55 protein-coding genes and 2 pseudogenes (2 of these 57 running past the window's edge) are annotated in these 56,497 nt (G+C 55.7%); 39 read left to right on the top strand and 18 right to left on the bottom strand.

Annotation, left to right across the window (positions count from 1 at the left end):
* The 3 genes in view from AC2FFA_RS18860 to AC2FFA_RS18850 are tightly spaced (at most 5 nt apart) and all read right to left on the bottom strand, a layout consistent with a single transcriptional unit that may run on beyond the window.
* Window positions 1-98 carry the start of a DsbA family protein gene (locus AC2FFA_RS18860; RefSeq protein WP_496852766.1) on the bottom strand. 562 nt of this gene lie to the left of the window's left edge, so the window shows 98 of its 660 coding nt (coding positions 1-98); its start codon is at window positions 96-98; its stop codon lies off the left edge, out of view.
* Entirely contained in the window at window positions 95-517 is a 423-nt protein-coding gene (locus AC2FFA_RS18855) for a disulfide bond formation protein B (RefSeq protein WP_496852765.1), read from the bottom strand. Before AC2FFA_RS18855 ends, AC2FFA_RS18860 begins: the two co-directional genes overlap by 4 nt.
* A 5-nt stretch (window positions 518-522) precedes the next feature.
* On the bottom strand, window positions 523-1,122 hold the full coding sequence (locus tag AC2FFA_RS18850; protein ID WP_496852764.1) for an SCO family protein: 600 nt from the start codon (window positions 1,120-1,122) through the stop codon (window positions 523-525).
* A 181-nt stretch (window positions 1,123-1,303) separates the two neighbouring features.
* Here AC2FFA_RS18850 and AC2FFA_RS18845 point away from each other — a divergent pair, with 181 nt between their 5' ends.
* Both AC2FFA_RS18845 and AC2FFA_RS18840 read left to right on the top strand, forming a co-directional pair.
* Window positions 1,304-1,732: a MerR family transcriptional regulator gene (locus AC2FFA_RS18845; RefSeq protein WP_496852763.1), complete on the top strand. Its 429-nt coding sequence runs from the start codon at window positions 1,304-1,306 to the stop codon at window positions 1,730-1,732.
* Between the two features lie 96 nt (window positions 1,733-1,828).
* Complete coding sequence (locus tag AC2FFA_RS18840) at window positions 1,829-2,590, top strand: transglutaminase-like domain-containing protein (protein ID WP_496852762.1); 762 nt, start codon at window positions 1,829-1,831, stop codon at window positions 2,588-2,590.
* A 150-nt stretch (window positions 2,591-2,740) separates the two neighbouring features.
* Here the strand turns inward: AC2FFA_RS18840 and AC2FFA_RS18835 are convergent, their stop codons facing one another.
* The 5 genes from AC2FFA_RS18835 to AC2FFA_RS18815 all read right to left on the bottom strand — a co-directional run bounded on the left by AC2FFA_RS18835 (window position 2,741) and on the right by AC2FFA_RS18815 (window position 7,845).
* Complete coding sequence (locus AC2FFA_RS18835) at window positions 2,741-3,358, bottom strand: transglutaminase-like cysteine peptidase (RefSeq protein ID WP_496852761.1); 618 nt, start codon at window positions 3,356-3,358, stop codon at window positions 2,741-2,743.
* Window positions 3,359-3,621: 263 nt separating this feature from the next.
* Window positions 3,622-4,365: a phosphonate ABC transporter, permease protein PhnE gene (gene phnE, locus AC2FFA_RS18830; RefSeq protein WP_496852760.1), complete on the bottom strand. Its 744-nt coding sequence runs from the start codon at window positions 4,363-4,365 to the stop codon at window positions 3,622-3,624.
* Complete coding sequence (locus AC2FFA_RS18825) at window positions 4,365-5,135, bottom strand: phosphonate ABC transporter ATP-binding protein (protein ID WP_496852759.1); 771 nt, start codon at window positions 5,133-5,135, stop codon at window positions 4,365-4,367. Before AC2FFA_RS18825 ends, phnE begins: the two co-directional genes overlap by 1 nt.
* Complete coding sequence (locus tag AC2FFA_RS18820) at window positions 5,132-5,992, bottom strand: phosphate/phosphite/phosphonate ABC transporter substrate-binding protein (RefSeq protein WP_496852758.1); 861 nt, start codon at window positions 5,990-5,992, stop codon at window positions 5,132-5,134. Before AC2FFA_RS18820 ends, AC2FFA_RS18825 begins: the two co-directional genes overlap by 4 nt.
* Complete coding sequence (locus tag AC2FFA_RS18815) at window positions 5,992-7,845, bottom strand: cytochrome c peroxidase (RefSeq protein WP_496852757.1); 1,854 nt, start codon at window positions 7,843-7,845, stop codon at window positions 5,992-5,994. The genes AC2FFA_RS18820 and AC2FFA_RS18815 overlap by 1 nt, the downstream gene beginning before the upstream one ends.
* Before the next feature lie 117 nt (window positions 7,846-7,962).
* On the opposite strand from AC2FFA_RS18815, the gene mntR reads away from it, so the two are divergent.
* Together mntR and AC2FFA_RS18805 are read left to right on the top strand one after the other, a co-directional pair.
* Window positions 7,963-8,415: a manganese-binding transcriptional regulator MntR gene (gene mntR / locus AC2FFA_RS18810; RefSeq protein WP_496852780.1), complete on the top strand. Its 453-nt coding sequence runs from the start codon at window positions 7,963-7,965 to the stop codon at window positions 8,413-8,415.
* Between the two features lie 353 nt (window positions 8,416-8,768).
* Window positions 8,769-9,386, top strand: a complete 618-nt coding sequence (locus AC2FFA_RS18805; protein WP_496852756.1) for a transglutaminase-like cysteine peptidase — start codon at window positions 8,769-8,771, stop codon at window positions 9,384-9,386.
* Between the two features lie 177 nt (window positions 9,387-9,563).
* On the opposite strand, the pseudogene AC2FFA_RS18800 reads toward AC2FFA_RS18805, so the two are convergent.
* Window positions 9,564-9,680, bottom strand: a pseudogene (locus AC2FFA_RS18800) (L,D-transpeptidase family protein); the annotation flags it as partial.
* Window positions 9,676-10,116, bottom strand: coding sequence for a hypothetical protein (locus AC2FFA_RS18795; RefSeq protein WP_496852779.1), 441 nt, complete (start codon window positions 10,114-10,116; stop codon window positions 9,676-9,678). The pseudogene AC2FFA_RS18800 and the gene AC2FFA_RS18795, both read right to left, overlap by 5 nt.
* A 720-nt stretch (window positions 10,117-10,836) precedes the next feature.
* Between AC2FFA_RS18795 and AC2FFA_RS18790 the strand changes: the two genes are divergently transcribed.
* On the top strand, window positions 10,837-11,496 hold the full coding sequence (locus AC2FFA_RS18790) for a hypothetical protein (RefSeq protein ID WP_496852755.1): 660 nt from the start codon (window positions 10,837-10,839) through the stop codon (window positions 11,494-11,496).
* 10 nt (window positions 11,497-11,506) lie between these two features.
* Here the strand turns inward: AC2FFA_RS18790 and AC2FFA_RS18785 are convergent, their stop codons facing one another.
* Window positions 11,507-12,598 (bottom strand): transporter, encoded by a 1,092-nt coding sequence (locus tag AC2FFA_RS18785; RefSeq protein ID WP_496852754.1) that lies wholly within the window; start codon window positions 12,596-12,598, stop codon window positions 11,507-11,509.
* A 220-nt stretch (window positions 12,599-12,818) separates the two neighbouring features.
* Here AC2FFA_RS18785 and AC2FFA_RS18780 point away from each other — a divergent pair, with 220 nt between their 5' ends.
* The 4 genes from AC2FFA_RS18780 to ccmI are packed head-to-tail and all read left to right on the top strand — an operon-like array spanning window position 12,819 to window position 17,017.
* A complete protein-coding gene (locus AC2FFA_RS18780; protein WP_496852753.1) occupies window positions 12,819-14,813 on the top strand; it encodes a heme lyase CcmF/NrfE family subunit in 1,995 nt (664 codons plus the stop codon).
* Window positions 14,814-14,817: 4 nt separating this feature from the next.
* Entirely contained in the window at window positions 14,818-15,387 is a 570-nt protein-coding gene (locus AC2FFA_RS18775; RefSeq protein ID WP_496852752.1) for a DsbE family thiol:disulfide interchange protein, read from the top strand.
* Window positions 15,384-15,872: a cytochrome c-type biogenesis protein gene (locus tag AC2FFA_RS18770; RefSeq protein ID WP_496852751.1), complete on the top strand. Its 489-nt coding sequence runs from the start codon at window positions 15,384-15,386 to the stop codon at window positions 15,870-15,872. The genes AC2FFA_RS18775 and AC2FFA_RS18770 overlap by 4 nt, the downstream gene beginning before the upstream one ends.
* Complete coding sequence (gene ccmI, locus AC2FFA_RS18765) at window positions 15,869-17,017, top strand: c-type cytochrome biogenesis protein CcmI (RefSeq protein ID WP_496852750.1); 1,149 nt, start codon at window positions 15,869-15,871, stop codon at window positions 17,015-17,017. Before AC2FFA_RS18770 ends, ccmI begins: the two co-directional genes overlap by 4 nt.
* An 11-nt stretch (window positions 17,018-17,028) precedes the next feature.
* Here the strand turns inward: ccmI and AC2FFA_RS18760 are convergent, their stop codons facing one another.
* Together AC2FFA_RS18760 and AC2FFA_RS18755 are read right to left on the bottom strand one after the other, a co-directional pair.
* Entirely contained in the window at window positions 17,029-19,035 is a 2,007-nt protein-coding gene (locus AC2FFA_RS18760; protein ID WP_496852749.1) for a protein-disulfide reductase DsbD family protein, read from the bottom strand.
* Between the two features lie 408 nt (window positions 19,036-19,443).
* Window positions 19,444-19,755, bottom strand: coding sequence for a DUF2933 domain-containing protein (locus tag AC2FFA_RS18755; protein ID WP_496852748.1), 312 nt, complete (start codon window positions 19,753-19,755; stop codon window positions 19,444-19,446).
* Window positions 19,756-20,035: 280 nt separating this feature from the next.
* Between AC2FFA_RS18755 and AC2FFA_RS18750 the strand changes: the two are divergent.
* A pseudogene (locus AC2FFA_RS18750) lies at window positions 20,036-20,530 on the top strand (IS6 family transposase); the annotation flags it as partial.
* Between the two features lie 301 nt (window positions 20,531-20,831).
* A complete protein-coding gene (locus AC2FFA_RS18745) occupies window positions 20,832-21,485 on the top strand; it encodes a L,D-transpeptidase (RefSeq protein WP_496852747.1) in 654 nt (217 codons plus the stop codon).
* Window positions 21,486-21,495: 10 nt separating this feature from the next.
* On the opposite strand, the gene AC2FFA_RS18740 is transcribed toward AC2FFA_RS18745, so the two are convergent.
* On the bottom strand, window positions 21,496-21,768 hold the full coding sequence (locus AC2FFA_RS18740; protein WP_496852746.1) for a hypothetical protein: 273 nt from the start codon (window positions 21,766-21,768) through the stop codon (window positions 21,496-21,498).
* Window positions 21,769-22,119: 351 nt separating this feature from the next.
* Between AC2FFA_RS18740 and AC2FFA_RS18735 the strand changes: the two genes are divergently transcribed.
* The 8 genes from AC2FFA_RS18735 (at window position 22,120) to AC2FFA_RS18700 (ending at window position 27,721) form a co-directional block, all read left to right on the top strand.
* Window positions 22,120-22,710 (top strand): L,D-transpeptidase, encoded by a 591-nt coding sequence (locus tag AC2FFA_RS18735; RefSeq protein WP_496852745.1) that lies wholly within the window; start codon window positions 22,120-22,122, stop codon window positions 22,708-22,710.
* A gap of 69 nt (window positions 22,711-22,779) precedes the next feature.
* Entirely contained in the window at window positions 22,780-23,229 is a 450-nt protein-coding gene (locus tag AC2FFA_RS18730; protein ID WP_496852744.1) for a c-type cytochrome, read from the top strand.
* Between the two features lie 3 nt (window positions 23,230-23,232).
* Complete coding sequence (locus tag AC2FFA_RS18725) at window positions 23,233-23,574, top strand: hypothetical protein (protein ID WP_496852743.1); 342 nt, start codon at window positions 23,233-23,235, stop codon at window positions 23,572-23,574.
* A gap of 55 nt (window positions 23,575-23,629) precedes the next feature.
* Complete coding sequence (locus AC2FFA_RS18720; protein WP_496852742.1) at window positions 23,630-24,199, top strand: c-type cytochrome; 570 nt, start codon at window positions 23,630-23,632, stop codon at window positions 24,197-24,199.
* A gap of 9 nt (window positions 24,200-24,208) precedes the next feature.
* A complete protein-coding gene (locus AC2FFA_RS18715) occupies window positions 24,209-25,108 on the top strand; it encodes a c-type cytochrome (protein ID WP_496852741.1) in 900 nt (299 codons plus the stop codon).
* Window positions 25,109-25,147: 39 nt separating this feature from the next.
* The gene (locus AC2FFA_RS18710) at window positions 25,148-26,518 is read left to right on the top strand and encodes a multicopper oxidase family protein (protein WP_496852740.1); all 1,371 of its coding nucleotides are present in this window, start codon (window positions 25,148-25,150) and stop codon (window positions 26,516-26,518) included.
* The gene (locus tag AC2FFA_RS18705; RefSeq protein ID WP_496852739.1) at window positions 26,518-26,991 is read left to right on the top strand and encodes a c-type cytochrome; all 474 of its coding nucleotides are present in this window, start codon (window positions 26,518-26,520) and stop codon (window positions 26,989-26,991) included. Before AC2FFA_RS18710 ends, AC2FFA_RS18705 begins: the two co-directional genes overlap by 1 nt.
* 1 nt (window position 26,992) lies before the next feature.
* Window positions 26,993-27,721: a DsbA family protein gene (locus AC2FFA_RS18700; protein WP_496852738.1), complete on the top strand. Its 729-nt coding sequence runs from the start codon at window positions 26,993-26,995 to the stop codon at window positions 27,719-27,721.
* 36 nt (window positions 27,722-27,757) lie between these two features.
* Here AC2FFA_RS18700 and AC2FFA_RS18695 read toward each other — a convergent pair whose 3' ends face one another.
* Window positions 27,758-27,973: a heavy-metal-associated domain-containing protein gene (locus AC2FFA_RS18695; protein ID WP_496852737.1), complete on the bottom strand. Its 216-nt coding sequence runs from the start codon at window positions 27,971-27,973 to the stop codon at window positions 27,758-27,760.
* A gap of 154 nt (window positions 27,974-28,127) precedes the next feature.
* On the opposite strand from AC2FFA_RS18695, the gene AC2FFA_RS18690 reads away from it, so the two are divergent.
* The 6 genes from AC2FFA_RS18690 (at window position 28,128) to AC2FFA_RS18665 (ending at window position 38,586) form a co-directional block, all read left to right on the top strand.
* The gene (locus AC2FFA_RS18690; protein ID WP_496852736.1) at window positions 28,128-30,638 is read left to right on the top strand and encodes a heavy metal translocating P-type ATPase; all 2,511 of its coding nucleotides are present in this window, start codon (window positions 28,128-28,130) and stop codon (window positions 30,636-30,638) included.
* Window positions 30,639-30,653: 15 nt separating this feature from the next.
* Window positions 30,654-31,040: a Cu(I)-responsive transcriptional regulator gene (gene cueR, locus AC2FFA_RS18685; protein WP_108862307.1), complete on the top strand. Its 387-nt coding sequence runs from the start codon at window positions 30,654-30,656 to the stop codon at window positions 31,038-31,040.
* A 616-nt stretch (window positions 31,041-31,656) separates the two neighbouring features.
* Window positions 31,657-33,852, top strand: a complete 2,196-nt coding sequence (locus AC2FFA_RS18680) for an efflux RND transporter periplasmic adaptor subunit (RefSeq protein ID WP_496852735.1) — start codon at window positions 31,657-31,659, stop codon at window positions 33,850-33,852.
* Window positions 33,849-37,028, top strand: a complete 3,180-nt coding sequence (locus tag AC2FFA_RS18675) for an efflux RND transporter permease subunit (protein ID WP_496852734.1) — start codon at window positions 33,849-33,851, stop codon at window positions 37,026-37,028. The genes AC2FFA_RS18680 and AC2FFA_RS18675 overlap by 4 nt, the downstream gene beginning before the upstream one ends.
* Window positions 37,029-37,057: 29 nt before the next feature.
* A complete protein-coding gene (locus AC2FFA_RS18670) occupies window positions 37,058-37,399 on the top strand; it encodes a copper-binding protein (protein WP_496852733.1) in 342 nt (113 codons plus the stop codon).
* 548 nt (window positions 37,400-37,947) lie between these two features.
* Entirely contained in the window at window positions 37,948-38,586 is a 639-nt protein-coding gene (locus tag AC2FFA_RS18665; protein WP_496852732.1) for a class I SAM-dependent methyltransferase, read from the top strand.
* Between the two features lie 73 nt (window positions 38,587-38,659).
* On the opposite strand, the gene AC2FFA_RS18660 is transcribed toward AC2FFA_RS18665, so the two are convergent.
* Complete coding sequence (locus AC2FFA_RS18660; RefSeq protein ID WP_496852731.1) at window positions 38,660-40,057, bottom strand: ATP-binding protein; 1,398 nt, start codon at window positions 40,055-40,057, stop codon at window positions 38,660-38,662.
* A complete protein-coding gene (locus AC2FFA_RS18655) occupies window positions 40,054-40,779 on the bottom strand; it encodes a response regulator (protein WP_496852730.1) in 726 nt (241 codons plus the stop codon). Before AC2FFA_RS18655 ends, AC2FFA_RS18660 begins: the two co-directional genes overlap by 4 nt.
* Before the next feature lie 171 nt (window positions 40,780-40,950).
* Here AC2FFA_RS18655 and AC2FFA_RS18650 point away from each other — a divergent pair, with 171 nt between their 5' ends.
* The 14 genes from AC2FFA_RS18650 (at window position 40,951) to AC2FFA_RS18585 (ending at window position 55,549) form a co-directional block, all read left to right on the top strand.
* Window positions 40,951-41,493: an EF-hand domain-containing protein gene (locus AC2FFA_RS18650; protein ID WP_496852729.1), complete on the top strand. Its 543-nt coding sequence runs from the start codon at window positions 40,951-40,953 to the stop codon at window positions 41,491-41,493.
* Between the two features lie 252 nt (window positions 41,494-41,745).
* Entirely contained in the window at window positions 41,746-42,468 is a 723-nt protein-coding gene (locus tag AC2FFA_RS18645) for a TVP38/TMEM64 family protein (protein WP_496852728.1), read from the top strand.
* Complete coding sequence (locus AC2FFA_RS18640) at window positions 42,465-42,833, top strand: hypothetical protein (protein ID WP_159090200.1); 369 nt, start codon at window positions 42,465-42,467, stop codon at window positions 42,831-42,833. The genes AC2FFA_RS18645 and AC2FFA_RS18640 overlap by 4 nt, the downstream gene beginning before the upstream one ends.
* Window positions 42,834-42,917: 84 nt before the next feature.
* On the top strand, window positions 42,918-43,277 hold the full coding sequence (locus tag AC2FFA_RS18635; RefSeq protein ID WP_496852727.1) for a DUF5676 family membrane protein: 360 nt from the start codon (window positions 42,918-42,920) through the stop codon (window positions 43,275-43,277).
* Between the two features lie 132 nt (window positions 43,278-43,409).
* Window positions 43,410-44,459, top strand: coding sequence for a YncE family protein (locus tag AC2FFA_RS18630; RefSeq protein WP_496852726.1), 1,050 nt, complete (start codon window positions 43,410-43,412; stop codon window positions 44,457-44,459).
* A 133-nt stretch (window positions 44,460-44,592) separates the two neighbouring features.
* Window positions 44,593-46,869 carry a copper-transporting P-type ATPase gene (locus AC2FFA_RS18625; RefSeq protein ID WP_496852777.1) on the top strand — a complete coding sequence of 759 codons (2,277 nt, stop codon included), beginning with the start codon at window positions 44,593-44,595 and terminating at the stop codon, window positions 46,867-46,869.
* 14 nt (window positions 46,870-46,883) lie between these two features.
* Window positions 46,884-48,200, top strand: coding sequence for an APC family permease (locus tag AC2FFA_RS18620; RefSeq protein WP_496852775.1), 1,317 nt, complete (start codon window positions 46,884-46,886; stop codon window positions 48,198-48,200).
* Entirely contained in the window at window positions 48,197-48,475 is a 279-nt protein-coding gene (locus tag AC2FFA_RS18615; RefSeq protein ID WP_496852725.1) for a DUF2933 domain-containing protein, read from the top strand. The genes AC2FFA_RS18620 and AC2FFA_RS18615 overlap by 4 nt, the downstream gene beginning before the upstream one ends.
* A gap of 5 nt (window positions 48,476-48,480) precedes the next feature.
* Window positions 48,481-48,924 carry a hypothetical protein gene (locus AC2FFA_RS18610; protein WP_108862296.1) on the top strand — a complete coding sequence of 148 codons (444 nt, stop codon included), beginning with the start codon at window positions 48,481-48,483 and terminating at the stop codon, window positions 48,922-48,924.
* A 131-nt stretch (window positions 48,925-49,055) separates the two neighbouring features.
* A complete protein-coding gene (petA, locus tag AC2FFA_RS18605) occupies window positions 49,056-49,604 on the top strand; it encodes a ubiquinol-cytochrome c reductase iron-sulfur subunit (protein ID WP_108862295.1) in 549 nt (182 codons plus the stop codon).
* 1,637 nt (window positions 49,605-51,241) lie between these two features.
* Window positions 51,242-52,903 (top strand): multicopper oxidase domain-containing protein, encoded by a 1,662-nt coding sequence (locus AC2FFA_RS18600; protein ID WP_496852774.1) that lies wholly within the window; start codon window positions 51,242-51,244, stop codon window positions 52,901-52,903.
* Between the two features lie 33 nt (window positions 52,904-52,936).
* Window positions 52,937-53,647, top strand: coding sequence for a copper resistance protein B (locus AC2FFA_RS18595; protein WP_496852724.1), 711 nt, complete (start codon window positions 52,937-52,939; stop codon window positions 53,645-53,647).
* A 104-nt stretch (window positions 53,648-53,751) separates the two neighbouring features.
* A complete protein-coding gene (locus AC2FFA_RS18590; RefSeq protein ID WP_496852723.1) occupies window positions 53,752-54,237 on the top strand; it encodes a cupredoxin domain-containing protein in 486 nt (161 codons plus the stop codon).
* Window positions 54,238-54,340: 103 nt separating this feature from the next.
* Window positions 54,341-55,549 (top strand): ABC transporter ATP-binding protein, encoded by a 1,209-nt coding sequence (locus AC2FFA_RS18585; protein ID WP_496852722.1) that lies wholly within the window; start codon window positions 54,341-54,343, stop codon window positions 55,547-55,549.
* Between the two features lie 309 nt (window positions 55,550-55,858).
* Here AC2FFA_RS18585 and cueO read toward each other — a convergent pair whose 3' ends face one another.
* Window positions 55,859-56,497 carry the final stretch of a multicopper oxidase CueO gene (gene cueO / locus AC2FFA_RS18580; protein ID WP_496852721.1) on the bottom strand. Its footprint extends 924 nt past the window's final position, so 639 of the gene's 1,563 nt are visible here — the last part of the coding sequence; its start codon lies off the right edge, out of view — the gene reads right to left on this strand; its stop codon occupies window positions 55,859-55,861.

Below are 56,497 nucleotides of genomic sequence, written 5' to 3'. Positions count from 1 at the left end.
ACGCCTGCTGATTTTGAACGGTTCACGTACCACGCACCGCCGCCGAAACCGACAGCTCCGAGCGCGAGAACGGACAGGATCAAACCACGTCTGTTCATTCTTGTATCTCCTTGAGTGAAAGGGCGGACAGCACGCCGATAAGTGCAAACGCAACGAGCGCCATCAGCGGGATTGGGATGCCAAAGACCAATTGGTTCGCATCCGTACAGGAGGGTCCCGTTGCGGTGCAGGGCTGTATTTTTTCAGGGATCAGACCGACGTAAAGGCCCATGTGCCACAAGGCCACGCCCGCGCCGCCAATCGCCAGCGCGACCCCGTATCGACCGACGCGCCAGTCTTGCCACCACAGGCCGAGCCCAAGAATGATGGCCAATGGGAACATGAAGGCGCGCTGGAACCAGCAGAGCAGGCAAGGCGTTTGTCCCAGCACCTCGCCGATGAACAAAACGGCAAGCGATGACAACAGCGCCAGCATCCAGGCCAGTCCGAGAGCGGTTTCTTTGGTCAATCGGGTCATTGTCGTCAGATTCTCTGTTTTAGATCCGCCAGAATGTCTTCGGCGGGCGTGCCGTAAGACCAGGACTCGGCAAAATCTGCCTGTGTGTCGAACAGGAACAGATGCGACGTGTGCCCCATTGTGTACCCATCGGGTGCCGAGGCCTCCTCGACCCGTTCGTAAAAGATCGGAAAAGACTCGAAGGTTTGCTCGATTTGCTCAGGCGTGCCGGTCAGGCCAACAATGCCTGCATCAAAGAGCGGCACATATTCGGCCAGGACCGAAGGCGTATCCCGCTCGGGGTCGATGGAGATGAAGATAGGTTGGACCTCTTCCGCTTTGTTTCCCAGACCGTCCATGACGGCCGCGACCTCGGACAGGGTCGTCGGGCAGACATCCGGGCAGTTTGTGAAGCCAAAAAACACCAGCATCCAACGCCCGGCATAGTCGTTTTCGGATCGTGTGACGCCCGAATGATCGGTCAAGTCGAACCTGGCGCTAAAAGCTGCGGCGCTGGTTTGGTTTTGGCTGGCGCTGTAATCTGACCAAAGCATCAGATAGACAAACGAGGCCGTGGCGACTCCTGCTACAGCCCATAGGAATTTTTGGAACTTTGTCAGTTTCAACGCGAATTGCCTGCTTTGATTCTTATATCTGGATGCGCATGTACATGCTCTAGCTGCTAGAGGTTCAAGGCAGTTTTGGTATCTGCGGCGGGGTGTCACGGGTTCGGCGAATTTATGCCGTTTCACTTGTCGGTCGCCGCATTCAAAACTACAGTCACTGTATCTTTGAATGGAGACACATGTGCTTACAATCGGTACCCTTGGAAAAAAAACTGGAACAAAGGTCCAGACGGTTCGCTACTACGAGCAGATCGGGTTGATGCCGGAGCCTGGCCGAACAGAAGGGGGGCAGCGGCGCTATGGCGATGCCGAAGTCGACCGCCTGTCCTTTATTCGACATGCGCGCCAGTTGGGATTTCCGCTGGAGGCGATCCGTGAACTCCTTGATCTGAGTGACAATCCGGATTGCTCTTGCGCAGAGGCAGACTCCATCGCGCGTCGGCAACTCAAACAGGTCGAGCAAAGAATGGCCCGCCTCGAAGCACTGCGTACCGAACTTCAACGCATGGTGCACGAATGCAGCGGCGGCAACACATCTGAATGCCGTGTTCTCGAAGTATTACGCGATCATTCCGAATGCCTGACCAACCACGAAGAAATCGACGCCTGACGTCGAAAGACGAACTCGAGACCGTAAGAAAGACTTCTTGAACCTACAGTGACTGGAGCAATTAAACATCTCTCAAACGATTCGTGGAGAGATATTATGGCTGCCAACGATCCGCTTCTTACGGCCACGCCGCTACTGGATTTTGAAGTTGGGCCCATTGCCGCGCTCATCGCCAATCGTCGCTGGCGCGACCTACCGCAAACAGATCGCATCGGCGCGATTTATGACTTCGTGCGAAATGAGATCGCTTTCGGCTACAACCACGCCGATGACATCCCCGCCTCGGATGTACTGGCCGATGGGTATGGGCAATGCAACACCAAGGGTACGCTATTGATGGCGCTTTTGCGCGGGGTGGGTATCCGATGCCGCTTGCACGGTTTTACAATCCACAAGCAACTGCAGCGTGGTATCGTGCCTGAGCTTGTCTACCCACTGGTTCCACAAGAAATCGTGCATTCCTGGATCGAAGTTGAGGCCGACGAGTCATGGTTGAACCTCGAAGGGTTCATTCTGGACGAGATATTTCTGCGCGTACTGCAGCAGACCTTTGCCAGGACCGAAAGCTTGTGTGGCTATGGGGCGGGTACCGAATGCCTGAGTGCGCCCCTGGTCGATTGGAAAGGTGACGACACTTACATTCAAAAAGCCGGCATCGTGCAGGATTTCGGCGTCTTTGATACGCCCGATGCCTTTTATTCCGATCACGCGCAGGAATTCGGTCGTGTGCAAGGCTGGCTATACCGTTTTGTGATCCGACATTGGATGAATGCGCGCGTTCGGGCCCTCCGGTCCGGGAAATTGATAGCCCGAATTGCGGCAACACATTCGCACGGAGAAAGACACGATGCCACATGATCGCCAGGGTCACAGCAATACCCACTTGCCTCCGGAATGCGGAGACCAACAGATTCCAGTCGCGGTGTGGGTCAACGGTTTTTGACCGTCGCGCCAACTCCGAAATTGTTGACGTAGCAGCAATAGGCAAAAATGTTTCTGTGAGAGGGTCTAAGGTGGAAAGACACCGCCCCTCATGACCCTTGTCCAACCAGACGGCGTGTTGGGATCTTGCATACGAAGAAACGAATATCCGGTGTCTTGCCATGGTTTCATCTGATTTGTCAGATTGTCGAGCACATAGTCCCCACTCTTTGTTCGGATGATCAAAACGGCGTGCGAGTTCCGCCGCCTATCTAGTGCGGTTGCGATTGACAGTCTGGATGGGGCAAGACCAATGCGAATTAGTTCCTTTTTCTTCAGAAGTGCGAAATCCTCGCAATCACCGCCGCGAGCCGTTGGTAACGTCCAGACTTCTTTGCGACCGTATTGGTTTTGATCTGAAACCACGCGTACTTTCCGATTTATCTCGCGATTAACTTCAGCCGCTAACCTGAGTTGGGTGGCGGTGTCCAAGACACTGGTAGTGGTGGATCGGTCGCAGGCCCACGGATAGCTTTGGCAAAGTTCCCTGGCCCCTGTCGGGGCGGGGACCGCTTTGATTTCGTGTAGAAGGGTATTTGCAAAAGTCGACGACGGAACGGCAATCGCAATTCCAGCAATGGTCACAAGACTTAATACGAACTGACCGGCATAACAAAAAGCCCGCTTCGCGATACAATTGACCATCGTATACTCCGTTCGTTTGGAAAAAGGTCCCTAGTTCTCTGAGTATCAGTAGCACCAGTCTCTAAAATAATCAGGCTTGTACTTTAGATCGGCTTAATGGTAGCGGAATCATGCTGCAAATCTTGTTTCCGGGTTACCGTTCTCCGTGTTTTTCGCCTATTTTCAGTGTGTTTGAACTGCCTTTTGACTGGTGCCGTCAGGTTGGATTTGTGCAAGTTAACTGGACATCAGAGAAAACCGAACCGTCGCTTAAGTCGGGAACGCTAGCTAAACCGCTTTTGCAAGGCGGTGTTCAGGGCCTCGGATAGTAGCACCAGTCCAACGATGGCCAACGTGACGGTTGCGGCTTTGTCATATTGAAACGAACGCACGTAAGTCTGGACATAGAGGCCGATGCCACCCGCACCGACGATGCCGAGGATCAGGCTTTCACGCAGGTTCAGCTCGAACCGGAACACGGTGTCACGCATGATCACCGGTGCCATTTGCGGCCAGATCGCCCAACGTAGTTGCTGCGTTCGGCTGGCACCCGCGCTTTCCAGCGCGGCCACTGGCGCGGCGGCGACATTGTCGATGGCCTCGGAATAGAACTTGGCCAACATGCCTGTGGCGTGAAAGGTGATGGCCAGTATGCCGGGCAAGGGCCCAAGCCCCACCGCACCAACCATCAGCATCGCAACAAGGATAAGCGGTATCGAACGGATCACTGCAAGCAAGCCACGCACCGGACGCCAGATGGCCGGAGGCACCAGCGTTTCGGCGGCCAGAACGGCCAGCCCGGTGGACAGGATCACGGCAAAGAGAGTGCCCAGGATGGCGATCCGCAGTGTTTCTGCCAGACCTCTCAGCACCTCGGGCCAGATCGAGAGGTCGGGTGGGATCATGCGCCCCAGAAACTCAGCCAGGCGCGATCCTGCACCGGGTAGCTTTTCAAGCCCCATATCGGCACTGGTCAGAGACCAAAGGATAGCAACCGCCAAAGCACCCCAAATGACAGATCGGCCCATCAGCTGACCACACGCAACCCTGCTGCGGCGCTGATACCGTGATACAGCCCGTCGATATCTTCGCTTGTCACCTGACCAGACCGTTTGTCGAACAGGATCTCACCGTCACGAAGGCCCAGAATGCGGTCAGCAAACCGGCGCGATAAATCAGGCTGGTGCGAGCTGAACATGACGCCGATCCCGCGACTGCGCGCTGCGCCGGTGATCAGGCCCAGGATGCGCTCGGCATGGGCGGGGTCCAGATTGCTGACCGGTTCATCCGCCAGGATCAGTTCGGGGTCTTGCGCCAGACAGCGGGCAATCGCCACGCGCTGCCTTTGACCTCCCGACAACCGATCTGCACGTCGATGCGCCAGATCGGACAGGCCAGTATCCTGAAGCGCCCGGGTGACGCATATATGGTCCTGCTCGCTAAAGCGGCCCCAAAGCGCAGGCCAGCTTTTCATCCGGCCCAACCGCCCGTTCATTACGTTCTGATAGACGCTCAGCCTGTCGACCAGCGCGAATTCCTGGAATATGAAACCAATGTCGGCACGGATCTCACGCGCCGGAGACCTTGTTGCTGACAGCTGATTGCCCAGCACACTGGCCTGGCCCTGCCAACCGCGCAGCCGACCATCCAGCAGCGCCAGCATCGTGGACTTCCCCGCACCAGATGGCCCGAGCAACGCAACGCTTTCACCCGGTTGCACGGAAAGCGACAGGTTGGTCAACGCCGCTGCACCGCCGAAGCAGTGCGACACCGCGTCGAGTGCGATGACGGCGGTCATTTCAGAAACCCATAGCGCCGCGCGGTCTCGCGCACGCCGTCATACACGGTCGGGTCGGCAAGAACATAACCATCCGGGCCAAAGAGATAGGCCAACAGATACCGGTTCTCAGCCTCGTTGAGACGCAGCATGGTGTCCACGAATTTCGCCTGCAATCCTGCGTCAAGGTCAGGGCGGGCGATGACCGCATGGCTGGGGATCTGTTCGGATTCAGCCAGCACTTTGACCTCGGCCTGCTGATCCGGGGTCAAGTAGAGATCAGCGTATTGAGTGGCTCCTGCCGCATCGACCAGCCCATTGGCCATGGCCTGCATCGCCTGCTGATAACCGCCTGCAAAAAATTTCTGACCGAAAAAGCTGTCCGCATCACCCGTGCCGGTAAACAGCCCGGCACGCACGAACAGATCGAGCGGATAAATGTAGCCGGATTCCGACACCGGATCGGAAAAGGCAATGTCGCGCCCCTCAAGGTCGGCCAAGGTTTCGATCCCGCTGTCGCGACGCACGAAGACGCGGCCAGAATAGCTGGGCTGTCCGCGATAGACCTCAGACAGTAGCGGCACGGCGCCGATCTGATCCTCGGCCAGGACAAATGGCAGCGCCCCCATGAAAGAGATGTCGGCATCGCCATTGCGCAGGGCCTCGACGGCAGCGGCATGGTCGAAAGTGACAAACCCGGTGACCGGGACGCCCATCTGATCCGTCAACCATTTGGTGATGACCTTGATATCCCCCAGCAGCTTCTCAGGGTTCTCCTGTGGGATGAAAGCCAGTTTCAGACCCTGATTGGCCGCCGCCAACGCGGGCATGGCGATCATGGTGGCGGTAGCGGCCAGAAAGTTGCGACGCGACACCATCAGAACATCCTCTCGTCGATTTCGACCTGCATAACCTTGAACAATTCCCATTGGCGGTTTGCCTCGCCCCAGTTACCGCTGGCGCTGGCATCGCCGACCGCTCGCAGAATGTTGGAGAACTCATAGATTTCCGGCTTGGAACTCTGATTGACCATGACACTGGCATCCGCCGCCAGATCGGGGGCGACCGTGTCGATAAGCAGCGCGATGTTTTCGGAATCCTGCATCGGCAACAGGGTGTCCAACGTGCTTGCGAAGGTAGTTAGCTCTTCCCACGACAGGCGGAATACGCTGTCACGACCATCGAACACCTGATACGGCTCTTCGCCATCGCCCACAGCCTCGACGTAAGCGGTCAGATCGGCGCGTTGAGCCTCATCCAACCCTAGTTCCTTGGTGTCGTTGAACCAATCCACTACGCTGGCCAGCGTTGGCAATGATCCGTCGTGCATGTAAGGCGCGGTGAAATTGACGTTGCGCAGCGTCGGTGTTTCGAACGCGGTTGGTGTACCGCCCGGGAACGGAGGCTCGGCGCTGCCGATATCATAGGTCACCCCGTCGCGGAATTGGCGGTTCGGCGTATGACATGATGCGCAGGACTTGTCGTCCAGACCGGCAAACTCGGTGTTGAACAATACCTCTCCGCGTTTGGCCGCATCGGATGCCAGATCGGTCAACCTGCCTGCCCGGTCAATCTTAGGGTTGGGCAAAAAGTCGAACTGTTTGACGTAAGCCTCCAGCGCATCCAATTGGAAGGGTGTCGGTTCCTTTCCGGCAAATTCTGTCACGATCACATTTCGGATGAACCGGCGCAGGCTGGGTTCGCGCCCGTCCCGGCCATAAGGTGCCGTGAACCGGATACCGCGCATCGACGGCGTGTCCAGATGATCGTCCGTTCGGTCATTGAACATCGGATTGAAGAATGATCCGTCCACATCCATGCCGCCGGCATGAGAGGACAGGCCGGGAATGAAGAAATCGCGATTCACATCCGACCGGTTGTGGCAGGTGGAACAGGCAATCCCCAGCTCGCGCGCGGGGCCGCCAAAAATCTCAGGGCTGTCGAACAGCATGTCGCCAAAAGCCACCAGCGGCAAGTTGGCTTCGTCCTCGCCAGCTTCTTCGAATTGCAGCACCAACCGGGGCAGTTGGCGCTGATCAGCGATGTTTGATCCGGGCGGAAGGGTGGCCGGAAGCGTGACTGGCGTTCCGCTGCGAACCACTGTTTCGGGGATTGGCGTTAGCGTGTTTCGCTCTGCAAACTCCGATGGAAGGTAATTTGCCCGGATATAGCCAGCTACAACACTGTGCGCCTCGGCAAATCTATCGGCATCAACATTCCGCGCACCGTTACCCAATACGCCCGCGCTACCAAGGGAAGAGTTCAGAACCAGCCAGGCCCGCCCCAGATCACGCGCGGCTTGTGCATCGGCAGCCTTGATGCCGTCCTCAAAAGCGCGAAACAGGGCGGCAGCCTGAGACACCTCCAATGCGGCTTCGGGCTGGCCAAGCGCCGCCTTGGCCGCATCCAGATGCCGCAGGATTCCACTTGCGACGGCTGCAGTGCTGGCCTCGAACAGTGCTTGGCGGCTTTCGGATTCCAGTGCGCGGCTGATCGCTTGTGCCTCGACGTCGGAAACGCGCGAAATCGCATCAATCTGCAGATCACTGCCAAGGGGCGGCGACATCCAGCTTTGTTCGATCTTGTCCCACGGAACCGGGCTCAGGTTTCCCATGAACAATGTCAATCGGTATGCAGCTGCCCGCGGTGCCCACGGTGCCTCTTCGATTGCTGTGGCGCCTGCCATGACAGGCAGAAAACCGAGGAACGTGGATGCAATTAGATTCTTCATAGCCGCTTCTACAATTATTAGCCCTGTCTAACTTATTCGTGACCGGCAGACCGTTGTCAAGCCGCGCGATGCAATGCATACAAGTAAAGGCAGCCCAATGACGTAATCGTGAGCCAAATGACCGACAGCACTCCACAGGACGCCGACCGCAAGATTGACAGTCAGGCCAGTGGATTCGAAGCGGTTCGCACGGCACATCAAAGCGAAATGGTTGAGGATTATGTGGAGCTTATTGCTGAACTGATCCACGAGAGGGGCGCAGCGCGACCGGTGGAAATTGCCGAACGCCTTGGTGTGACCCAACCCACTGTTTCAAAGAACCTGGCCCGGCTAAAACGCGAAGGGTTGATCGAGCATGAACCTTACCGCTCGCTCCGTCTTACGGAAACGGGACGCCAATTGGCTGAGGCGTGCCGGAAACGTCATCGGATCGTTGTGGATTTCCTGGTTGCCTTGGGCGTTTCACCGGAGGTTGCCGAGCATGATGCCGAGGGTATCGAACATCATGTCAGCGAGGAAACCCTCGGTGTGTTCAGTGATTTCACGGAGCGCAAGTCAAAGCCATTCTGAAATCGACGCGGATAATCTCTGAGCGGTAAGAACTGTTAAAGATCGGCCGTGAGTGAGGCGCGCGCCGCAGTGACTGGGAAGTCTGTTGCCTGTGAGGCATGCTAGCCAACACTGGGGCAACCGAATTCCCAATTAAACTTGCTCACGGTTTCTTTGTACTTGAGAGCTGCGGAAGATTAAAATTCACTACTGTTGCCACTTTCTTACCTCTAATTGGCCTACACCCTATCCACGAAAAGCCCCAATTTCTTGCCATGTGTTGGTCTCGCAAACGTTCGCTGCGCCTTAGTTTTCCAATTAGACGGTCGCAAATTTCCGACCGTTGAAAAAGCGCTCAACCCAAGGAAAACAAAATGACTGGAAACATTACTCAATGGGTGTTTTTGACAACAGCAAAAGTTGCGCTTTGCGTAACGGTAGCTGCTGGAATGTCGTTATTTTCTCCTGCGCCTGCCGGTGCGTCAAGCTTGCTGCACTCGGTCAAAGCAGTGCCGGCTCCGAAAGGTGCCGTTGGACTATGTCAACGCTACCAATGGGCCTGTGACCGATCGCGGACCGCAACAGTCAATGAAGCAAATGAGATACTAAAGTTAGCCTCAAAAGTGAACTTATTGGTAAATCGATCTTTTCGTGAGATATCAGACCGAAAACAGTACGGACGGGACGAAGAGTGGGCTTTACCTACCGGTCGGGGCGGTGATTGCGAAGACTTCGCTTTGGCCAAAAAACGTGAATTAATCCGCCATGGGGTCGCCCCATCAATATTACTACTAGCTACCGGTTTCGACCGAAAAAGGAACTCGCACGCGGTCTTGGTCATTCGCACAAGTAACGGCGATTATGTTCTCGACAATTTGACCGATAAGATGAAGAAGTGGAATAAGACAGGAATATCATTTATCCGTATGCAAGACCCAAGCACTCCAACTGGCTGGACGCTGGTGATGCGCGGCGGAATGTTTCCGACTTAGTCTTGAAGTCATGCGTATAGTCAAATCCCGTTGATAAACGCCGCTCCAAGCATTCATTCGGATCTGCTTAGTTCGAGCTCACAAGCAGATACAGGAGCACGATAGCAGCGCGGTCTAGACGACGGCACAAAGTCGGCTTTTGGGAAACTGATAAACTCTGGCCTGATCGATAGGCAGTTAGGCATAAATGTGGACGGGCGTTCCGTCTCGTACCATCGCATAGACCTCTTCGACCTGCCGATCAGTGACAGAGATGCATCCCGCAGTCCAATCTCGCTTGTTCATAGGGTCAATAGGCCTTGATAAAGATCGCATCAGAGTGCGGCAGTGCCATCACAAAGTAGTGCAACTTGCATTCGATCCCGCAGATCACAACAAGCGTCTCGCCAAAATCCACCCGCCCATGCCCCGGTGCGTGGCTCAGCGGCACGAAGACCTCTTTGGTGCGGCGTTTCTTCTCCCGGACATAATCGGTGACAATGGTAATCCCGCCAGTGAACCCATGCTCATCACGCAGCCGGGCATTAATGCGTTTGGCGATATGGCGCTGCTTCTTCAGCTTGCTTTTGTCATCTTCAAGGATCTGGTCGATGATCCCGGAAAAGGCATCCAACTTCGGACGTGATGGTGTTTTGCTGCGCCGATACACCGGCGGCACCGAGTGCTGCAAAGTCTTCGATACCGTCTTGCGGTCAATCCCAAAGATCCGCGCAGCCTCCTGCCTGCTCATACCCTCAACATGGCACGCACGGCGCACCCGATTGTTAAGTCCCACAGAATACATCTCCCCGCCCGTCGCTCGTTGCCTCGGGCGTAAAGTGGCGGAATTTTACTCCGCTATGACCGGATTATCCGACCGTTTCTGTGGTCCAATTTGTCTCCGGGATTCACAGATTTTACTGCGGAGAGGTGCATGGCTTGACCATCGGGCATTTGGCTTCTGTTCGTGAAAAGATCAAAGGGCTGAGGAAGCTGGGAAAAGCTCTAGCCAGGATGGTGACTGGGTGCAGTCAGAGCGGCGTGTCCGACTGCCCGACCGTTTAAACACTTTTCCAAGCGCGCTGAGGTTCGAAACTCATATCCGGGAAGGTCGCGCTTTCTGCGGGATGTGGAAGGTCATAGCAGACATCGTCAACTGCAGTTTTAGTGGCAGGTTTGTTTGCGACCTCGATTGTCTAGAGCGCTCGCAACGAACGACCGGTCCCATTATGGTGGGGCGAAAAGGACCCTTTTCGCGGCAGTAATCGACACCCCTTGTCGGATATCCTCAATAGTGAGATAGCGACTGCAACAAAATCAGGTACATAATTTTTCGAATTCTTGAGACGCCTAACACCACTGATTTCCAACCATCAATCCATGAATGGACCTTCGTGCAATGTGCAGTTAAATGCTGGTCGGAACGCCATGATAGAGTGTGGATTAGGGTATGGCTGGCAAGGTGTAGGCAATGGAGAGATATTTTGCGATCGACATGCCGTTTTGGCGGTTTGCACGGAACACACTGATTGTTAGCTGTCTTGCGTTGGCCCCATTGTTGCTGGCCTTCGTTCTGCGTACGCCGGGCTTTGCGACGCACCTTCTGAACGGCGGTTCCGCGTTGGGCCGGTTTCTGCGCCAGGTGGTGACGAACGGGCTGCCTGTCGTGTTCGCTGTGAACTATCTCAGCTTTTTTCTTTTTGCCGTCGGGGTAAGGGCGCGGGGCAAGGGGGCCATCCCGGTCCGGTATCTGTTGATCGATTTGCAACTTCGGGCTGTCCTGTTCATCGTGCTGCATGCGCTGATTTACGCGTTATCGGCCGATTGGTTCGGATCTTTTGGTGGTGACCGCGCAGTGGCGTTGCGGGTGGTTGGGCCAACGCTGGTGCGCTCCGCGTATTTCGAGAACATCTCGGGCGTTTATCTGTACGCCACGCTGGTCGGTGCGCTGCCGCTGTACCTATCAATCGTGCAAAGCCAAATCACCCATGGTACGGGATTTCCGGCCCAACTGGCACGCCGCGTACCCGGGCGGGGCGGACCTGTGATTTTAGCTCTGCTACTGATTGCGGTGTCAGTGGTTGTTCTGACCGCCGCGGCGGCGCTGATTATCCGGTTACAGTCGGTTTAGGGCTGAACGGTCAGAACGCCTTGCGGATCTCGAATGAGACCGCGTATTCGCGTTCAAGCTGAGGTCCATCCAAATCTTGATACACTGGGATCACGCCCTCGATGCCCAGGCGTGTGCCCGCCAAAGCCCCCGACCTCGGCACAAGGTAATTCACTCCGATGCCGATGCTGAGAAACTGGCCGCCGCGCAGAGTCGGGTCGGCGGTGGGCACCATGTCTGGATTCAGGCGCCCGTCAACGCCGTCAATATTTTCGACGATGTCGCCGACCAATCGCAACGAGGAGCTGAACCGGTCATTCCAGCGCCGTGCAGCCCAGACCGTTGCCGAATAGACATTGCCCAAGGTATAACCCGCATCGTTCTCACCCATCCGGATCATGGCACCCAACTGACCGCCCCACGACCAATCCGCGTTCTGGCTCGTGTAGGTGACGCCCGGCAGCAGGTCGTAGGTGCCAGACCCCAGTTGCATGGGATAGGGCAGCAGCTGGTCCGGCCCGGCCGGCGTGGTGTCGGTCTCATCTATCGAGCCCGTCGGAAGACTTAGGCCAAGAGACAGTTCCAGCACCTGCCCGTCGGATTTGTAGATGTCATATCCACCGATGATCTTAAGATCACCGAACCCCTGTGCCCTGGTCTTGAATGTCTGGCCCAAGCGGGTCTGGTGCTTCATCGTCTTGTGGGCATAGGGCAGCATCGCCATCACCGAGATGTCGTCGGTAACACCGTACATCAGACCGACCATCGCCATGTTCATGCTCATGCTGAGCGGCGCGATCGGATACTGCGCCAGCACGCCCGAAGTAGGCAGCGACCGCGTTCCGGTGCGGTTACCGTCCATCTCCATGTTCATGTACGAGAACACCGGCATCAAAACACCCTCGGGCGGGTGCATGCCGCCGACGACACCCGTGGGCGGCATCGCATCGGGGCGCATCATTGCGGACATGTTGCCGGAGGCTTGCGGGTTCATTGCCACGTTGTCAGCCGGTGGCGTATCCGTGTGGGCCATGGCGGTGGAGGCCAGGCTCAGCCCCCCGGCCAGTATTACGGCCTGGATGTGCTGCCACCCGCACAAAATCTCGGGGTTGTTCCGTGTCATGATGCCCTCATTTTCGTTCGTTTTCTAATCCCGCACATTGAAAGCAGCTTGTTCGGTACGTCCATCTGTGTGGTCGGATGCTGGGGGTCTCCAGCGCTGGAAGGTCAAGACCGCCGAACAAAATCGCGATCGTCCGGGTGGGTGCGGCAATACTGCGCTTGACCCTCCAGCGCTGGATTGTCGGACAAGGCCGCAAAACCGGAAACCCGGAGGCTTTGGAATGATACCGGAAATTGGGCAGTTTGCCCTGGCACTCGCATTGGCCGTGTCTTTGGTGCAAAGCGTATTGCCCTTGATTGGAGCAGCACGGAATAATGTCATATGGATGCGATCGGCAACTGCGACCTCAATCATGCTTACCGCGCTGGTCGCCATCGCCTTCGGCGCCTTGATGTGGTCGTTCGTGGTCAGCGATTTCACCGTGCTAAATGTGGCCAGCAATTCTCATTCGCTGAAACCGATGCTTTTCAAGGTGGCGGCAACCTGGGGCAGCCACGAAGGTTCGCTGCTGTTGTGGATTCTGATACTGGTGGTTTTCGGGCTGGGCGTATCTCTGTTGGCTCGGAACATCCCACTGAAACTCAAAGCGCGCACCTTGGCGGTGCAAGCGTGGATCAGCGCGGGTTTTTTGTCCTTTATGCTGTTCACGTCAAACCCGTTCGACCGGGTGTTTCCAGCGCCGCTGGACGGTCAGGATCTGAATCCACTGTTGCAGGATGTGGGTCTGGCTATGCATCCGCCGTTTTTATACCTGGGTTACGTCGGCTTCTCGATCGTCTTTTCCTTCGCCGTGGCAGCCCTGATTGAGGGGCGGGTCGATCCTGCATGGGCGCGGTGGGTGCGGCCTTGGACACTGGCGGCCTGGGTGTTCCTGACACTGGGTATCGTGCTGGGCAGCTGGTGGGCCTATTACGAGCTGGGTTGGGGCGGCTGGTGGTTTTGGGATCCGGTCGAAAATGTCTCGTTTATGCCTTGGCTGGCTGGCACAGCACTGTTCCATTCGGCCGTCGTGACCGAAAAGCGCGGCAGTTTCAAAAGCTGGACGATCCTGCTGGCCGTGCTGACCTTCTCGTTGTCCTTATTGGGGACATTTATTGTCCGTTCAGGCTTGCTTACATCGGTCCACGCGTTTTCGGTCGATCCCGAACGCGGCATTTACATCTTGGGGCTGCTGGCCGTCGCGATCGGTGGTTCTCTGACACTTTTCGCCATTCGCGCGCCTGAAATGGAGGGCGGCGGTCTTTTCGCCCCGATCAGCCGCGAGGCAGGTTTGCTTATTAACAATCTGCTGCTGGCAACCGCAACGGCGACTGTTTTATTCGGCACGCTTTACCCGTTGTTGCTTGAAGCCGTTACAGGCGAAAAGATTTCGGTTGGACCACCCTATTTCAATGCCAGTTTCGTTCCGATCATGCTGGTTTTGGTCGTTGTGATGGGGATTGGGCCGCTATTGTCGTGGAAGCGGGCGGATTTGCGCGGTGTGCTGCACCGTCTGAAGTGGGTAGCTGGACTTAGCCTGCTTGCGGCGTTGGTTGTGTGGTATTTGGATACCGGCGGACCTGCCCTTGCGGTTCTGTCCATCGGCCTTGCGGTTTGGCTGCTGGGTGCTGTGCTGACAGAATGGGCCAGCCGAATTAAGCTGGGTGAGGCACCGCTGGCCGAGTCCCTGCGTCGTGCTCGCAACTTACCGCGTTCGCATTACGGCATGGTCGTAGCCCATGCGGGGCTGGCGGTCTGCATGATCGGATTCATCGGGTCCAGCGCGTGGAAGTCTGAGGTTGTGACCTTTGCCGAACCCGGAACACATTTCGAGATTGCCGGGTTCGACGTGCGTTTTGACGGTGTAGAGCAGCTTCGCGGACCAAACTACGTGTCTCGCATGGCCACCCTGACGGTGTTTCGCAATGGCGCTTATGTCACCACGCTTAAGCCCGAGCGCAGGGCCTATCTCGTCGCGGGCACCAGCACGACGGAGTCGGCAATTCGCACCACGTTGGCAGGGGACCTTTACGCCTCAATATCGGAACCGGCGGCGGAATCGGAACAGAGCAAATGGACCCTACGTATCTTGTATGAGCCATTGGTGGTCTGGATCTGGATCGGTTCAGGTTTGTTGGCATTGGGTGGGGTCTTGTCTCTCACTGATCGGCGTCTACGCGTCGGTGCACCACGGAAACGGACCGGGCCGGGCTCCATTCCGGTAGCGGCGGAGTAGGGCAATGAAACGTCTATTTGCACTGTTTCCAATTACGATTGCCGGCATCCTGGGCGCCTTCCTGCTATGGGGACTGAACCCCGATCGCGACCCGAACGAAATCCCGTCAGTTTTGATCTCGCAGCCAGTGCCTGGGTTCGACCTGCCGCCGGTTGATGGGCTGGATACCGATGGGCTGTCCAGCACCGATCTGGTGAAAAATGACGGATCGGCTCCGATCGTGGTCAACGTGTTTGCGTCCTGGTGCGTGCCCTGCCGGGCCGAACATGCAGTGCTGACGCGCATGGTGCGCGATGAGGGCATTCGCCTGATGGGTATCAACTACAAGGACAAGCCGAAGGACGCACGGAAATGGCTTGACGATCTGGGCAACCCTTATGAGCGCATCGGTTCCGACCTAGACGGTCGTGCCGGGATTGAATGGGGGATTTCCGGCGTGCCTGAGACCTTTGTGATTGATGGTGCGGGTAAGGTCGTATTCCGTTTTGTTGGCCCGGTGCTGGGCGACGAGGCAATTTCAAGGATGCGCACCGCGCTGGATCAGGCGCGAGCGAGCGGAGGACAGGCGTCATGATAGGTCGCTTTGTGATCACTTTAGTCATTCTGGCGGCGCTGGTATCGCAGCCAGCATTCGCGGTTGAGCCTGACGAGTTACTTGCAGACCCGGTTCTGGAGCAGCGAGCACGAGTGATTTCGAAACAAGTGCGCTGTGTGGTGTGCCAGAACCAAGACATCGACAGTTCCAACGCTGGTGTTGCGCGTGACCTTCGCCTGCTTGTGCGCGAACGGCTGGTGGCAGGAGACACGGACCAGCAGGTTATGGATTTTCTGGTTGCGCGTTATGGAGACTATGTTCTGTTCAACCCGCCATGGAAGCCATCAACTTACATTCTGTGGGTTGCGCCTATCGTCATCCTGGGGCTGGGCGGCATCGCGACTACAGCGGTTTTGACCCAGAATGCCCGCCGATACAGAAATTCGCGAATACAAAAAGCGGAACACGGCGCGAGCGAAGAACGGAATCCCGAAGACCATTCACTCACGGAGCCGCACGCATGATCTGGATTATCTTTTCATTCATGGCCGTGGCGGTGTTTCTGACGCTCGCCCTCTCCGGTATGGGGCGCAAGACCTCGGACTTGTCAAGACGCGAAAGCGCCTCTGCCATCTTTTCCGACCAGATCGGTGAAGTGGAGAAGGACCTGGAACGAGGGATTATCTCGACCGAAGAGGCCAAGGCTGCCAGAACCGAGATAGAACGTCGCCTGAAGGCGATTGACCGGCAATCGGACGACAAAGCGATGATGGGCCATTCCGGGCGCTCAATGATTCTACTTGCCGCGCTCGCTGTTCCAGCGCTCGGAGCGGGACTTTATTGGCAATTGGGTAGTCCCGACATCCCCAGCCAGCCATTTGCCCAACGCGAGGGGGAGCAGGCCGAAGCCCGTGAAATCGCCGACCTTGCCGTGCGCCTGAAGTCGCGGCTCGAGGCGGATGAAACCGGCGGGCCAACCGAGGGATGGGTGTTGTTGGCTCAGACCTATATGCGTATGGGACGCTTTGGAGATGCCGCAGACGCGTTCGAGGGGTTGCTGGACCGACCCAATGCGAATTCAGCACTGGTGTCGCAATATGGCGAGGCGTTGGTCTATGCCGATGACGGTGTCGTTACGCCCAAGGCCGATCGGGCGTTTGAACGAGCCTTGGAACTGGACCCATCGAACCCAGCAGCGACATTCTACAAAGCCGTTGGTCTGGAGCAGGCTGGATCGCCTGATAAGGCCTATGATCTACTGAAGACGCGGATCGACGCCGAAGAGGAGTTCCGGCCATGGATGGAGAGTTTTGTGGCCCAGCTTAAACGCATCGCCCCGTCGATCGGACGGGCGCCGGTGGATCTGGCGGCTTTTGCCCCTTCCATGCCCGGCCCAACTGCCGATCAGGTGGCGACGGCCGAGGAGATGTCCGACGAAGATCGGCAGGTCTTCATCCGCTCGATGGTCGAAAGGTTGGCGAATCGGATGAAGGAAAACCCAAGCGATCTGGACGGCTGGATGCGGCTGGGCAACGCCTATGCTGTCCTGGGCGAGAATGAGAACGCACGTAATGCGTATGGCAAGGCGCAGAAGCTTGCCGAAAACCTGTCGCAGACCGACCCACGCAAGGCGGAGATCGCCCGGTCGCTTGCAGAGTTGGGGGCCTGATCGCTTGCAGCTTATTGGTTGGCCGCCCGTCTGATCGGCGCGGCCTTGTCCAGCGCGTCCAGCACCGCAGCGGTTGAAAGTATCTCGGGCAGGGCGATGCCCTCAGGGGCTGACGGTCCGTAAACAATGTTGAAAGGGATGCCAAAGCGGCCATTGTCCTCAAGGAACCGGGCGATCACATCGTCGGGGCGGGTCCAGTCGGCCTGCATCGGAATTGCTTTGTCCGATTGCAGTGTTGCCAGAACCTCGCCGCGTTCCAGCACCAGCGCTTTGTTGGCCTTGCAGGTCAGACACCAATCGGCTGTGACATCGATGAAAACCACTTCGCCGCGTGACACAAGGCGGGCGATTTCGGGGCGGCTGAAGGTAATCCACGGGATCTCTCCGGTCGGCTCAAGTAGGTCGGCCTGGTCTTTGCTGGCAGTCGCAACTGGGATCGCCAGTGCTGCGGCAAGAGGCAGCAACAGGGCTGTCCAGCGCAAAATCGGCGGCAGCGTAGCGCCTGTCCAGATCACCAGGACCAGAACAGTTGTAGCCAGTGCCGTAGCGGTAGCAGCGGTGTCTCCGGCGACGCCGGCCATCACCCAGACCAGCCAGCCGATCGTAGATAGCAGCGTCGCCGACAGGACCCATTTCAACCCTACCATCCAGCGCCCCGGTTTGGGCAGTGCTGCAGTGAGTTTCGGGTGCACCGCAACCAGCAGGTAGGGAATGGCCAGCCCGACCCCCAGCGCGGTGAAAATTGCCACGATGTCCATCGGCTGTCCGGTCAAGGCAAAGGCCACCGCTGTGCCCAGGAAGGGGGCCGAGCAGGGCGTCGCCAGAATCGCAGAGAAGGCTCCGGTCAGGAAATCGCCGATCAGCGGCACGCGGCCCTCGTCGATACGGGCCAACCGGGTGTTCAGTGACTGCGGCAGCGTAATCTCGAACAGGCCCGCGAGGCTGGTCGCGAAAACCGCCAGCACCACAATCATCACCGCAAGAAACAGAGGGTTTTGGAACTGGATGCCCCAGCCGACGGAATAACCCAGCGACCGTGCCGCGATAGTGACCGCTGCAAGCAGCCACATGAAAGCAAGGATTCCCGCTGCCGAAGCCAGGAACCCGGCGCGTATCTGCGCGGAGGAGCGGTCATGCGCCTTTACAGCCGAGGACAGCTTGATCGACAGCACTGGCAGCACGCAGGGCATGACATTCAGGATCAGTCCACCGCCCACCGCCAGCAGAATGATCCAGACCAGCGTGCTGCTCGAGATTTCGGCGGCGGCGATTTCATATGGCGGCGGGGCAGGGGGGGCGTCGGTAAGGGGCGAAAACTCTGCCACGCGGTTAGTGTCAGTCACCGTGACGGACAAGGCAGGGGGTTCCTCCGCCAGAGCGAGGACCGGGAACTGTACCCACAGCCGACGCCGGTCGCCAGCGAGCCGGATGTCGGGAGCACCAAACGCGGTGTCGCGCCCCATGTCGGGAAAGATGTCGGGTTCATCAAAAGGCAGGTCGCTGGTGAAACTCAGCGTCAGCGTCTTGGACTCGGCGTCCAGTGTTGCGGCGTCGGACGCCATTCCGCTGGTGTTCCCAGCGGTTGGCACCCGCGACATGAAGGCATTGAGAATCCGTGTCGAGTTCTGATCTCGACTCGCCCCCTGGGTTAGCGACAAGTTCAGCGCAAACTCGACCGGCACACAGATGTTGGAACAGACCAGCGTTGTCACGGCGGCCTTCAGGTCAACTGGCGCTCCGGGGTTCTCGAGTGTAACGGTCAGCGGAAAGACCACTTCGTCCTTGTATCCGAAGTTCTCAATCCCGAAGGCGCGAAACCGGATAGGTGCAGGCCAGTGGAACTGCACGTCGCTGACGTTTCGCGACCCATCCCAGGTGATCTTGGGCGGAATTCCCACTTCGCCCGGTGATCTCCAGTAGGTTTTCCAGTCTTCACCCAACTTCAGGTGCAACCCCGCAGTGATCGTCTCGACGCCTGGCGCGATCCCGTCCTGTGTGGTAATTAAATGGGCAACCAAGGGTTCTGATTCATACGCTTGGGATATGGCTGAAAAGCTTGGCCCGGCGGAAATGAGTCCAAAGACCAAACCACAGATCAAAAGCCGGAAATTCAGGAGTATTCTCGACATAACGCGTCGCCATCGGTTGTTTTGCACCCGTCCCTGCCAGATTCCAGCGCTGGAGGGTCAACGGGCCGGAATGTCACATCCCTGCAGTCAGCTCACAAACCCCTCACGGCCGTCATCGCAGATGAAATAAGCCCCGCCATCCGGGCCCACCCATTGAACCTGGCAGCCTTGGGGCAGAGAATATTCGAGCGGCGGTTGTAGAGGGCACAGCTTGGGACGTGGTGCACAGGCCACTAGCGAAAGAGCGGTCAACGACACGGCGGCCAACCTTGAGCACCGAGACTTCATGATGGTAGATTATTGTCGGGATACAGCGTTTAGTCCTACAGAGGCGTCGGTTGCCTTCGGCCGTTCAGCTTCCGATTTGGTCGAATGGCAGGATTTTCCCATCGCCTTGTGCAATAAGAAATGTGCCCCGACGCACAGGATCAGCGGTGCGAACAGGCCCAAAGAGTCAGAGAGTCCGCCAACCGTCCCGCCAGCCATGAAGTAGAAAACGATCGGCAGGACCATGACAATGCAACAGGCCATCATGCCCCATTTCATGATATTGCCACCGGTACCCGGTGTTGCCGCTTGCGGCGCGTCGTCGGTCTGATTGTCTTTCACGTTCAGCTCCAAAATTGAGATTGGAGACCTCTGGTAGCGCCCTCCCGCGATGGAAGGTCAAGCTGTTTTAATGCGCAGGAGCGCTATTTGCCCAAACCCGATTTTTTTGGAATACACGAGCAACGCTAACATGTTGTTTTTTTGAAAATTGGAAATCCAGAAATTTGGTTTGTGTCTACCACCGTTAAAGCAATCTATGTCGAACAGTCTCCTATTTGGGTGTTGTCACGCTAACTGTAGTTCGGTTGCTCTTGTTTGGATTTGGACGTGGGTCGCATCGATGAGTTCATCATCCATGAACTATAACCGTCACCGATTTTCTCCTCAGATCATGGCCCATGCGGTGTGGCTTTATCGTCGCTTTAATTTGAGCCTGCGCGAAGTTGAAGAAGTGCTGTTGGTGCGCGGGATCGATGTGTCTCATGAGACTGTCCGGCGTTGGGTCATCAAATTTGGGCCGGTGGTCGCTCGATGCATGCGACGGCGGCAGGGCCATCCAAGCGATGTCTGGCACCTCGATGAAGTTGTTGTGAAGATCTCAGGTCGCAAGTTTTGGCTTTGGCGCGCGGTCGATCAGCATGGCATGGTGCTGGACGAAATACTCCAACCTAATCGGGATAAACTGGCCGCAAAACGATTGTTGCGCCGCCTGATAAAGCGTCCTGACTTCATTCCAAAACGGATCATCACGGACAAGCTCCGCTCATATGGTGCTGCCAATCGGGAGATTGCTCCGGGTCTAGATCATTGGTCGCACAAGGGGCTCAACAACCGTTTTGCTGGCTTCGGGAGGGTATCCTTGGATGGTGATCCAAATGCAGGACCGCGCCGAATATATGAGCGCGCTCGAAGCCGCGAGTGCTTCAGGAAATGTATCCCTTTTTGCAAGGTTTATCGCCGCAGGGCTTGGTGCATGATGAGTCAAAGAACCGATGCAGCCTGTGTCTTGAATGCTAATATTTAGGCCGCCAATTGATTTGAACGAATAATTGAATGGACATATCGGATTGTGCAGCTGATTGTTTTCACTCATTTGACGGGTCCGGAAACCAAACCAAGCAACAGGAGCGCTATCAATGCTGACCAGACGACATTTTGTTGCAACATCGCTCGCCATTTTCTCTCAGCCAGTTTTCGGAGTGGCATCGGCGGCAGCCTCGCAATGGTCAGAGTGGGATGCGCAAGTGACGCCGATCAATTTTGATCCCGCAACATCCAATCCTTGGGGGCTGCACCCGCGTTTCCTGCCTCAGCGCGTGCAAACCAATCGAGCACTTGTTCCGGGTGACATCCATGTCGATGCTGTGGCACGATATCTGTATTTCATCGAAGACGGCGGCACGGCAATGCGTTACGGCGTAGCCATTGCCCGAGGTAATCTCTACGAGCCCGGTGTCTACACGATCAAGCGAAAGGCCAAATGGCCGCGCTGGACTCCCACCGCCGAAATGATTGAGCGCGACCCTGAGGAATATGCTCAATCTGCGGATGGTGTGCCCGGTGGACCGACAAACCCATTGGGATCAAGGGCGTTGTATTTGTACGAAGGTGGTCGCGATACATACTTGCGAATTCACGGAACACCTTACCCAAGATCCATCGGAGGTCGCGCAAGTTCCGGCTGCGTAAGGATGGCTATGCCGCATATCATCGGGCTCTATGATCGTGTCAGGGCAGGGTCCACGGCTCATCTCTATCCTCCCGAGCGGATTTTGACCGCGACCAGTTGACAGGCGTTTGTCAGGCGCGCGTACAGATCGGGCGCCCGTCAATTGTCCTGAGTGGCAGGAAGGTTGTTTCGACCGGCCCAACGTAGCGATACCAATAGCACCCGTCATCGGGCATGATTTTCACAGCGGTCAGGTCCTGACCCGGGGCCGCGATTTGGGCAACGGTGTCCGGAACTCGGGAGATCGTTCCGGGCTCGCTTTCTGCAGAAAGCGATGTTGTTTCTGTACAGGCGCTGACAAACAAAAGTGCGGCCAGTGCGTGCAGAGCTTTCTTGGAGGACATGGTGTTTAGCCCACGGTGATTGTCATTTGCAGTAGCTGATACCTTCGCATCGGCAGGTGATCACATCAATTCACCAAGAACTAAGCGATTGTTAGCGTTGCTTTTTTGTGCTCCGCTAATTCAATAAAAGCCAAGTTCGGCTTGAAGCGGCTTAGTAACGTGCCCAAGAAAATTGTTTTGCCACAATGATTTGATGATATGAGCCCGCCTTTGGGGCAAAATCCCTGCGCCAACGGTTACGACATGCCAGACGAAATATCCCTGATACAAAGCCTTTTGCGTGTTGACCTTCCAGCGCAGGAACCGGGCATAGGAAATATTTGAGTCGAGATACAAGAACAACCGGTTGGGATGGCAGGTATGAAACAGAGCAAGGATAGAGGGGCAATTTCGCGACGCAGAGTAATGGCCGCGTTTGCTGCGACGACGTTTTTACCCGCACCGGCCGTTTTGGCCCAGTCCGCGGAAACCGAAGGTACACGCCGCAATGTGTCGTCTTTCCGTGTTGCTAAATGGCAAGATCACTTCGATACGCTTAAGAACGGTGTGATCCTCTCCGATACACAGTCGAAAGTGTTACAATATTGGTCAGAAGACGAAAGTGTCTATCGGATGTATCCGACAAGCGTGCCGCTCACGGAAGACCTTACAAGGTTGGGCCACACCACGGTTATTCGCAAGGTCGAAGGGCCATCTTGGCGACCGACGCCGGCAATGAAAGAGCGCAATCCCGCATGGCCCGACTATGTAGGCCCGGGTCCTGAGAATCCTCTGGGGACACATGCGCTCTACCTGAGCTGGCAATATTACCGCATCCATGGCACCAATGACACGCGCAAAATCGGTAGAAGATCCTCAAACGGCTGCATTGGCTTGTACAACGAGCAGATCGCGGATCTGTTCGAACTGGCCACCGTGGGCACGCAAGTAAAACTGATCTGACCTTGGTCAAGGCGACTTTCTGAGTCGGAAGCTAAAGTCCGATAACTGAAAATCATGTGAAAAACTGAGATGGATAAACTTACACTCTTGATAGGCGGAGTAGTGATCGCAGGCGCTGCCGGCTTCGTCTACAATCTTAATCAACAACCATCAGGTCACTCTATGACGCCTCCTGATACATCAGCGCTATCCCCCGGCGATCCAATTGAAGACGTCAAATTGCCAGAGCAATTCGGCCAATTGGCAACGGTCGGCAAGGTAGCGTTCGACGCGAAGTGCGCTGCGTGCCATGGTGCGAATGCAACTGGCCTGGAAGGGTTGGCTCCTCCGCTGGTGCACAAAATATACGAGCCCAGCCACCATTCGGATGAAGCCTTCTATCGTGCGGCGCAGAACGGCGTTCAGGCACACCATTGGCAGTTCGGCAACATGCCGCCGGTCGAAGGCTTGACCCGCGCGGACGTAAAAGGCATCGTTTCGTATGTTAGGGAATTACAGCGCGAGAACGGGATAAACTGAACCGTGAAACGCAAGGCAGGCAGGGCAATCGGGTACTGGATTCTGGCGGTAAGCATCTTTATCGCCGGATTTCTGGTCGTATCGGAACCTGCATTCGCCCACGGCAACGACGGCACGATGCACGCACCGCTTGTAATTGAAACACCGGATCCTGAGCACGTTGAAAATGGTCATCCTGGCCATTGCCACGGCGGTTCATTTTGCAATGGTGTTGCGATGGCCGTAGTGCCGCCAGCAGCACCCGAGTTGGCCTCGAGGATGGATCGTCAAACCCTTGCAGCGGGCCACTTCCGGGCGTTGGCCGTCTATTTCTTTGACCCACCTCCGCCGCGCATCCTGTCCTGATTGACCAAACCTTGCCCCAATTGGGCGCATTGAATCAGACATACAGGATAAGACAATGACCTTTTTGAAACTGACAACAGGCGCCGCATTGGCGTCGATTATCGCTGTGACAGCGCTGGCGCACGGCGGTGCCACGGGCATCGTGAAGGAACGCATGGACGGCATGTCCGCACTGAAGAATAGTATGAAAACCCTTACGCCAATGATGCAGGGCAAAACCCCCTATGACGCCGATGTGGTCCGGCGCGAGGCGGAACAGATCGGTCGCCATGCAGGCGATAGCATGACCCGGCTATTCCCGGACGGCTCTGGCGGCAAACCCTCAGAGGCCAAACCGGAGATTTGGTCAGATTGGGATGAATTCTCAGAACTTGCCGAACAGTTGCACACCTATTCCCAAGGATTGGAATTGGCGGCCGAGAACGGGCTGATGGTGGCAGGAACAGGGCAGGGTGCCAGCATGATGGGCGGCGAATCCATGATGGGTGGTGGTTCTATGATGGGTGCCGGGATGATGGACGGCAGTCCAGATCAGGCACAACTTTCTGAAATGCCGGCAGATGGTGTGTTCATGATGCTGAGCCAGACATGCTCAGCTTGTCACACGCAATTTCGGTCGGAATAGGAATGCGTCATGAGACCGATATTCCGATTGGGCCTTGCTGCCGCCGCAACGGCGTCAGCGGGACTTGTTGCCGTGATGGCTTGGCCGATTGGCCAGCCGTTGCAATCGCTCGACATTCAGGGTGACGTTAACCGTGGGGCTTATCTGGCAAGGGCAAGTGGCTGTATCGCTTGCCACACAGATTTTGCCAAAGGGCGCGCGCCCTTGGCCGGCGGGTTGGAGTTGGATACGCCGTTCGGCACGCTCTATTCACCGAATCTGACCACAGACCCCAATCACGGGATCGGTGATTGGACCATCGAGGAGTTCGCCCGCGCCGTACGTCAGGGTGTGTCGCCCGATGGACAACCCTATTACCCGGCCTTTCCTTATCCGTTCTACGCCAACTTCACGGATCAGGACATCGCCGATCTCTGGGCTGCATGGCTAACGGTTCCACCGGTAGCGGAACCGTCAAAAGAGCAGGAAATGGCGTTCCCCTTCAATCAGCGGTGGGGCTTGAAGCTGTGGCGAGCGGCTTTTCTTAAACCGCCCCGGACCGATCCTGTGCCAGGTAATGATGATGTATGGAACCGGGGCCGTTTACTGGTCGAAGGTGCCACGCATTGTGCGGCCTGCCACACAGGGAGGAACCTGGCTGGCGCAAGAAATTCGGACACCGAACACTTCAAGGGAAGCGACTCTCTGCCGGGCGGTGACAAGGCGCCGGCCATCGATTTTGAAACCCTGCAAATGCGGGGTTGGACAGTCGACAGCTTGGCCTATGCCCTGCGTACCGGCATCATGCCTGACGGCGATGTGTTCGGTGGCGCCATGGGTGAGGTCGTAAACTATGGGACCAGTTTTCTGACAGACGATGACCGGAAGGCGATGGCAACCTATCTGCTGGATGTGCACGACGGGGGATAATCTAGTGAGAGATCAAGTATTCTTTGGAAGGAAACCTTCATGAAGCTCAATCGCAGGCAATTCGTTGCAGGCACGTCGGCACTGCTCGCGGTGCCGGCTCTCGGGAGGGCGGCCACCGCCCCCCGAATAATCGAGGCGCGTTCAGGATTGGCACGTGTTGCCCCCGACAGCTATCCTGAAACCGAGATATGGGGATATGATGGCGGTGTTCCGGGCCCCGAAATTCGTGCCCGGCAGGGCGAAACGGTTCGCCGGACACTCCTGAACTCATTGCCTCAGCCTACAGCAATCCATTGGCATGGGCTGCGGGTTCCAAACAACATGGATGGGGTGCCGGGTCTTACACAGGAGGCTGTACCAACAAGCGGCGAGTTTCAGTATGATTTGCCTTTGAAGGATGCGGGAACCTTCTGGTACCACTCTCATAACCAGTCAACGGAACAAGTGGCCAGGGGCCTTTACGGCGCGTTCATCGTCGACGAAACGGACCCGCCGGACACGGATCGTGACATTACGATCCTGCTGGATGACTGGAGGTTGGGTCAGGATGCCCAAATCGTCGATGATTTTGGCGCGATGCATGACTGGACGCATGCAGGCCGAATGGGAAATTACGTTCACGCGCACATATCGCCCATGACAGAAGTTTTGACGAACCAACGTTTGCGACTTCGAATGGTCAACGTGGCAACTGATCGGATCATGTATGTCTCAGTAGGTGGCGCAAACGGGAAACTGGTCGCTTATGATGGCATGCCTGTAAGGCAGCCAGAGGATTTTAAATCCCTTATTTTCGGGCCTGCACAGCGAGCAGACTTAATTGTTGATGTCACAGCGGAATCGAACGAAGCCGTTCAAATAACTCTTCACGAACGCGATGAATCGTTTGTCATCGCTGAGATCCCGGTTTCGGGAAGCGGCACATCTGCTAACCGCGGTGTGATCGCAGCCCTGCCACCCAACCCTGCTTCTTTTCTCGAAGATGTTTCTGACGCTTTGACAGTTCCATTGGTGATGGAAGGCGGGGCGATGGGCGGGCTGCGTCAAGGCACTTTTAACGGCCAAGTCATGAGCACCAATGAATTGGTTCAGGAAGGGCAGATCTGGACATTCAACGGTGTCGCCGGGTTACCTGAAAACCCGCTTGCTGCCGTTTCGCGTGGCGACATAGTCCGGATTCAGATGCAGAACGACACCGTCTTTCCGCACGCGATGCACTTGCACGGGACGCACTTCCAGGAAGTTCTGCCGAACGGCAGCCTGGGGCCGCAGCGGGACACAATCCTGGTTGACCGGATAGAAACGCGGGAGATTGCGTTCGTTGCGGATAACCCGGGGGACTGGCTGTTTCATTGCCACATGCTGTCGCATCAGGCCGCTGGTATGAAGACCTGGCTGAGCGTGGCGTGATGAACAAGAGCGCGGCGAAATGGGTGTCACTGGCTGCTGTAGTGATCATTGTCGCGGTCGCTGGCTGGGGCCTTAGTGGGCGTGCGCAGAACAGTGCATCGGCGGATTCGGCACGTGGTGCAGTTTTGTACGCCGAAAACTGCGCGTCATGCCACGGGGCAAATTTGGAGGGTCAGCCGGATTGGCAAACACCCGGTGCAGATGGCGTACTACTGGCACCCCCGCATGACCGAACAGGGCACACTTGGCATCACAGCGACAAGCTGTTGTTCGATTATACAAAGCTTGGCGGGGACCAAACACTAAAACAGATGGGTGTCACTGACGTCAAAAGCGGTATGCCAGGTTTCGGGGACACTCTGTCGGATCAGGAAATCTGGGACATCCTTGCCTTCATCAAGGAAAGTTGGCCGAATCGGGAACGCAAGCTGCAAGAGCAGCGCACCGAGGCAGAACAAACGGAAGGAAACTGATGTGAAACGAATATTTGCAGGCTTAATCGCCGTCGCCATGTCGATTGGTGCTCCTATGGCGAGCGCTGACGAGTTGACTGAAGCCGATGTGAAGCGGCTGGCTCTCGAAGCCATTCTGGAAAACCCGGAGGTCATCATGCAGGCGGTGGAACTGCTTCAACAGCGCGAAGATAAGGCAAAAGCCGAAGCAATTGGAAACGTCTTGGAAAACCAGCGTGAATTGCTTGAACAGGATCCGAATGCACCCGTCATCGGAAATCCTGAAGGTAATGTAACAGTTGTCGAGTTCTTTGACTATAACTGTCCATATTGCAAACGCGCTGCACCTGTCGTGAAAAGCGTGATAGCAGGTGATTCCGATGTGCGAGTTGTCTATAGAGAATGGCCCGTACTCGGAGAAGGTTCCGTCTTCGCAGCACGCGCTGCGCTTGCCGCACGAAACCAGGGAAAATATGAAGAGTTTCATTGGGCGCTTATGGCTCTGAACGGCCGTGCCAACGAGGCCAGTGTCCTGAAAGTAGTTCGGGAACTTGGCCTAGACGAGGATCAATTGCGCGCAGATATGGAGGCGCCGGAAGTCGACGCGCATATTCAGGTGTCCATGGAATTGGCCCGGCAGCTTGGATTCAGTGGCACCCCTTCATTTGTGATTGGTGATGCGCTTGCCCCGGGGTTGATCGCGGAAGATGAAATGACCCGACTAATCGAGGCTGTCAGGGACGCAAGGTAGAGCCAACGGGGGCGACAGCATGTGCTCCCCCAATTTTCATGCGACCGTGGCTTCGTATCCCTCGGATTTCAGAGCTGAAAGGATACGATCAAGTGGATTGGTGCTTAAGACACGTACCGTCCGGTTTTCCATGTCAAAGTCCAACTGTGCAGAAGAATCCACCGTGGCAACGGCTTTTTCAATAGCTGACTTGCAATGCCCGCAGCTCATTTCTGGGGTATTTAGGGTCGTCATGAGTGTTTGCTCCTGCATTCCGTTGTCCCGGCTAGAGTATTCCAGCACAGGAAGGTCAAGTCGTGATTATTGGATCCCCAAGATTAGCAGGAAAATAGTCAACCGCATCCCTTGACCTTCCACTTGCTGGAACCCTTATGTTGCCCGTCAGCAGAATATTAGTGGTGACAATATGACTGAAATTTCACATGTACGGTTTCAAGTTCAGGGTATGAGCTGTGCTTCTTGCGTAGGGCGCGTCGAGCGCGCGTTGAAAGATGTGCCAGGGGTAGATGCCGCTTCGGTTAATCTCGCCAGCGAAAGCGTTCAGGTCGATTTCCGCGATCCAGCCGATAAAGCGGCCATTGCTGATGCGTTAAACAGCGCCGGATATCCGGCACGGACGGAAGAGGTAACGCTGGATATTCAGAACATGTCCTGCGCATCGTGCGTGGGGCGCGTTGAACGGGCATTGCAAGCAAATGATGGCGTCTTGTCCGCGTCGGTCAATCTGGCCACCGAAAGTGCAACTGTGCGTTATGTTGAGGGAGTCACAACACCCGAAGCCATCGCGGCGCTTGCGGCATCTGCTGGCTATCCGGCGAGCCTGCGATCCGCGACGCAGACCGAACCACAAGACCGCAAAGCCGAAGAGATTCGCCAATTGGCCCGGCGAACAAGTTTTGCCGCTTTGCTCGCTTTGCCGGTATTCATTCTTGAAATGGGCTCGCATGTTATTCCGGGCACGCACCACCTGATAGCGAGCACGATCGGTATCCAGAACAGCTATTACCTGCAATTCCTTCTGACCACGATCGTTCTTTTTGGCCCAGGATTGCAGTTCTATACCAAGGGATTCCCTTCCTTGGTCAAAGGCGCGCCGGACATGAACTCTCTGGTGGCCCTGGGTACTTCGGCGGCATATGGGTTCTCACTGATCTCGACCTTTGCGCCGGGTATTCTTCCGGCCGGAACCGCAAACGTCTACTACGAGGCCGCAGCGGTGATCGTGGTTCTCATATTGCTTGGGCGGTTCCTAGAGGCGCGCGCCAAGGGCCGAACTGGTGAAGCGATCCGAAAACTGGTCGGTCTGCAGGCAAAAACAGCGCGTGTTGAGCGCGACGGATCGGCTATTGAGCTTCCGATCGAGCAGATCGTTGTTGGGGATATTGTGCACGTTCGACCTGGCGAGAAGATCGCGGTGGATGGTGCCGTAATGACCGGCGCGTCATATGTCGATGAAAGCATGATCACCGGCGAGCCGGTTCCCGTCGAAAAGACGGAAGGTGCAACTGTGGTCGGCGGAACAGTCAATGGCGCGGGCGCATTAACGTACCGGGCCGAAAAGATCGGCGCAGACACTATGTTGGCCCAGATCATTCAGATGGTCGAACAAGCACAAGGTGCCAAGCTTCCGATTCAAGGCCTGGTCGACCGCATCACGCTGTGGTTCGTGCCGGTAGTGATCGCTGTGGCCGTTGTGACTGTGCTGGTTTGGATGTTGTTCGGACCCGATCCCGCGCTCAGCTTGGCGTTGGTAGCCGGGGTTGCGGTACTGATCATTGCTTGCCCCTGCGCCATGGGGTTGGCCACACCCACCTCAATCATGGTCGGCACCGGCCGCGCGGCCGAGATGGGCGTCCTGTTCCGAAAGGGCGACGCCTTGCAAATGCTGCAGGAAACCACCGTTGTTGCGGTGGACAAGACGGGGACTTTGACCGAAGGGCGTCCGGAGCTAACCGACCTGATTGTGGCCGAAGGAATGACCGAGGAGGAGGTTCTGCGCCTTGTTGCTGCCGTTGAGGTCACATCCGAACATCCGATCGCCACGGCCATCGTGCGCGCGGCTGAAACCCGTGGTCTGGAGCTTCCGAAGCCAGAAGACTTCACGTCGATCACCGGTTACGGGGTAAGCGCCTCAGTCGAAGGTCATACAATCCTGATCGGGGCCGACCGCCTGATGAGTCGCGAAGGGGTTGAAATGGGCGCGTTGACTGATCGGGGCGCTGAACTCGCAATCAACGGAAAGACTCCACTTTATGCCTCCGTAGACGGATTTATTGCAGCCGTCATCGCCGTGGCGGACCCAATCAAGACCACCACGCCAGACGCAATTGAAGCTTTGCACGGACTGGGGCTGAAAGTAGCGATGATTACCGGCGACAATACCGCTACTGCCAAATCCATCGCGGCGCAGCTTGGCATCGATCATGTCGTGGCCGAGGTTCTGCCCGAGGGTAAAGTATCCGCGTTGCAAGATCTGCGCTCAAATGGTGGAAAACTGGCCTTTGTGGGTGATGGCATCAATGATGCCCCCGCTCTGGCGGCGGCTGACGTAGGAATTGCGATCGGGACAGGCACTGACATCGCCATCGAGGCGGCTGATGTCGTTCTTATGTCAGGCGACCTGACAGGCGTGGTCAACGCCTTCGACATTAGTCAGCGCACGATGCGTAACATCCGCCAAAACCTGTTCTGGGCTTTCAGCTACAACACGCTGCTCATACCTGTCGCCGCGGGGGTGCTCTATCCGTTTGGCGGCCCGTTGCTGTCGCCGGTTCTGGCTGCAGGTGCCATGGCTCTGTCCAGTGTATTTGTTCTGACCAACGCGCTGCGGTTGCGCTGGGTAAAGCCGATCAAAGTTGGGCGAGATCAGATCTCGCAGAGCACCGAGCAGACGCTGCGATCAGCGCCTGCCGAATAGAATGGGAGAACCACTGTGAATATCGGAGATGTAGCAGAACGTTCGGGTCTGCCTGCCAAAACCATCCGCTATTACGAGGATATCGGATTCATCAAACCCAGGCGCAGCCTGAATGGATATCGCCATTTTGACGAAAAGGAGCTGCACAAGCTGGCCTTCATTGGGCGAGCCCGTTCTTTGGGCTTCACCATTGAGGATTGTCGCTCGCTACTGGCGCTATACGAGGATAAAGAACGCGCAAGCGCAGACGTGAAAGAAATCGCCAAACAAAACCTAAATGAGATAGATGCCAAGATTACAGACTTGAAGGCCATGCATGCAACACTGACTCATCTTATTGATGAATGCGCCGGTGACCATCGCCCTGACTGCCCGATCTTAAAAAAACTCGGCCAGTCTTAGCTGCGCTCGTCTATAAACTGCCTTCAGTTTTGGCAGTTTGTGATTTGCACTCGCGGAAATCTGCCTTTTAAAATGCAGCGCTTCAAATCACCTGCTTTTTTTTACCGCCTGGCTTGCACACACGCCACGAACGCACTACGTGCCCAGAATGGATTGTGAGTTTGTCTCAGTGTTGCGAATGACGTTATTAACATGCGTCTGCTTGGCGATGACGTTCGTCGGGACCGTTGCTGTTGCGAGCAGTGACGTGAAAAGCAGTAACACCCATGACCGTTACGGTTTGTCACTCTTTGCTAAGTTATCAGATTTCAAACACGACCATAGCGGTTTGCATCCTACGACCGGCCAATTCCACGCGGATGACCACGTGAATCATAACGGAGAATGCAATTCGGGCATCTGTTGCGTTGGTGAATATCCGGCCCATGTTGGTCTTTCGTTATTGGCCGCAGCTTTTGGGCAGCAAAACCATAACATGGCTACGGACACCCATATCTCCCAAGAGCCTCTGACTCCCGATCGTCCTCCCCAAATCTCCTAACATCCAAAGGCCCGCAAGCGCGGGTTTTCATGTTGATTCGGTTCGAGCAATCACTGCGACCGTCAGGAGATTACTATGCGTGGAAGATATGCGGCACTATCAGTTCTTGCCTTGGCGTTTGGCCTGGGTGGAGGTGTCATTCTTGAAAGACTATACTTGAATCCAATCGATCAGGGGCAGTCGAACGAACCAGAAGTTCTCTATTGGGTAGCACCGATGGACCCGAATTTTCGGCAGCCAGAACCTGGAAAATCGCCGATGGGTATGGACTTGATCCCAGTATATTCTGGGCAGGAACCTTCTGGCGACCCAGAAGAAGTCACCCTGAGTTCCGCCGAAATCAACGCAATTGGCGTGCGAACTGCGGTTGCACGCATGACGGATATCGAGCCTCGTATTGAGACGGTAGGTTTCGTCGGCTTTGACGAACACTTAACCAGCCACGTTCATACGCGCGTTGAAGGTTGGATTGAGGAACTGAAAGTTCGCGCGGTCGGTGATCGCGTTGAGAAGGGGCAAGTTCTATTCGAACTCTTTTCGCCGCTGATTGCAGCTGCGACCGGCGATCTTGTACGCGCAGTCGAAGCTGGTGACCCGCGTATTTTGAACGCGGCGCGCAATAAGTTGATCAGCCACGGTATGTCCGCACGTCAGGTTGCAGAGATCGAGGCAGGCGGTGAGTTGGTTCGAAATGTGCAAATTGAAGCGCCTCAAAACGGTGTTGTCATAGCGCTGAATGCCGCCGATGGAATGTACCTGCAGCCTGGTACACTTGCGTTTTCGGTCACCGATCTTTCCGAAGTATGGCTGATCGTCGATGTATTCGAACGAGATATTGCGCGTTTGTCGGAGAATATGCGCGCGATAGCAAGATTCGAGCACCTACCCGGTCGCATCTTCGAAGGCGACATCGACTATGTTTACCCTGAGCTTGATCCGCAAACCCGAACTCTTCCCGTAAGGCTGAGTTTCGATAACTCCGATGGCGTGCTGCGGCCAGGAATGTTTGGCAGTGTCAGCCTTATACCAGATGAAAGCCGGAATGTTCTCACCGTTCCATCAGAGGCGTTAATTCGTACCGGTTCGGCGGAACGTGTCATCTTGAAAACAGGCGAGGGTACTTTTCGCCCGAGATTGGTGACCACAGGTCTTCGAGATAGTTTCGGCGAGGGGGGACGAACAGAAGTTCTACAAGGGCTTGAACCCGGCGAGGAAGTTGTCGCATCCGCACAGTTTCTAATCGACAGTGAAAGTGCTTTGAGCGCCGGCTTCACGCGTATGGCGCCAACGGATACCGAACCGGCACGCGGGGCAGGTACCCTGATTTCACTCGATGCTGAAAATCGTATGGCAACTGTTCGTCACGACGTTCTCGAAAGCCTCGATTGGCCCGCAATGACTTCGGAGTTTCCGGTGAAGTCTGGTGTTTCACTCGACCGTTTGAGTGCAGGCGACGCAGTTGCTTTCGTGATCGCGCGGGGTGCGGATGGGCTTCTGAGCCTGATGGAGCTTGCGCCGGACGATGGTATAGCCGGAACTGGTGCCGGTGTCGCGCGCGCCGTCACTTCCGACGGCAAATTGACGCTTGAGCACGGACCGATCCCCGAGCTCGGTTGGCCGGCCATGACAATGGATTTGCCTGTAGTGGGAGTAAGTCTAACAACCGTGCCGATCGACATGCCAATTGAGTTTGATCTGGCTGAGGGGGAAGGAGGAATGTTCTCGATTGTAGCAGTTCGCGAAGAGGGCTCTACGCCGACCGATTCCGTTGAACCCGAAGAAACCGACACGCCTTCTGCTCCACCGATTGTAGCCACCGGCACGATCAACCTCGTTAATGTTGAGGCGGGAACTGCGACTATCACACACGGGCCGATGACTGAGATTGGCATGCCGGGAATGACCATGGATTTCCCATTAGACCCAACACTGGACACAAGCATGCTCGAAGTTGGTCCTGAAATGACTCTGACTTTCGCGCGCGAAGATGGGATTACAATGGTGTTGGCTGGGGCAACCCCTATCGCGCCGCCGCTTCAGGTTTCTGGTCGGATTAACAGTATCAACCCAAACGCGCGTACCGCGAATGTAACACACGGTCCAATGACCGAGATCGGTATGCCGGGTATGACAATGGATTTCCCGGTTGCGGAAGGGGTCGACGTTTCGAACTTGCCTGTGGGGATTGGTGTTTCTTTGATCCTTCGCCGCAATCCTGACTTTTCGATGACTCTGTTAGAGGTCACACTTGATGGGAGTGTTACGCAGTGATCACGGCCATCATTCGTTCTTCTCTCGCCAACAGGTTCGTCATCTTAGCCCTCGCATTCATGATGGGAGTTGCGGGTATTTGGGCCATTCGCGAGACACCGGTTGATGCAATCCCGGATCTGTCGGATGTCCAGGTAATTGTTCGCACGCCATATCCCGGGCAAGCACCTCAAGTTGTCGAAAACCAAATAACATATCCACTTGCGACAGCCTTATTGGCCGTACCCAGTGCAAAAGACGTTCGCGGGTTCTCGTTCTTTGGAGATAGCTTTGTATATGTCGTCTTTGAAGACGGAACGGACCTCTATTGGGCTCGGTCGCGTGTGCTCGAATATTTGGGCCAGATTACCGGCAGCTTGCCCGAAGGCGTGTCTCCACAACTTGGCCCTGATGCGACTGGGGTGGGGTGGATTTATCAGTATGCGCTGGTTGACGAAACAGGAAATCATGATCTGGCGCAGCTCAGGACTCTGCAGGATTGGTTTCTGAAATATGAATTGCAAGCCGTGGAAGGCGTCTCAGAAGTTGCAACCATCGGCGGAATGGTCAAACAGTACCAGGTCGTCGTCGACCCAAACAAACTACGTGCCTATGACATAACACTTGCGCAACTGAGGACGGCTATTCAGGCGGCCAACCGCGAGACGGGCGGCAGCGTCATTGAGATGGGTGAAGCCGAATTCATGGTCAGGTCCTCGGGCTACATTGACGAATTGTCAGACCTTGCAAGCGCGCCGTTGATGGTCAACGAGCGTGGCGCCGCTCTGACGCTGGGAGACGTCGCTGAAATCCGCCTGGGGCCTGAAATGCGCCGTGGTGTCGGAGAACTCGACGGGCAAGGAGACGCGGTTGGCGGAGTGGTCATCCTGCGATGGGGCGGGAACGCGTTGGCGACCATCAAAGCGGTGGAAGCGCGCATCGAAGAGTTGCGTTCAAACCTGCCGGAAGGGGTCGAAATCATAACGACCTACGACCGATCTGGTGTGATCGAGCGCGCTATCGATAACCTCCAGAAGAAATTGACGCAGGAATTCATCGTCGTTGTTCTTGTGTGCGCGGCTTTTCTACTTCATCTGCGGTCATCCCTGGTGATTCTTCTGTCGCTCCCGCTGGGAATCTTTGCCGCATTTATTCTGATGAAGGCGCAAGGAGTAAACGCAAACATCATGTCGCTCGGCGGCATAGCCATCGCTATTGGTGCGATGGTCGACGCATCGATTGTGATGATCGAGGCGATGCACAGGCGGTTGGAAAAAGAAAAGCTCACAGCAGAGAACCGATGGCGGATTGTGCAAGAGTGCGCTTCTGAGGTGGGACCAGCCCTTTTTTATTCTCTGGCGATCATCACGGTTAGTTTTTTGCCTGTCTTCGTGTTGGAAAATCAGGAAGGTAGGCTCTTCTCGCCACTCGCTTATACCAAGACCTACGCCATGGCAGCTGCGGCCATCCTTTCGATAACGCTGGTCCCGGTTTTGATGGGTTACTTTGTAAGGGGGCGTATTCTACCTGAGCGAAAAAATCCGCTAAATCGTTTGGTCGTGTTCGTGTATCGCCCATTTCTGGACGCGGCAATTGCCTGGCCTTGGGCGACAACGCTGTTGGCCGGCGTTCTGGTGGCGTCCATGTGGTACCCTTACCAGAGAATTGGCTCTGAATTCATGCCCGAGTTGAACGAGGGCGATTTTCTCTACATGCCGAGCTTCTACCCCGGGATCTCGACGGGAAAAGCCCGTGAGGTGCTGCAGCAGACCAACCGCCTGATCGCGACCGTGCCTGAAGTCGAAACTGTTCACGGTAAAGTTGGGCGTGCGGAGACTGCAACCGATCCAGCACCACTGACAATGGTGGAGACCACTATCCAACTCAAGCCGGAAAAAGAATGGCGACCGGGCATGACAATGGAGAAAATCCGGAATGAGCTTGATCGTATCGTTCAGATTCCGGGCGTCACAAATGTTTGGATCCAACCTATCAAGAACCGCATCGACATGCTTGCAACGGGTATCCGTACACCTGTCGGTGTCAAAATATCTGGCACGGACTTGGAGGTCATTACAGATATCGGGATCGAAGTAGAACGTGCGGTCGCCGATATTAAAGGAACGGCTTCCGCATACGCAGAGCGGCCTGTTGGCGGGCGTTTCATCGAAATCGACGTCAAACGAGATGCCGCCTCCCGATACATGATGAGTGTTCGAGAAGTTCAGGACGTAGTGCAGACCGCAATTGGCGGTATGCAAGTGTCGGAATCTGTGGAGGGGCTGGAGAGGTTTCCTATAAACCTACGGTACCCTCAAGCATTGCGAGACAGCCCGGAACGGCTCGAAAATCTGCCTGTTGTCACACCATCGGGTGCTCATGTGCCACTGTCCGCTCTCGCCGATATTCGAATAGTTGACGGGCCGGGAATGATACGATCAGAGAACGCGCGACGAACTGGGTTTGTGTTCATCGACATCGCGGGGCGCGACCTGGGCGGCTATGTGGCCGAAGCACAAGAGGTGGTTGCAGAAAAGGTCGACCTGCCTCCAGGTTATTCGCTGACTTGGTCAGGGCAGTATGAGTACATAGAGAGAATGCAGGACAGGCTGACGATCGTTGCTCCTGCAACCCTGCTAATTATCACGCTCATGCTTTTCCTGGCGTTCAATCGGGTGATTGAGGTCGGGATAATTCTTGCGGCGCTTCCGGTCGCATTGGCAGGTGGGGTTTGGTTCCTGTGGTATCTTAACTTCGATATTTCGATAGCTGTGCTCGTGGGTTTCATCGCGCTGGCGGGAGTTGCCGTGGAAACAGCGATTGTCATGTTGCTGTACCTCAATCTTGCTTGGGAGAAACGTCGTGGGCTGGCGCAATCGGAACAGCGAAAGCTTACACGTAACGATATCGAAGACGCGGTGTTCGAAGGAGCCGTTCTTCGGGTTCGGCCGAAGGTAATGACTGTAGCCACGATCTTTGCAGCACTGATACCCATCATGTACGGCACCGGTACAGGCTCTGAAATCATGCAGCGTATCGCGGCGCCGATGATTGGGGGCATGGTGACAGCGACGCTTCTTACGCTTTTCGTCATTCCCGCAATATTCGTGATTTGGAAACGGCTCGCGCTCAATCGCGTGAACCGAGAGATTTCCCACACGATCCAGGAAGTGCCCCCTGCGCTTCCGGCAGAATAATACCCACAACCTTGAAACAGGAGCATCTGATGAGAACTTTGACTGCTATTGTGGCCCTATTGGCCGTGTCGACGACAACCAGCATCGCGCAAACGAACCACGGCATGGACCATTCCAACATGTCCGTGTCCTCCGAACAGATGGAAGGGGCGATTCACGCAAAAGCTATGGTGAACTCAATTGGCGACGAAACCGCTAACGTCAGCCATGATCCGATCCCCGAGATCGGGTGGCCCGCGATGACGATGGATTTGCAGCTTCTTGAGAATGCCCAGATGATGGGTGAGATTAGCGCCGGTGACGAAGTCACACTGATGTTGGTCAAAAGCGATGGTGGTATGTATGCGATCGGCGCGATCATGAAAAACTGAGTCTGTTGATGCGGCAGCTATTCACCAATGATGTGATTGTTCACCGTTTCAAGGACTGTAGGAAATTCTATGAACTAAGAGAAATGGAGTAGGAGCCACTCAAGAACCAAATCATATTTCAACGATCTGTGGCTCTGCTCATAAGTTATCAGTCCATTGTCGGTTAAAGGCGCTTTAAGCAATTCGTTGACTGATTGAAGCCCCAAAGCTCAGAAAATCTTCCGGCTATTCTGAAAGAACAGAGCAATCCAGGCAAGCAGTACACAAACTGCCAACGCTTCGGTATCTCCGGCCCGCGCCACTGCAGTTATACTTGCGCTAAATTCTGGAGCTGCTTGCGCGGCCCAGTGGAAATCTGACCGACAATCAAATTTCACCTAAAACATTTCACAATTGGAATGTGTGTACTACATTGTCGCCGAGATGACTTCATGCGGCCATTCAACGGACCAGCATCGAATTGTCTGGGGCGTTGCCTTGTTGGTTTTTGCTCCAGTCGAAAACGCAGCGCGGAGCGGTCAAAATGAGGATATCTCCAGGGCGACAACTTGGGAAAACGATACGACATGACGGCTAACACAAGAGAGCACTGGGACGATGTCTATGGCGAGAAGTTTGACACCCAATTGAGTTGGCACGAGGACGATCCAGAGATATCGCTTGAACTCATCGAGTTGATCAGAGTGTCTAAGCCTTCATCCGTCATCGACATTGGCGGAGGTACATCTCGTCTTGCTGGAGCGTTGCTTGCGAAGGGGCTCCATGACGTGACAGTTCTCGATCTATCGCAGGTCGCGTTGGACACGGCCCGGGAACGGTTGGGGCGCGCCGCTGAAACAGTCACGTGGATTTCCGCAGATATAACTTCTTGGGTCCCCGATCGCAGATATGACGTCTGGCATGATAGGGCGGTTTTTCACTTTCTCGTGGATACATCGCAACGCGCGGCCTATCTGGAAAGCGTGAAGAGAGGGGTAAGAATTGGCGGCCATGTGATCATTGCTACGTTTGCACTTGATGGGCCGGAGACTTGCAGTGGTCTCCCGGTCGCCCGCCATAGTCCGAGCGATATCGCCGTGCTTTTCGAGGAACATTTTGAACTCGTCGCGCATCGCCATCACCTGCACCAAACCCCTTGGGGGGAAAGTCAGTCTTTCCAGTTCAGTGTTCTCCGCCGCTGCGTTTGAGCCCACACCTGAGACTGGCCCAAAGCGGTGCGCTTCCAATAAGCTTTCAGAACGTGCCGATTGTGTTAACAAGTTACGTTTGGCCCTCAAAAACTGGCAGAACCACCTTAGCGCACAAGCCGCCAGTTTCCCCGTTTAGCAATTCTATCGTGCCACCGTGGGACTGGATGATTGTACGTGCGATCGACAACCCCAAGCCGGTTCCGCCAGTTTCTCGCGAGCGTGATGTTTCAAGCCGCACGAAAGGGTCGAATACCGCGTCAAGCATATGCTCCGGGATGCCGGGGCCTTGGTCCTGAATCAATATTTTTGCCTCATTCCTCTCTTGCGTGACCAAGATGTTGGCCCGGGCACCATACCGGCAGGCGTTTTCAATTACATTGCGCAAAGCGCGCTTCATTAGCATCGGCCGAAGTGTGACAGCTGGATTGTCTGCTACCACTACTTCGACAGTGTTACCGGCTTGGATAAGATCCTCAGCCGCTTTGGTTACGAACTCACCAATTGGAACGGTACTTGAAGGTTCTCGCGTGGCTACGCCCTTGGCGAATGACAGGGTGGAGTCCACCATTTCCTGCATTTCTTCGATGGTCTCGATCAAATGGTCACGTGTCTCGTCCTCGTCCACCAGTTCGGCGCGAACTCGCAATCCTGTCAGTGGTGAACGCAAATCGTGACCCAGCGCTCCCAATAGTCTGGTCCGATCAGCAACATAGCGGGTCAGCCTGTCACGCATACGGTTGAACGCCTGTGTTAAACCTTGCACCTCAGTCGGCCCGGAAACCGTCAGCTCGTGGACGTCTTCACCGCGACCGAACTGGTCTGCGGCGAGTGAAAGGCGGCGCAAAGGGCCGGTTAGCCTTGTCAGTAGAAACCAAATGGCTGCACCAAGAATCAGAGTTGCAGTGAACCCGAAGCTGACAAAGGATTGCCAAGGCCATTGCAATGGTGGGTTGTGGAACCGGGTATCAACGTTGAGCCATTGATCGGTCGTCAGAGCGATCGACAGCTGCATTTCAACTGTGGATACGTCATCACGCATCATTGCCATGTGCATTTCAGCCATCGTAGACGGAAAACCTTCGGCCGGCAGCATATCGGGCGAGAACTCATGTAACTCGACCCTGATGGGGCGGTTTTCATAGCCCGGCAGAATTCTGCGAATTGTGTTTTCGACTGTCCCACCAGCGTTATGCCCGGTGTGATCGACCGCCGGCGTATTTGTAAGGCTGAAACGCACCAACGGAGAGCTCGCCGCTCGCAGGATCGCATCGTGCATCTCTGGTGGAGCATCTTCGATCAGTCGCGCGATGTTTGCGGCGCGTCCAGCCGTTTCCATACCAAGGGCCATGTGTACAGCCATCGAGCGTTCGTCGACAAAGAGCCACAGGCTGACCAGTTGCGCCGCAGCCAGCGCCGCGATGATCAAAAGGATAAGCTGACCGCGCAAGCTTTGAGCAAAGACTTTCATTCCGAAAGCTCGCGCACGTCAGTTGACAGGCAATAACCGCCACCTCTTACAGTTGTGATGAGTTTCGGCCGCGCTGGGTCAGCTTCGATCTTGCGGCGCAGGCGGCTGACCTGGTTGTCGATCGTACGATCGAACAGGTGAGGGCTGCGGCCGGCGGTCAAGTCCAGAAGCGCGTCACGTGACATCACCATGCGCGGCCGTTGCAGAAACTCGGCCAGCAGCCGGAAGTCGGCGGTTGTCAGGCTTTCTTCGGTTCCATCCGCCGCGGTCAGGGTGCGGCGGTCGGTGTCCAACACCCAGTCCCCGAATGCGATCTGTTTGCCCGCCAGGCCTCCAACTGGGCGCGCGTCGATATCGGTACGTCGCAGGATGGCTTTGATCCGTGCCAGCAATTCACGCGGGTTGAACGGCTTAGGCAGATAGTCATCGGCCCCGATTTCCAACCCTACTATACGGTCGGTGTCGTCACCCAATGCTGTCAGCATCAAGATTGGCGGCCCTCCGGCGGCGGATAGGCGGCGGCAAACCGAAAGACCGTCTTCGCCCGGCATCATGATATCCAGCACGATCAAGTCGAACCGCCCGGCTGCCAGTCGCGCGTCCATCTCGGAGGCGTCGCGCGCAGTGCTGGCCCGTAGCCCGTTCTTTTCAAGATAGCGGCTGACCGCATCGCGGATCTCGTGGTGATCGTCGACGACAAGGATATGCGATGTTTCTGTCATGGCGCGATCATAGGCCCCGGAGCTGAGCAAATCCCGGCTTTTTTGTATCGCTTTGTATCAGGCAGGCGGGTTGCGACAAGGCGATACAAACCAGACAGGGCAGGGGGGTAGTGGTGGGCCTGTCGAGGGCCATATGCTTGGTGTCGAAACAAAAACCAAGAGGTGAAAGTCATGAAACGCACGTTCAAGCTGGCCGCCGTAGCCTTGGCCGGGTCTTTGATGGCTCTGCCCGCACTTGCCGCAGGTCAGCATGGCAGCAGCGAGCAGATGCAGGGCCATCAGGGTGGCATGATGAAGGGTGCGCCCGACGGCATGAATGGCGATCACGCCGGTATGATGCAAAAGATGATGAAGATGCATGGCCAGATGATGGGTGGTATGCATGGCAAGGGCATGATGCGCGGCAACTGGCTGTTGGTTTTGGATATGGACGAGGACGGTCGCGTGAGCGAGGCTGAGATAGCCGAAGGTTTGAAGGCCCGGATGCAGGCGCATGACGTCGATAGTGATGGCAACCTGTCGATTGACGAATTCGAGGCGCTGCATTCCGGAGTGATCCGCGAAACCATGGTGGACCGATTTCAGCATCTTGACGCCAATGGCGATGGCGCGGTGACTGCCAGGGAAGTCGAGAAAGGCGCGAAGACAATGTCGCCTAAACACAGCGTGAAAGACCCAAAACCCGCGCCTAAAGCCCCTGAAACCAACAACTGAAACGCAACCGTGTAGCCGGGTCATCGCACTCGGCCACAAACCACTGAGGGACAAAGCGATGATGGGTTATGGCGCTGGAATGGGGTTTGGCATGATTTGGATGTTGCTGATTGCAGTGTTGATCGTTTTGGCGATCGTAGCGCTGGTCAAATACATCGCTAAGTGAACTCGGAATCCGTCACTCCCGTATTGGGGTGGCGAGCTATGTCATAGGAGGAACGAAAGCTGGAAGGCCTGCACAGCAATAGCCGTTTGGTTTTCATCGCGGTTTTGATCGCGTTGCTGATCGCCACCATCTGGTTGTGGCTGTCTGGCGCGTTGGATGCAGGACTATCGCGCGAAATCATTGCTGCGTGGGTGGGGTGGGCCGGCCCGTTCGGACCCGCTGTCATCATCGGCTTCATGACAGCCGCAGTGGTTGCCAGCCCAATTCCCAGCGCTCCGATCGCTGTCGCTGCCGGGGTGGCATATGGGCATGGGCTGGGAACCGCATTGGTTGCCATCGGGGCGGAGTTGGGGGCGCTGCTGGCGTTCCTGATAGCCCGTTGGTTGGGGCACGACGCGCTGCGCCGGTGGTTCGGCGACAAGCTGGACTTGGGGTTGCTTGGATCGCAGAATGCCCTGATGTTGACCGTGTTCACCAGCCGCCTGATGCCTTTCGTTTCTTTCGACATGGTCAGCTATGCCGCCGGTCTGACCCGGCTTCAGTTCTGGCGGTTCGCACTGGCCACCTTGGCTGGACTCCTGCCGGCCAGTTTCGTTCTGGCCCATCTGGGCAGCCAGATTACCGAAACCGCGACAGGCGGCACCAGCATTGCGGTTATCGGGCTTGGGCTGTTGACGGGGGCGCCGCTTATCTGGTTGGCTTGGAAACGTAAAACGCCACATGGCCTATCAGAAAACGATTTGAGCCAGATCAATGCGACCCGCCCAAGCGGTCCTAAACTGTTGGAGAATGGAGGAAACCCTAAGTGATCCGCGCACAATGGATATCAACTGCGACACGGCCGGCCCGAGCCATGGGCCGACTGCAGGTCCTGTTGATCTGTGCGTTGGTGGTTTCGATGCTGATCTCTGTTGTGCCGTCCCATGCCGGGCATGACATCGCGAAGGCCGCCACCCAGGCCGAGCTTGTGATCGATGACAGCGGTGGGTATCCCGCGTCTCATCCATCAGAAGAATTAGACTGCTCAGTGCACCCGGGCTGCTATGCGATGGCAGTTATGGCGGCACCTGAATTGCTCTCGATGCGTATTGCTACGCCCGTGGCGCCAGAACGGTTCCGACCACGCGCAAGCCTGCCGGTCGCACCACTACCACATCCGCCAAACCTGTCCTGAACGTGACCGGCAATGGCCCCGGATTCGCACCGGGGTCTTGCCCAAGCCGTTGATTGCGGCCCAACTCAGTTCAGGACACTTACCATGCTTACCATTCTGTACTTTTTCGTCACGGGCGCGGTGCTATTCGCACTGTTGCGCCTGGCCTGTGGCCCCTGCGTGATGGGGATACAAGAACATCAGCCGGGTGTTCCGGTGATAACCCTTGGCTGGGCGCTAAGCCTGTTTCTGGCCGCAACCTACCTGCTGTGCGTGGCGTTTGACCTGATCTTTCCAAGTTTTGCCATGTACCGGGCTTGGATCGGCCTGATGCCCGGAATGACCTGGCTCAGCCTGCCCTCATTCCTGTTGGGACTGTTATGGGCGTTTCTCTACGGCTGGTACGCCGCGTTGCTGCTCGGCGGACTGTTCAATGTCTTTGCGGCTCGCACAAAACTCAACTGATTGAAAGGACAAAGCCATGAAGGCCATCGCTCTGACCCTGCTTTTGACACCCTTCCTGATGGTCGTCATCTACCGGATTTTTCTGCACGTGCCCGCCATGGTGCGCGTTTCAGTTGACGAAAGGAAACCTAAATGACCCTGCTCAATCTGGCCGCAGGCCTGTCCGTAGTAGCTTTGACCGCGCCTTCGCTTACGCTTGCGGCAACCGTGTTCATTCCCGAAGGCAGCGCGGACTCGGTTTTGGTGATCGAGTCCGAAACCGGCAAGACCGTCGAGCGGCTGCCGAGGCTCGTGGCGGTCCATGGGCTGGCCGGCGCGCCCGGCGTTAAGTACCTGGTCGCGGGCAGCTACGCAGAAACCGAGACTACAACGCCACCAAAACCCGAAGGTATGTCCGAGGACGAACACGCCGCGCACCACGCCAAGCGCGATGTCACCGTGTTGCCCAAAGACAAGGGGCGGAGCCTGCTGACGATCCTTGATGCAGAAACACGCGAGGTCGTCCGCCAGATCGAGGTTCCAGGCGCGGTGCATCACACCGCGGTGTCGCCCGACGGGCGGTTTGCGGTGGGGACTCATCCGGGTGGTGACGGTATTTCGATTATCGACCTCGAAACGCTCAGTTTCCGAGGCTTCGTTGCCACCGGGCCAATGCCCAACTACGCGGTTTTTTCGCCTGACAGCAACAAGGTCTATGTCACCAACACCGGCAATGGCACGCTCAGCGAAGTAGAAGTCGCCAAGGGCTTTGTCGCACGCAACATCCGCGTTGGCGAAGGCCCTGAGCATCTGGTGCTGAACGCCATCGGCAGCGCCGCCTTCGTCGCCGACAGCGATGGCGGCAAGGCTTTTCGCGTGGATCTTGCCGGCGGTTCCGTCATCGACATATATGACATTGGTGGCGAGCTGCACGGGATCGGCCTGTCCGACCGGGAAGGCGTTTTGTTCGTGGCCGCTAAGGGCACCGACCGGCTGTTGTCGATCGATCTCGCAACGGGAAAACAGCGCGCGACCAACCTGTCACCGGCACCTTACCACCTGACGACAATACCGAATTCGGGCAAAGTGATGGTATCGAGCCGGACCGAACCGAAGGTTTGGATCGTCGATCAGGTTAGCTTGACGGCTGTATCAGAAGTGCCGGTACTGGGTGAGGGCCACCAGATGGTTGTTCTACCCTGAAGGACTGTGCCGGACCTTTGCGAAAACAAACGGCTCTACAACCAACGCTCAAACCAGGGATCAGAACATGACAGAAGTCCACGACACCGGAACCCACGCAAACATTGCGGCCGAGGTCGCCTATGTCTGCCCAATGCATCCTGACGTGCGTCAATCTGAGCCGGGCGACTGCCCCAAATGCGGAATGCACCTTGTACCCCAGGGCGCCGTCGACACACATGCGCATCATAGTGACGCATTCACCGAAACTGACGGCGGTGAATATGACGTCGTTCCCGCAGGCTATGACGGAGCAGTTTATACCTGCCCGATGCATCCACAGGTGCGGCAAACCAAACCTGGGTCTTGCCCACACTGCGGCATGGGGCTGGAGCTGGAAAGCGCGACGATGGTCGACGAGGGGCCGAACCCCGAACTGGTGGATTTCACCCGTCGCCTTTGGGTGGGCGCGGTTCTGACGCTGCCGCTCTTGGTTTTCACGATGGGCCCCTATGTGGGGCTGTCAGGCGTGCGAGAAATTTTTGGTGAACGCACGACCCTATGGATCGAACTGGTACTTGGCACACCCGTCGTCCTGTGGTGCGGCTGGCCATTTCTGGAACGGGGGTGGAATTCGTTCCGCACTATGAACCTGAACATGTTCTCGTTGATTGCCATGGGGGTGACGGCAGCGTGGCTGTTCAGCGTTGTAGCCGTATTGATGCCCCAAATTTTTCCAGACGGTTTTCGCGATTCAGCAGGCCATGTAGGGGTCTATTTCGAGGCAGCCGCAGTTATCGTTACACTTGTTCTGCTCGGGCAGGTGATGGAGCTGCGTGCACGTGAAGGCACCGGAAAGGCGATCCGTGCTTTGCTGGATATGGCTGCAAAGACGGCCCGAATTATCCGACCTGACAGAACTGAAGAGGAAATCCCGCTTGAAGAGGTTCAGGTTGGCGACCGACTTCGGGTACGCCCCGGCGACAAAGTGCCAGTAGACGGCGTTGTGCTCGAAGGTCGCTCATCTGTTGACGAAAGCATGATCTCTGGCGAGCCGGTTCCGGTCGAGAAGGTACAGGGCGAGCCGGTTACGGGGGCTACGATCAATGGCACCGGTAGCCTTGTGATCGAGGCAACCCGTGTGGGTGCTGACACGATGCTGTCGCAGATCGTTGAGATGGTGGCCAACGCGCAGCGCTCTCGCGCGCCGATTCAGAAATACGCTGACAAAGTGGCGGGCTGGTTCGTGCCGGCGGTCATCGGCATAGCTGCGTTGGCTTTTATCGCGTGGGCGATCTGGGGACCAGCCCCAGCTCTGTCTTACGCTCTGATTGCAGCGGTGTCAGTATTGATCATCGCATGCCCGTGCGCACTTGGCCTTGCCACTCCGATGTCGATCATGACGGCTACCGGGCGCGGGGCTCAGGCCGGCGTTCTGATCAAAAATGCCGAGGCTCTGGAGAGGTTCGAGAAGATCGAAACCTTAATCGTAGACAAAACCGGCACCCTCACCATGGGAAAGCCGCGCCTTGTCGCCGTGCTTCCCGAACCCGGCCATGACGAGGCAGAGGTTCTGCGGCTGGCCGCTACGCTGGAAAAGGGATCGGAGCACCCGTTGGCCGAAGCGATCGTCACCGGTGCCGAGGAACGTGGCGTGGTCTTGTCCGACGCCAGCGATTTCGAGGCGGTGACCGGCAAGGGCGTAAAAGGCACGGTGGGTGGTCGCCCGGTCGCGCTTGGCAACTTGAAACTGGTCACCGATCTTGGGCTCGAGGCAGCCGATCTGATAGCCAAGGCCGACGCGCGCCGTGATCAGGGTGAAACGGTGATGTTCGTGATGCTGGACGGAGCGGTGGCCGGTCTGGTCAGCGTCGCCGACCCGGTCAAGGAAACCACACCTGCCGCACTGAAGGCGCTGCACGAACTGGGGTTCCGCATCATCATGGCGACCGGCGACAACGAACGCACAGCGAAGGCGGTAGCCGAACGACTGGGTATTGACGAGATTCGTGCCGACGTTCTGCCTGAGGACAAGGCCCGCATCATCCGCGAGTTGCAGGAGAAAGGCGGTAAGGTCGCCATGGCCGGTGATGGTGTGAACGACGCGCCGGCGCTGGCACAAGCCGATGTAGGCATCGCTATGGGTACCGGCGCGGACGTGGCGATCGAAAGCGCAGGCTTCACGCTGGTCAACGGCAGCCTCGATGGCATCGTGCGTGCCCGCAGGCTGGCGCGCGCCACCATGCGCAATATTCGCCAGAACCTTTTCTTTGCCCTGATCTATAACGCCTCGGGCGTTCCGGTAGCGGCAGGCCTGCTGTTCCCACTCTTCGGCATCCTGATTAGTCCTATGTTCGCTGCTTTCGCCATGAGCGCATCGTCGATCTCGGTGGTACTCAATGCGCTACGCCTGCGGGGGGCGAAGATTTGAGTACGCATCAGAATATGACGCACGGGGGCGGGGGCGGCCTGAAGTCGGGCTCGATCTCGCTGACAGGCGCGGTGGCCATGGGCACGGGCGTGATGATCGGCGCCGGAATCTTCGCGCTGACGGGTCAGATCGCCGGGTTAGCGGGGCCGTGGTTTCCACTGTCCTTCGTATTTGGAGCGATTGTGACGGCCTTCAGCGCCTATACCTACATCGCCATGTCCAACGCCTGGCCGTCCTCGGGCGGAATCGCGATGATCCTGACAAAGGCCTACGGGCCGGGAGCAGTGGCGGCGGCGGCTTCGCTGATGATGGCGTTGTCGATGGTGATCAACGAAAGCCTCGTGGCACGCACCTTCGCCACCTATGCGCTCAGGCCTTTCGATATCGAGGACGGGCCGTTGGTGCCTGTGGTCGCGGTGGCGCTGATTGTCTTTGCCTATGCGGTCAACCGGTCCGGGAACCGCTCGGTGGGTTTGTGGTCCATCGTCATGTCGGCGCTCAAGATCGGCGGGATCGCGATCTTTGGCGTTGCCGCGCTGTGGGCCGCGGGCGGGGACTGGCAGGCGCAGGGTTCTGCGTCCACCCGACCGCTGGGGTTCATTGCGTCAGTGGCCCTGTCGATCCTTGCATTCAAGGGCTTCACCACAATCACCAACAGCGGCGCCGAGATCGTCGATCCACATCGCAACGTCGGGCGCACCATCATGATTTCGATTGCGATCTGCGCAGTAGTCTATCTGTTGGTGGCCTTCGCTGTGGGTACAAGCCTGCCACCGGACCAGATTCGTGCCGCACAGGACTATGCCCTGGCCGAGGTCGCCCGACCGGTGCTGGGGCAGGGTGGGTTTTACTTGACTGTTGCGTTGGCAATGGTCGCCACCGCCTCAGGGCTGATTGCCAGTGTGTTCGCTGTGTCGCGGATGCTAGCAATGCTGACCGACATGAAGATGATCCCACACAGCCATTTCGGCATGACGGGCAGTATCCAGTCGCACACGCTGATCTACACGGTTGTCATCGCCGGGTTGCTGGCGGTGCTGTTCGACCTGTCGCGCATCGCCTCGCTGGGGGCGTTCTTTTACCTGGTGATGGACATGGCAGTGCATTGGGGTGTTTGGCGCCGGCTGCGCGGTCAGATCAGCGCTCGGGGCTGGGTCTTGCTGACCGCCCTGGCGCTGGATGCCGTGGTCTTGATCGCATTCACAGCACTCAAACTGCGCTCGGACCCGATGATCGTGGTCTATGCCGTTGCTGGCATCGTTCTGGTCTTCGCTTACGAGCGCACATTTCTCAAACACTGGATCATCAATAAGGAGGCAAATCTGCCATGACCCATTCAAACGCCGAAAAAACCCATCTCCAGCGTGACAAAGTTGAACAGAGCACCCCGCAACACTCGTCCGAAGTGGTAGAAAAAGAATCACAACCGAGCGGGCACGCCAAACGTAATTGGCTTCCAGTCGCCGCGGCGTTAGCCTTCGGCGCCGCTGTGCTGGGCTGGGAATACCGCGATGTAATCTATCCGCTGCTCAGTTCCCCGTTGCTGTTCCTACTGGCCTGCGTGGGCATCCACTTCTTCATGCATCGCGGCCACGGCAAGCACTGAGAACGATGACCGCACAACCCGCGATCCGCTTTTATGCAGTGTTGGGAACAGCAATTTTGCTAACTACGTTGGCAGAGCTGTTCTATTTGGTTGTCTGGGGCATGATGTTGTTTCCACAGGGCAGCCTTGCCGGCAAAACCGTGTGGACTTTGACTTGCGGGCTGGCCATGGGCGCGGTGATCGGCGTCGCAACGCTGGTTTGGGTGGAGTTCCGGTACTGGGGTAACGCCGCGCTGTGGCGGGCAGTGCTGGTCGTCGCGGTAGTCGGTAGCTATTGCGCCGTTCTGTGCAGCCGGATTGACGCCCGGTTTGGATATTTTGGCGGGCAAGAGAACACCGGCCTTTTCATTGCTTCAGGCGTTTTTCCCGCGTTTGTTGGCGGCATCCTTTATGGCTGGCTGCTGTACGGACCAAATGCCGCGTGGGCAGTATCAGAACGGCCTGATTGAGAAGAACCGTTAGGAAAACCATGGAGGACCCATGATCGCCACAAACTGATGGAAATAGGGCAACATGCTCAATCCCTCGGACCAAGCCGTTGCAATATGACGGCGAGGTACGGACAGGTTGGAGGAACGTTATGTCTGATATCTCAGAAAGAAGAAAACCCCCAAGAGACGAATCTCGGCGTGACTTTTTGTATTATGCCACAACAAGTGCAGTGGTCGTTGCCACTGGCGCGGCTATCTGGCCTTTGATCAACAGCATGAACCCAAGCGCCGATGTGTCAGCTCAGGCTGTAGTTGATGTCGATCTGGAAGGGGTAGGGCCGGGAACACGAATAACGGTGAAATGGAAGGGCAAGCCAGTCTTCATTGACCATCGGACCACAGAACGTATCGAATTGGCCCAGGAAGACGATACAGTGCCGATGATTGATCCAGAACCGGACGCGGCCCGCGTCCAACGTCCGGAATGGCTTGTGGTGGTCGGTGTCTGTACCCATCTGGGCTGCATACCGCTGGGGCAGGGCGGCAGCGAACCTGTTGGAGACTGGGACGGTTGGTTCTGCCCTTGCCACGGCTCGCATTACGACACGTCGGGCCGCATTCGCAAAGGCCCAGCACCGCGCAACCTCGACGTACCGCCATATGAGTTTACCTCGGATACGCGGATCAAGATCGGCTGAATACTGTTTGTATGGCTTCCGTAGAAGGACCCGGTCATCTCGTCAGAAGCATCTTTGTTTGTTCCGGGTTTCTCGTTCATTTGCGCGCTTTATTTTCTTCGATGAATCAGAGGTAAGCCATTGGTCAAACCGCTAAGCCTGTCCGATAAGAGTGTTGTCACATCGAAATCCGCCCAACAAAGATATTCTGATGTTTGGAATTCCAGTTACCCGAGTGGTGGCATTCCATGTGTCAAATAACTCGAGATAGTGATCTCGGCGTTGCAAGGCGGAACAATGGTGTTCGGGTACAAAGAAGCAATTCCGTGTGATCAGCTGACAAGCCTTTCGCGACCGTTGTCGTAGTTAAGACTGGCATCGCCTTCTGTGCCTGACAACTGAACATGGCAATCCTGGAGCAAGCAATCGTCGGAGGACAGTAGCTGCAAGGAGGAAAATTTTGCGCGTGGCGCGCAAGCCGACAGTGCAAGCGTAGTCGAAGGTTCTGCGGCCGCCGACCGGGCGCGCAGATACTCCATAGTCGGAGATTGCCGTCGGCTTTCGCGTGCAATTTTGCCCAGGCTTCGATTGCATTCGGGTGCTTGGGTATTTTCGTGGTCGAATGACGGGAAATTCCCATAACCTTATGCATGAAGTTGAGGGCCACGAATGGGTTCTTCGGTACGGGCAGACTGCGTGACTTAGAGAGCCCGCCAACGGCCCGACCAACCAGAAAATAAAAACGATCTGCAAGACCACAATGATGCGACAGGCCATCATCACCAATTCTATAGCGTTACCAGCGGTTCCTTTTACGCAATCCTCCTGTGGGCCTGATTGATGATTATCTGACATGCTCCAACAGTCCTAGATCACAAACTCACCCGGCCTTGCCAAGCAGGAAGGTCAGGTCGCTCCTTTCGCAAGATCGTGAGAACAAAATGGTGAAATATTCGGCTTTTTTTTGCCGAACCTAGGTCTAGTTCGTCGACTCAAACTAAACAGGTTTGCCTTCTTCCAATGGCTCTCAAGAAGTTGAATCTATATTATAAATTTTTCGGAGTTCCGCTCTTGAATTGCAAATCATACCCAGCTACTTGACCAGTAGTCAAAAGGACAAGGAACTATAAAATAATGCGCCAACAGGCGGGAAAACTGTGGATTTCAATGCTGTTGGCAATTGCGCTGACTGCATCCTCGTTTCTTGCCCCTATGGCGGTTGCTGCTGATATCCGTTCGGACAGTTTCGTTGCAGAACAGCTTGAAACATCCGCCTTAAGTGCAACTCTCAGTTCTGCTCGGTGCCACCAGGCAATAGGCTGTGAGAACTCGGTTGCCTTTCAGTTTTGGTATGACCGTGCCATTTCTGAAACCGTGATAAAGCTTTCAGTTCCTCTGACCGAACCTAACAAAAGGTTGGCCGGTCCCGAGACTCGTGTCCCGCCTCCCAAAGCTTGAACTCAAGCTCCTGACTCCACTGCCTTGTCAGTCGTATCTTTCATAGACATTTCGTTGTCTTCTCTTAGCCTTGAAAGGGTTGCAGGAGAAGTTTGGGAATGCGTCGAAGCAGTTTCGTGAACGATCCTGATATCTTCACGTTTCTGTGCGCAGTGACTGCTCGCAGTGGATTTCGTCAATACCAATAATCTTTACAAGGACTGACAATGTCATCCATTAAATCCTTGCGCGCGGCTCTGACCGGCGCGACCCTTGCGTTGTGCTCTGTAACCACAGCCCAGGCTGGCACATACAATATCACTGTAGACAAAATCCGGATCGACACCGAAGATTTTGGAAAGAAAGGCGTCGGCTACAATAGCACACAGACGCCCACTATACTTCGCTTCAAGGAAGGCGAGGACGTCACTATTAATGTAACCAATAACCTGCGGGAAAGCACCTCGATCCATTGGCATGGGCTAATACTTCCATTTGATCAGGATGGTGTCCCCAAGATCAGTTTTGATGGCATCAAACCTGGCGAAACATTCCCATACAATTTCCCAATCAAACAGGCCGGAACCTATTGGTTTCATAGTCATTCCGGGTTTCAAGAACCAGACGGGGCTTATGGAGCTATCGTGATTGAGCCAAAGGGAGGCGAAAGTATCCGCACTGACCGCGACTATGTTGTTCAGTTGACTGATACCCATCCGCATCAAGGTAAGCGGATCATGCGCAACCTGAAAATGTCGGCAGACTACTACAATCGTTCTCAACGCACCGCACAGGATCTCATCAAAGACACGGGTGACGTAGGTCTGAGGGCTGCACTGGAAGACCGCAAGATGTGGGGTCGGATGCGCATGATGCCAACGGATGTCGAAGATGTTCAAGGTTTTACTCCCACAATCAATGGGGAAAGCACTGCTCAGAACTGGACGGGCTTGTTCAATCCTGGTGAGAAGGTGCGGTTGCGGCTAATCAACTCCTCTGCAATGACCTATTTCGACTTGCGGATTCCAGGCCTGAAAATGACTGTAATACAGGCTGACGGCAATGACGTAGAGCCGGTCACGGTGGATGAGCTCCGCATTTCCGTCGCCGAAACCTATGATGTGATCGTCCAGCCCAAGGAAAACCGCGCATACAGCATTGTGGCCGAGTCTATGGGCCGGACAGCATTGGTCCGAGGCACTTTGAGCCCGCGTGAGGGAATGGCAGGGCCAGTTCCAACTCTTCGCAGTAAACCACGTCTGACCATGGCGGATATGAGCGGTGTTATGAGCGGAGCGGGCGTGGAAGAACCTGTCATGGAGAACGCGACCTCCTCGATGATGGATATGAGCGGAATGGACCATAGCAAAATGGGCCACAACCTCGCTTCAACCACGAAAGCTGCAGACCCCTTCTACGCATCAGGTAGTGGATTGATTCCTGTGGCGGCGAACGGCGGAAAATTCCTGAGCTATGGTGACCTTCAGGCGCGCAAACCGCGTTATAGGGATCGGTCGGCAACACGCGAAATTGAAGTGCGTCTGACTGGTAACATGGAGCGATACATCTGGTCGATCAACGGAGAGAAACTTTCCGAGGCCGAGCCCATCAAGCTGCAGTACGGGGAGCGGGTCCGGTTCAAGTTTGTCAATGAAACTATGATGTCGCACCCAATGCACCTGCATGGCATGTGGTCAATTCTTGATGCCGGAAAGGGCGAGTACGATCCGATCAAACACACTGTCAATATTGCACCGGGAACTACCGTCTATACCGAAACCGAAGTGGACGTAACTGGCCAATGGGCATTCCATTGTCATCTTTCCTACCATGCCGATGCGGGCATGTTCCGCAAAATAGTCATTCAAGGTGGCCCCGCCTGACCTCCTGACAGCAAAAAAACAGAGTAAAGAATCATGAAAAACTTAATCGCCCCAACATTTGCGGCAGCCGGGCTTTCGTTTGGCTGGGCCGCTGACACAAGCGCAGAGACCTATACTTACGGGTTTCAGGCGGAGCAATTGGAGTACAGATCTAATGATAAAGGAGAGGATACTATTCAGTGGGATTTCGACGCTTTCGTTGGAACTGATGAGTCAAGGTTCGTCTGGCGCAGCGAAGCGGAGGTTCAAGAGCGCTCAGGTAAATTCGAGACCCTTGAAAACCAACTACGGTTGCAGATGCCCATTTCGAGTTTTTTTGACGCTGTGGTGGGAGTTTATGCAAATACGCCCAGCGATCTTCCAGAGCGGTACAATGCAGTTCTCGGTATCAAAGGACTGGCGCCACAATGGTTCGAAATTGATGCTGATCTCTATCTTTCGGAGAATTCGTTCTTTCGTTTCGAAGGCGAATACGAAAGTGCTCTGACAAACCGGTTGTATTTGATCCCTAATCTTGAGCTAACTGTCCCGCTGCAGGATGATCTTGAATACAATCAAAGAGCAGGTGGAGTTACCGTCGAAGCGGGTCTTCGGCTCAGCTACGATCTCATTGATCGTGCTGTGTCACCTTATGTCGGGGTCAACTACGAAAAATCTTATGGCGGCACTGCGGATCTGATCAGGGCTAACGGCGAAGAGAATGGAATCTTTGCTATCGTGGCTGGTGCAAGGCTCGTGTTCTGACGTCAGAATTTCAGGCCGGTTCTGGCCAACCTGCCAAACCCAAGCTTTCTTTAACACTGAATCTGAAAAGGAACATGTTTCCTTTTCAGATTGATGGAGAAGACATGAAAAAGTTAATTTTCACCACGGCGTTGCTTGTACTGACCGGAACTTCTGTAGTCGCCTCTCCTTTTGGCCTCGGTACCGGCAACATCGGCGAAAGCAAAAAAACGATAGTTGGAATACCCGGCGACCGCCGCGATGTTGACCAAACCGTCAAAGTCTCGATGAAAGAGACAGATGAAGGTGATATGATTTTCACACCCTCACTACTGGAGATAAAAAAGGGTGAGACTATCAAATTCGAGGTGATGAATTACGGTGAAGTTGACCATGAATTCATCTTGGATACGCCTGAGCTAAACAGCATACACAAAGAGATTATGGCGGCCCGCACAGAAACTCACAGAACTCCAAATTCAATTACGTTATCGCCCGGTGAACAAGGTGAGGTTATCTGGAATTTTACCAATAGCGGTGATTTCGAGTACGCTTGTTTGATCCCTGGGCATTACGATTCTGGTATGTTTGGCAGTATCACAGTGCAGTAACTCTTGCTGGTATAGTTAACCGCAATGTTCCCATGCAACGGCGCCGATGTGTGCGGCAATCCCTAGATGGTTGCCGCATACCAAACTCAAAAACTGATTTTGTATGCCGACTGATCAATTACTCCCCGAGTATCACAATTTTGCTCACAAAGCCGCTGCATGGCTGAGTTTCAGCTATGACGAAGCCGCACCTGCCTGGCTTCATCCAGCACTACATTTGGTATTGGTGTTGGTTCCAATATTTCTAGCAGTGTCGACTACATTTCTAGCCCTACGCGCTCTTTATATTCGTTTGAAACCACTAGCGCCGAACCGAGATGTGAGGCCTCTGCATGAAGCCGCAGGTCTTCACCACAATTTGGTCTCACAAATTATTCAAACCACGCGCGACAGGCAAGTTTGCCTTATTTTGCTCAGCCTTTCGTTAATGCCGCTGCTATTTTTGTCTTTGGAGTTGCCCAAGCAAATCGTGAACAATGGGCTGGATAACTCGCAAGATATAGTAATCTTTGCGGGGTACAGCCTTACGCAGATACAATTACTGGTTGTGTTAAGTGTTGCATATTTTCTCACTATCACATTGAATGGGTTGGGAAAATACAAACTAAACGTGTTGAAAGGGCGTGTAGCTGAACGGTGCCTTAGGAGGCTCCGACTATTTATCTATCGCGGATGGAGAAATCAGAAACACCTAGCGCGAAAAAGTGAACTACCTCAGGTGCTCGGACAGGAAATCGAGCCGATAGGTGGAATGGCTGCAGATTTGATTACTCTACCTGTAATGCAAGGCGGATCGTTGGCCACGATCCTGACCTTCATGTTCATGCAGGATCTGATCCTAGGATTCGCTGCAGTAACTGTATTGCCAGTACAACTGTTTTTGCTGCCGTACATTCAACGAATCGTGAACCGGCTTGTCCACGTACGAATTCAAGAGATGCGAATTCTCAGCCGCTGCTTGGCTCGTCAGTTTGATCCAGCTCACGATCACCCCCGCGATGTCCTGCAAACTGCTGCCTCGCTCCGTCGGCTTGAAGAAATCAGGTGGCGTATTCACAGAGTGAAGTTCCTTGCCAAGGCACTAAATAACTTCCTTACAGCCTTGACGCCATTCGTGTTTTATACACTTGGCGGATACTTCGTCATACAGGAGAGGATCACGCTTGGCGCCCTGATTGCCGTACTGGCAGCTTACAAAGATTTTTCAGCACCCCTCAAGGAGCTGTTCAGGTTTTATCAGCAGTTTGAAGACACGCGAATTCGCTACAAGGCAGTCTATCAGTTTCTTGATGAGCACCCATCACGTGCGTAATACCACTGTCACATAGTCAGTTCTCGTCAAGCGAATTGCCAGCGTTGAATAAAACGTCACATTCTAAGATGCGAAAAAGCCGAACGGACGAGACAAACAAAAGCTCCGCTTTGGCGGCTTATATTGATTGCTTATATTCCTTGGCGTGGACGATCCCGTTACTGAAGTCTGGAGCCTAAGGTTAACTGTAACCTAAGGTTGCAAGCGGACAGATCGGCTAAGCATCTTAGCATCTTATCGTGAGCTTTCGAGAATGCCCAAAAAAACGTGGTCGTTCCAGTCCTTTCAAAGACATGCGACACACGTTTGTTAACCGACAGTGAACTGAGCCATCATCCCAGAGTCTTCATGCTCCAATATATGGCAATGCGCCATATATGGCGTCTGCGTCCCAGCTGAATGAGGGAAGTGTACGAGGATTTCGGCTGAACCTCCGTCGGATATGGCAACAGTATCTTTCCAACCCGAGAGATGAGCCGGTGGAGCCGTACCATCAATGGTCAACAGACGAAATTGGCAACCGTGGATGTGAACCGGATGCATCATTGCGTCACTGTTTTCATTGATCCGCCAGCGTAGCAAAGTGTTCTGTTCGGCTTCGAAGGGTTTGGCATCCAGTGTAAATGAAGACCCGTTGACACCATTCGCCGTCGATTGATCAACTTCCGAAAGCACAGGTTCTTTTTCAATTAGGTCCGTCAGCTTCTGTAAGTCGGTTTTGCTTGCGGATCCCTTAGTTACGCCCATTAGTCCGGCGTCCATCAGAGCTTTCATTCCCTGCTGGTCTAGATTCATATTCATTGTCAACGTCTGACTAGTCGGTGGAGGTATGGACGGCAACGCGGGCATTGCGGCCAATGTATCAGGCAGGACACCATTGCCTATAGGTCCACTGGGATCAATCGAGACCATGGGCAACGCCAAATCGAAGGGCGGCAATCGCATGAT

Source organism: Ruegeria sp. YTSB088 (genome assembly GCF_059609825.1).
The sequence above is the reverse complement of the archived record's forward strand: the minus strand, read 5'-3'. Positions and strand labels throughout refer to the sequence as shown.

What these genes read in the sequence shown, in the direction of transcription:
- AC2FFA_RS18655 (WP_496852730.1), bottom strand. Translation starts at nt 40,779, where the DNA reads ATGACAGAAACATCGCATATCCTTGTCGTCGACGATCACCACGAGATC.
- AC2FFA_RS18840 (WP_496852762.1), top strand. Translation starts at nt 1,829, where the DNA reads ATGGCTGCCAACGATCCGCTTCTTACGGCCACGCCGCTACTGGATTTT.
- AC2FFA_RS18745 (WP_496852747.1), top strand. Translation starts at nt 20,832, where the DNA reads ATGCTGACCAGACGACATTTTGTTGCAACATCGCTCGCCATTTTCTCT.
- AC2FFA_RS18720 (WP_496852742.1), top strand. Translation starts at nt 23,630, where the DNA reads ATGACCTTTTTGAAACTGACAACAGGCGCCGCATTGGCGTCGATTATC.
- AC2FFA_RS18785 (WP_496852754.1), bottom strand. Translation starts at nt 12,598, where the DNA reads ATGACACGGAACAACCCCGAGATTTTGTGCGGGTGGCAGCACATCCAG.
- AC2FFA_RS18715 (WP_496852741.1), top strand. Translation starts at nt 24,209, where the DNA reads ATGAGACCGATATTCCGATTGGGCCTTGCTGCCGCCGCAACGGCGTCA.
- AC2FFA_RS18650 (WP_496852729.1), top strand. Translation starts at nt 40,951, where the DNA reads ATGAAACGCACGTTCAAGCTGGCCGCCGTAGCCTTGGCCGGGTCTTTG.
- AC2FFA_RS18625 (WP_496852777.1), top strand. Translation starts at nt 44,593, where the DNA reads ATGCATCCTGACGTGCGTCAATCTGAGCCGGGCGACTGCCCCAAATGC.
- AC2FFA_RS18730 (WP_496852744.1), top strand. Translation starts at nt 22,780, where the DNA reads ATGGATAAACTTACACTCTTGATAGGCGGAGTAGTGATCGCAGGCGCT.
- AC2FFA_RS18740 (WP_496852746.1), bottom strand. Translation starts at nt 21,768, where the DNA reads ATGTCCTCCAAGAAAGCTCTGCACGCACTGGCCGCACTTTTGTTTGTC.
- mntR (WP_496852780.1), top strand. Translation starts at nt 7,963, where the DNA reads ATGACCGACAGCACTCCACAGGACGCCGACCGCAAGATTGACAGTCAG.
- AC2FFA_RS18795 (WP_496852779.1), bottom strand. Translation starts at nt 10,116, where the DNA reads ATGAGCAGGCAGGAGGCTGCGCGGATCTTTGGGATTGACCGCAAGACG.
- AC2FFA_RS18635 (WP_496852727.1), top strand. Translation starts at nt 42,918, where the DNA reads ATGCTTACCATTCTGTACTTTTTCGTCACGGGCGCGGTGCTATTCGCA.
- AC2FFA_RS18780 (WP_496852753.1), top strand. Translation starts at nt 12,819, where the DNA reads ATGATACCGGAAATTGGGCAGTTTGCCCTGGCACTCGCATTGGCCGTG.
- AC2FFA_RS18705 (WP_496852739.1), top strand. Translation starts at nt 26,518, where the DNA reads ATGAACAAGAGCGCGGCGAAATGGGTGTCACTGGCTGCTGTAGTGATC.
- AC2FFA_RS18670 (WP_496852733.1), top strand. Translation starts at nt 37,058, where the DNA reads ATGAGAACTTTGACTGCTATTGTGGCCCTATTGGCCGTGTCGACGACA.
- petA (WP_108862295.1), top strand. Translation starts at nt 49,056, where the DNA reads ATGTCTGATATCTCAGAAAGAAGAAAACCCCCAAGAGACGAATCTCGG.
- AC2FFA_RS18805 (WP_496852756.1), top strand. Translation starts at nt 8,769, where the DNA reads ATGACTGGAAACATTACTCAATGGGTGTTTTTGACAACAGCAAAAGTT.
- ccmI (WP_496852750.1), top strand. Translation starts at nt 15,869, where the DNA reads ATGATCTGGATTATCTTTTCATTCATGGCCGTGGCGGTGTTTCTGACG.
- AC2FFA_RS18775 (WP_496852752.1), top strand. Translation starts at nt 14,818, where the DNA reads ATGAAACGTCTATTTGCACTGTTTCCAATTACGATTGCCGGCATCCTG.
- AC2FFA_RS18630 (WP_496852726.1), top strand. Translation starts at nt 43,410, where the DNA reads ATGACCCTGCTCAATCTGGCCGCAGGCCTGTCCGTAGTAGCTTTGACC.
- AC2FFA_RS18835 (WP_496852761.1), bottom strand. Translation starts at nt 3,358, where the DNA reads ATGGTCAATTGTATCGCGAAGCGGGCTTTTTGTTATGCCGGTCAGTTC.
- AC2FFA_RS18680 (WP_496852735.1), top strand. Translation starts at nt 31,657, where the DNA reads ATGCGTGGAAGATATGCGGCACTATCAGTTCTTGCCTTGGCGTTTGGC.
- AC2FFA_RS18610 (WP_108862296.1), top strand. Translation starts at nt 48,481, where the DNA reads ATGACCGCACAACCCGCGATCCGCTTTTATGCAGTGTTGGGAACAGCA.
- AC2FFA_RS18820 (WP_496852758.1), bottom strand. Translation starts at nt 5,992, where the DNA reads ATGGTGTCGCGTCGCAACTTTCTGGCCGCTACCGCCACCATGATCGCC.
- AC2FFA_RS18855 (WP_496852765.1), bottom strand. Translation starts at nt 517, where the DNA reads ATGACCCGATTGACCAAAGAAACCGCTCTCGGACTGGCCTGGATGCTG.
- AC2FFA_RS18690 (WP_496852736.1), top strand. Translation starts at nt 28,128, where the DNA reads ATGACTGAAATTTCACATGTACGGTTTCAAGTTCAGGGTATGAGCTGT.
- AC2FFA_RS18815 (WP_496852757.1), bottom strand. Translation starts at nt 7,845, where the DNA reads ATGAAGAATCTAATTGCATCCACGTTCCTCGGTTTTCTGCCTGTCATG.
- AC2FFA_RS18660 (WP_496852731.1), bottom strand. Translation starts at nt 40,057, where the DNA reads ATGAAAGTCTTTGCTCAAAGCTTGCGCGGTCAGCTTATCCTTTTGATC.
- AC2FFA_RS18585 (WP_496852722.1), top strand. Translation starts at nt 54,341, where the DNA reads ATGCCGACTGATCAATTACTCCCCGAGTATCACAATTTTGCTCACAAA.
- phnE (WP_496852760.1), bottom strand. Translation starts at nt 4,365, where the DNA reads ATGGGCCGATCTGTCATTTGGGGTGCTTTGGCGGTTGCTATCCTTTGG.
- AC2FFA_RS18735 (WP_496852745.1), top strand. Translation starts at nt 22,120, where the DNA reads ATGGCAGGTATGAAACAGAGCAAGGATAGAGGGGCAATTTCGCGACGC.
- AC2FFA_RS18620 (WP_496852775.1), top strand. Translation starts at nt 46,884, where the DNA reads ATGACGCACGGGGGCGGGGGCGGCCTGAAGTCGGGCTCGATCTCGCTG.
- AC2FFA_RS18590 (WP_496852723.1), top strand. Translation starts at nt 53,752, where the DNA reads ATGAAAAAGTTAATTTTCACCACGGCGTTGCTTGTACTGACCGGAACT.
- AC2FFA_RS18790 (WP_496852755.1), top strand. Translation starts at nt 10,837, where the DNA reads ATGGAGAGATATTTTGCGATCGACATGCCGTTTTGGCGGTTTGCACGG.
- AC2FFA_RS18695 (WP_496852737.1), bottom strand. Translation starts at nt 27,973, where the DNA reads ATGCAGGAGCAAACACTCATGACGACCCTAAATACCCCAGAAATGAGC.
- AC2FFA_RS18770 (WP_496852751.1), top strand. Translation starts at nt 15,384, where the DNA reads ATGATAGGTCGCTTTGTGATCACTTTAGTCATTCTGGCGGCGCTGGTA.
- AC2FFA_RS18710 (WP_496852740.1), top strand. Translation starts at nt 25,148, where the DNA reads ATGAAGCTCAATCGCAGGCAATTCGTTGCAGGCACGTCGGCACTGCTC.
- AC2FFA_RS18615 (WP_496852725.1), top strand. Translation starts at nt 48,197, where the DNA reads ATGACCCATTCAAACGCCGAAAAAACCCATCTCCAGCGTGACAAAGTT.
- AC2FFA_RS18825 (WP_496852759.1), bottom strand. Translation starts at nt 5,135, where the DNA reads ATGACCGCCGTCATCGCACTCGACGCGGTGTCGCACTGCTTCGGCGGT.
- AC2FFA_RS18595 (WP_496852724.1), top strand. Translation starts at nt 52,937, where the DNA reads ATGAAAAACTTAATCGCCCCAACATTTGCGGCAGCCGGGCTTTCGTTT.